Source organism: Bordetella genomosp. 9 (assembly GCF_002119725.1).
Taxonomy (GTDB): Bacteria; Pseudomonadota; Gammaproteobacteria; order Burkholderiales; family Burkholderiaceae_B; genus Bordetella_C.
In genome coordinates, this window is the sequence record NZ_CP021109.1 from 2,377,455 (window position 1) to 2,434,586 (window position 57,132).

Below are 57,132 nucleotides of genomic sequence, written 5' to 3' on the forward strand. Positions count from 1 at the left end.
GTGGTGCCCATCGCCGCCAGGGACACTACGCCGGCGCCGACCGCCCAGGGGAACGCATGAGCACGACCACCGACGCCGCGGCGCCGCCGCGCCTGACACGCCAGCAGATCGCCCAGCTCGTCGCCGACGACATCCCGGACGGCGCCGTCGCCAACCTGGGCATCGGCATCCCGACGCTGGTATCCGATTACCTGTCCAACGATCGCGAAATCGTCATGCACAGCGAGAACGGCATCCTCGGCATGGGCGGCCTGGCCGCGCCGGGCCAGGGCGATCCCGATCTCATCAACGCCAGCCGGCAACTCGTCACCCTGCTGCCCGGCGCTTCGATTTCCGAACATACGGTGTCCTTCGCGATGATGCGCGGCGGGCATCTGGACTACACGGTTCTGGGCGGGTTCCAGGTTGCGGAGAACGGCGACCTTGCCAATTGGATCACCAACGCCGACGACACCATTCCCGCCGTCGGCGGCGCCATGGATCTTGCCGTCGGCGCGCGCCACGTCTACGTGACCATGGAGCACGTGGCGCGGGACGGCAGTCCCAAGCTGCTGGCCCGGTGCACCTATCCGCTGACGGCGGCCGGCGTGGTGGATCGGGTCTATACCGATCTTGCCGTGCTGGACGTGGGCCCCGCGGGATTCCAGGTGCATGCCATCCTCGACGGGATGCCGTTGCAGGCCTTGCAGCAAGTGACCGGCGCCACGCTGCATACGCCGCGCGCGCCATTGCGCATCCGCATCGACGACACAGGCCGCGCCCGCTACAGCGAGCCCTGATCCGCCGGGCAGGCCGTACAGACGCGGCGCCCGGCAGCCGCGCTTGTCCACAACGATAAGCCGGAAGGAGACTCCCCATGCGCCGATTCCTCTCATGCGCCGTAGCCGCCCTGGGCTTCACGCTGGCGGCACTGGCGGGCTCGCCCGCGACCGCCGCGGGCGCCTATCCCGACAAGCCGGTGACGTTGCTGATCCCCTATCCGCCCGGGGGCAGCGCCGACATGCTGGCGCGCCCGCTGTCGGCCATTCTGCAGGCAAGGTGGGGCCAGCCGCTCGTACTGGAATACAAGGCCGGCGCAGGCGGAACCATCGCGACATCGCAATTGGCGCGCTCGAAGCCGGACGGTTACACGTTGATCATGGTCCTGGCCGCCCACGCCATCAATCCATCGCTCTACGCCAAGCTGCCCTACGACACCCGCAAGGATTTCGCGCCGGTCTCCCTGGTCGCGACGCTGCCCATGCTGGTGTCCGCGCCCTTGTCGACGCCGGCCAACAACATGTCGGAAGTGGTCGCGTACGCGAAGTCCCATCCGGGCGAACTGACCTTTGCTTCCGCGGGCCCCGGCAACACCAGCCATCTGGCGGGCGAAATGTTCAAGTCGGCCACCGGGATCAACATGCTGCATGTGCCCTACAAGGGCAGCGGCCCCGCCGTCGTCGCCCTGCTCGGCGGCGAAGTGTCGATGATGTTCGACAGCTTTTCCACCTCTTACCCTCAGGTGCAATCCGGCAAGCTGAAGGCCCTGGCTGTAACTGGGGAAAAGCGCTCGCCGCTGTTGCCCAACGTCCCCACCGTAGCGGAGTCCGCCGTTCCCGGCTTTGTCGTCAACGGCTGGTATGGGGTGCTCGCGCCGGCCGGCACGCCGGCGGCCATCGTCGACAAACTGAGCGCGGACATCGCCCAGGCGCTGAAGGATCCGGCCTTGAACCGCCAGTTGGCCGCCGCGGGTTACGAGCCCGTGGGGTCGACGCCAAAGGAATTCGCGCAATACATCGACCGGGAACTGGATCGCTGGGGCGCGGCCGTCAAGGCGGCCGGGGTGAAGATCGGCGATTAGACCGATTGCCGGCTTCCGACTCCATATCGCCTTGGAAAGACGTGCGGGTATACCCGCACGTGCCCGCCGAACGTGGGTTCCTGCTTCTGCGTTCCTGGATCTGGGTTCCAGCGTCTGGGGTCTGCATGTGAGTTCCTGCATATTCGCCGGGTATCATCCACCCGAATGTGCCTCTTCCCGACAGGACTCACGACATGAATGACGATACGGACAGGCGGGTTCAGGCGCAGACCCACGCCACCCATCATGCAGACCGCCAAGAAGCAGGCCGCCTGATTGCAAGCCTGGACCTGCGGCCGCATCCGGAAGGCGGCTACTACCGCGAAACCTACCGCTCGCAAGACATCGTGCATCGCCCCCGTTCGGCCGGCGAGCGGTCTGCCGGTACGGCCATCTACTACCTGCTCTGTGACGACGCCTGGTCGGCGTGGCACCGCATACAGTCCGATGAAATCTGGCATTTCTACGCCGGCGGGCCGCTGCTGGTGCACGTTCTGGATCCCGGGCGCGGTCTGGTGACGCACCGCCTGGGCAATGCCATTGCGGATCCGGACAGTGTCTTCCAATGCGTGGTGCCGGCCGGCGCCTGGTTTGCCGCCGAACGTGTGCACCGGGGCCGTTATTCCCTGGCCGGCTGCACGGTGGCGCCCGGGTTCGAGTTCAGCGAATTCGAATTGGCTGATGCGCATCGCCTGATCGCGGACTATCCTGCGCATAAAGAACTGATCGCCAGGCTGGCGCCCCGGCCCGGCTGACAGCGCGCCGCGTCCGCGCACGGTTGTTTGATCGATCGCCTTGCCCTGTCCTCAATCGCTTCGCCGTCTCTGGAGCCTTTCCATGAAAGCAATCACGATGTTCTGCGCTGCGTTGGCCCTTGTCTCCGCTGCCGTGGCCGCCGCGCCCGGCCAGCACGTCCGCGTCACGCCCCTGGGCGGAATCGACGGCGAGTTCTGCCCGCAGGACCGCGCCATGATCTTCGAGGATCCCAACGGCACGCGCATCCTCTACGACCCCGGCCGTACGGTGGCCGGCGCGGAAGACCCGCGCCTGGGCAAGATCGACATCATTCTGGTCAGCCACGTGCACGGCGACCATGTGGGCAACGCGCATAACAAGGCGCCGAACGCCGGCAGTTGCGAGAAGCCCGACATGTCGGTCTCCGACGTGCCCAACACGAACGCGGTGAACATCGCGCTGGCGAAGGGATCCAAGATTGTCACGGGCAGCGACATGCCGCCCTTTTTCGCCGCAAAGCTCAAGGCCAACGGCGGCGACCCCTCGAATTCGATTTTGGCGCGCTTCGGCGGGAGCGTGCTCGTGGGCGGCGTGCGCATCGCCACCGTGACCGCCATGCACAGCAACGGCCTGGACCCGGAACTCATCGGCGGAGAGCTGGGCAAGGAGATGAAGGCGGCAGGCATCTATGGCGACGTGGGCCTGGCCACGGGCTATGTGCTGCAGTTCAGCAATGGACTGGTGGCCTACCTGTCGGGCGATACGGGCGTGACCGCCGACCAGGAACGGGTCGTGCGTGACCTCTATCACGCCAAACTCGCCGTCATGAACATCGGCGACGGATTCACCACCGGGCCGCGCGAGGCCGCCTACGTGATCAACGATCTGGTCAAGCCCGCTTCCGTGATCCCTTCGCACGCGAACGAGGTCGGCACGGTCAATGGCAAGGTCCGGCCGGGCAGCAAGACCGAGGCTTTTCTGAAGGCGGTCAAGGTACCGGCGTATGTGCCGCTGTCCGGTAAAACGATGGAGTTCGATAAGGAAGGACAATGCGCAGCCGGATGTCCGCCGACGGAGCGCGCGCCCTGAAGGACCCGGGCTGCGACGTGAAGGACGCCGCGTGCGACGTCAAGGGCGCAGCCGCGATGTGAAGGACCTGGCGCGCGCCGTGAAGCCGGCCCGCGCCCGCGATCGATACTTGCCACGCCGATCGATCTAGCGCCTGCCGGCCGCCCGCTCCGCACGATCACAGGCCGCCAGCAGGCCGTCCAGCGCATTCGCAAAAGCACGCCGGTCGGCCTGGCTCAACGCCGAAGGCCCGCCGGTATCGACACCCGCGCTGCGCAACTCTTCCATCATGTCCCGCATCGAGAGACGTTCGCGGATGGTGTCGGCGCTGTAGCGTTCGCCGCGCGGGTTCAGCACCAGCGCGCCCTTCTCCAGCACCTGTGCAGCCAACGGAATATCGCCCGTGATGACCAGATCGCCCGCGCCGACGTGCTGCACGATATAGTCGTCCGCCACGTCGAAGCCGCGCGGCACCTGCACGGCGTGGAGCAGCGGCGATGGCGGCGTGCGCAGCATCTGGTTCGCCACCAGCGTCAGGTGACGCCCGGACCGCTGCGCCGCGCGGTACAGGATTTCCTTGATGACGGCCGGACAGGCGTCGGCGTCAACCCAGATATGCATCGCCATCAGACTTCAAGCGCTTCGGCCAGCAGCGCATTGATCACGTCATTGGTGCTGAGGCCGTCGGCATCGGCCTTGGCGCGCACGGCGTCGATCACCGGCTGGCGCAGCTTGACCGGAAACGGCGTCAGGCCGGCGGCCTGGTCGAGCTTGCGCTGCTCGCGCCGGTCGGGCGCCGCTGCGCCGGCATAGCGCCCGGGCGGCACGGCGGCGTTGAGTTTGCCCATCAGTTTCAGGGCTTTGTTCTTTTCCAGGTCGGTCTTTTTCATCGGGATCCCGCGATAGCGGCCGGCCCACGGGCATGGGGCAAGCGTCCATGCTTGTACCACGTTCCCTGTGCAAGCGCGGCCCGCCGCCGGCGCATCTATGAAGGCGCGCAAGCCCTTGGATAGACGATTTCCGCATAACCATATGCAGGATCCGCCATATTCAATGCGGACCTCGGCCGGTATGCTCGTTATAACGATTCCCGGAAACCCCTCTTTTGCGCCATAAGCGCGAGCAATAGCGACCATGCCGAAAATCTATGTCATCCACGAAAACGCGACCTGGGTGGAACCGCTGCGCGCGGCGTTCGACGAGCTGAACCTGCCGTTTGAAGAATGGTTCCTGGACCAGGGCACGCTCGACCTTTCCACCGCGCCCCCTGAAGGCGTGTTCTACAACCGCATGAGCGCGTCGTCGCACAGCCGGGGCCATCGCTATGCCCCCGAGTACACCGCCGGCGTGCTGGCGTGGCTGGAATCGCATGGCCGGCGCGTCATCAACAACGGCCGCGCCCTGCAGCTGGAAGTCAGCAAGATCGCCCAGTACGCGGCGCTGGCGGACTTCGGCATCCGCACGCCGCATACGGTGGCCGCGATCGGGCGCGACAACATCCTGGCGGCCGCCGGCAAAATGAAGGGCTCGTTCATCACCAAGCACAATCGCGCCGGCAAGGGATTGGGCGTGCATCTGTTCCACAGCGTCGACGCGCTGCGGGAGCACCTGGACAGCGACGCCTTCGAAGACTCGATCGACGGCATCACGCTGATCCAGGAATACATCCGCGCGCCGGAGCCCTACATCACGCGCGTGGAGTTCGTGGGCGGGCAGTTCCTGTACGCGGTGCGGGTCGACACGTCGCTGGGCTTCGAACTGTGCCCCGCCGACGTCTGCCAGATCGGCGACGCGTTCTGCCCGGTTGGCGAAACGGCGCCTGCCGCGCCCGCGCCGCGCTTCCAGATCATCCAGGGCTTCGACAACCCGATCATCGACAAATACCGCCGCTTCATCGCCGCCAACGGCATCGGCATTTCCGGCATCGAGTTCATCACAGACGAGCGCGGCGAAATCTATACCTACGACGTCAACACGAACACCAACTACAACAGCGACGCCGAGGCACAGGCAGGCTTGTACGGCATGCGCGCGATCGCCTCGTACCTGGGCGACGAGCTGCGCAAGCTGCAGGATGGCCGCTCCGACGCGCGGGCCGCGGCATAAGCCAGCACAAAAGCGCCAACACGGCCAGACCGGTTCGGCCTGGCTCACGCGCCAGCCGGCGCCGGTCCGGCCCAGTCACTCGCCCGGCCGCTGGCGGCCGGCTCGGGCCGGTCTGCGAGAACGTCCTGCCTGCTGCCCCGCCTCAGGCGCCCCGGCGCCGAAAAACGTGCGCGTGGCGTCCACCCACGCGCGTGCCGCGCGCGATAGATGCGCGCTGCGGCGCCAGCTCACCACCAGCTGCCAGCGGATTTCCGGTTCGACGATGGGAATGGAAATAAAGCGCCGCATATCCAGGCGCTCACCGTAATGGGCGGGCAGCAGCGCGATGCCCATGCCGCATTCCACGAGCGTCACGATCAGGTCCCACTGGCTGCTGCGGCATGCCAGGCGCGGCGTGAAGCCCACCGAGCGGCAGGCCTGCGCGATGGTTTCGTTCAGCTGGAAGGTTTCGCCGTACAGCAGGAAGGGCTCTTCCGACAATTCCGCCAGCGGCACTTGCTTGCGGCCCTGCCAGCGCGCCTGCCGCGGCGCGAGCAGGTGCAGCGGGTAGTCGCAGATGGGGAAGCCGTCCATGTCCTCCGCGACGGGCGCCAGGCAGATGCCCACGTCCAGTTCGCCCTCGCGCAGCGCCCGCTCGACGGCGCGCGCGCCCGATTCCAGCAGCTTCAGTTCGACCCCGGGCCACTGCTTATGGAAAGCCGCGATGGCCGGCGCCACCAGCGGCGCGCCCAGCGGCGGAATGCCTATCGTCAAGCTGCCGCGGGTCAGGTCGTCCAGCCCCTGCAAGTCGTCGTGCAGCAGCGCTTCGGTGGCAAGTATCTGTTGGGCGCGCGCATAGACGAGCCGGCCCGCCTCGGTAGGCGTGACGCCGCGCTTGCGGCGGCCTTCTTCGCGCGATAGCAGCGCCACGCCCAATTCTTCCTCCAGGACGTGGACCATCTTGCTGACGGTGGGCTGGGTTACGAAGAGCGTGTCGGCCGCGGCGGTGAAGCTGCCCGACCGCACCACTTCGGCGAAATACTTCAGCGCGCGCAGTTCCAAAGCCGTTCTCCTCAAGACGGCTTCAATTATGCCATCCTGGAATAACAGAAATAGAAATAATTCACTGGATACATTTCGCCCGTCTGCCTACACTCTGTCCAGTGCAGTCGCAATGGCAGTAACCGCAACATGAAGTCGCCCTCTTCCCTTTCCGCATGGCGCGCGCGCTTGCGCCGCCCCATGACGGTTCCCGTGCAAATCCTCGCCTTGGTTTTCTGCTTCGCCGCCGCCGTCCATCTGACGGCGTGGCTGCGCTTGCCATTGGCGCCCGGCGTGGTCGGCCTGCTGGCGGTGCTCGCCTTGCTGCTGTCGGGCGCGGTCCGGGTGGAATGGATCAAGGGCGGGGCCAACTGGATGCTCAACGAGCTGGTGCTGTTCTTCATTCCCAGCGTCGTCGCCGTGGTCAAGTATTCGGACCTGTTCCGCCGCGAGGGCGTTCAACTGGTGCTTGCCATCGGCTTCGGCACCCTGCTGGTGATGGCGGCGACCGCGCTGGCCGTGCATGCCGGCCGCAGGCTGGAGGACTGGCTGGCGCAGCTGGCCCGCCGCCAGACCCGCGAGAAGACGGTTTGATGAACGCCATGCAAACCGTGCTGCCCTTTCTATGCCTGGCCTGGACGCTCTTGCTGTATTTCCTGGTCAAACCGCTGTACCGGCGCTACCGCAAGCCGTGGGTGTCGCCCGCCATCCTGGTGCCCGCGCTGACCGTGGTCGTCATGGTGCTGGCCCGCATCCCCTATTCCGCTTATTTCCAGGAAACGCACTGGCTGACGTGGCTGATGGGGCCGGCCACCGTCGCCTTCGCGGTGCCCATCTACGAATATCGCAACGTGGCGCGGCGGCATGCCTTGTCGCTGGGGCTGGGCGTGGTCACCGGCATGGTGGTGGCCGTGGTCAGCAGCTGCCTGCTGGCCCGCATGTTCGGCTTCGCGCCGGAAGTGACGCACAGCCTGATGGCGCGCTCGATTTCCACGCCGTTTGCCGTGGCGCTGGCCGAGCGCACCGGCGGCTCGGCCGAACTGGTTTCGCTCTTCACCATCATCACCGGGCTGGTCGGCATGATTGCCGGCGACGCGCTGCTGGCCCTGCTGCGCCTGCGTTCGCGGCTTGCCCACGGCGCGTCGTTCGGCGCCGCCGCCCATGGCTTCGGCGCGGCCCGCGCGCGCGAGCGCGATAGCGAAGAAGGCGTGGTCGCCAGCCTGACCCTGGTGATTGCGGGCGTCGGGATGGTCGTGGCCGGACCTGCCCTGAGCGGCTGGGTCGGGCGGCTGCTGGGGGTCTGAGCTTCGTCCGAGTCTCGGTTGAGCCGGCGTCCCCGCCGCGGCGCCTTCAGCAAGCGGCGGTGCGGTAGTCGTCCTGGTGAAAGCGGACGGCCGGTTCGGCGCCCGGCTCATCCGTTCCCGCCGTCTCAGCTCCTGCCGACGTCGCCGCGTTCTTCGGGACGGCGGGCGTCTGGCGTGGCGCCGGGGCCGACTTGCCGGGCACGCCCAGCAGGGTCAATTCGGCGCCGACGAAACCGGTGAGCAATTCGTTCATGGCAATCTCCGGAATGGCGCGCACGGCGGCGGCAGGCCCGCCGGTGCGGTGAGGAACACCGGCCGTCCGCCGCAACGCCCGCGGTGCGCGGTCCTTTATATCGTATTACGAGATAATCTACGCCTGTCCCAGGCCGGTTGTCCAGCCGCGGACCCCATGCCCCCGGAAGCGGTACGCCCGCCAACGGATACCCGCGGGCGTCGCGCGGCCGGATCCGGTCAAGGCGTTATAGCGCCGCGCGCGTGTCCACGCATCGGCCGAACGTATGGCAAGGCGAGCACGCCAAACGGTTTCTGCCGGGCGGCGGGCTGATGCGTTTTCCCGCGTGCGGCGCGGTATGCCGCTTGCTGCCCAGCGGTTTCCCGCGCGCATTCCGGCGGGCAAAGCCGGTGGCCGCGATGGATCCTGTTGACCCGCCGCGGCGCCACCGCATCCGAACGAAGGATGAGTGCCGCCATGGCGTCAGCGGATCTGCGCAAGTGCGTCGTCATTGGGGCATCGTGGGGAGGCATCAAGGCCCTGCAACGCCTGGTCGCCACATTGCCGGCGGACCTGCCCGCGGCCGTGCTGATCGTCCAGCATATCGGCGCGCACCGCAGCCAGCTGGCGGAACTCCTGGACTTCTCCGGGCCGCTGCGCGCCGTCTGGCCCAGCGAGGGTGAGGAGATCGCCGCGCGCACCATTTATCTGGCGCCGCCGGACCGTCATATGGTGCTGGAAGGAACGTGCATTCGCCTGCTGGCAAGCCCCAAGGAAAATCACGCCCGTCCCGCCATCGACCCGCTGTTCCGGTCCGCTGCGATTACGTTTCGCGAACGCTGCATCGGCGTGATCCTGACCGGACTGCTGGACGACGGCAGCGCGGGTCTGGCGGCCGTCAAGCATTGCGGCGGCCTGGCGCTGGTGCAGGATCCGGCGGATGCCGAGCAAGGCGACATGCCGCGCAACGCCATCGCGAACGTCCAGGTCGACCGCGTGGCGCCGCTGCACGAGATGGGCCGGCTGATCGATGAACTGGTGCGCCGCGACGTCCCGGAACCGGCTGCCGAGCCGGGCAAGGAGGTGCGCATGGAACAGGAGCTGGCAAGCCAAACGGGGGGAGTGGACATGCTGGAGGCGCTGGGCAAGCCGTCTCCCCTGACCTGCCCCGATTGCGGCGGCACGCTGTTCGAATTGACGCAATCGCCGCCCGTGCGATATCGCTGCCATACCGGACATGCCTACACATTGGCGAGCCTGGCAGCCTTCCAGCGGCAGGCGACGGAAGATGCCGTTTGGACGGCCGTGCGGGCACTGGGGGAAAAACTGGTCATCCTGCAACGCATGCTTGGGCAAACGGCGCCGCCCTTGCCCCAGCCGGCGCGCGACGAGCTGCAAAGCGAGGCCGACCAGGTGGCGCTGGCAATCGCGCGATTGCGCGCACTGGCGGAGCATCGCAGCGGCCCGCAGACATAGCGGCGGCAACGCGCTGTCGACCAACCCGGCGGCGGATGCCATTGCGCGCCGGTATGGCGCGGGCGCCGTTTCCGCCAGGATTCGGGCGCATGTGGCAAGCGCGCGCACGCCGCGTAGGGCGCCGTCGCCGGCTCCCCGGTGCCAAACGCCTCATGTGGGCAAGCGGCTGTCCTGCTGCTCCGGTGCTTCCCCAGCCGGAGATCGCAACGCCATCAGCGCAAGAAAACCGACCGCGCCCAGCCCCGCCGACACCCACAGCGCGCCGGCCCCCCAGTGATCCAGGCACAGCCCGAACAGCCAGGGCGCGAAGGCCTGCGCGATGCGCGTGGGCACCATCAGCCCCCCCTGCTTCGCCCCGTAGCCGTGCGCGCCGAAGAGCACCAGCGGCAGCGTGCCCTTGGCAATGGTCATGATGCCGTTGCCCGCCCCGTGCATCAGGACGAACAACGACGCCCAAGGGGCGCCAAGCGCAAGCAGGATGGCCGCGCCCAACGGATGCGCCGTTGCCGCCAGCCGCGCGGACAGCAGCGGGTGGATGCGCCGCAAGACGCCCAGCTCCAGCAGACGCCCGCCCACTTGCGCGGGACCGACCAGCGTCCCCGCCGCGACCGCCGCGGCGAAACTGGCGCCGGCCGCCATCAGCAATCGCGGCAGATGCGCCGCCATGGCCGTGCTGATGAACCAGGTAATGGCAAAGACGATGGACAGCAGCACCGCGTTGCGCGTGGCGTCGGGCGGGACGTGTCCGTTTTCAGGGCTGTCCGGCGACGCCGCTTGCGCGGTCGCCCGCCGCGCCGCCGGCAACAGCGCATTCAATGGCAAGGCCAGCAACACATGCACCGCCGCCCACGTGAAACACGCGCCGCGCCAGCCGATCTGCGCATCCAGATAGCTGGACAGCGGCCACCCCACGGTACTGGCGAATCCCGCGATCAGCGTGATGCCCGAAATGGCGTTGCGCGCCGTCTTGCCATACAGCGAGACCAGGGCGGCGAAGGCGGCCTCGTACAAGCCTGCTCCCATGCCAAGGCCAAGCAGCGCCCAGGCCGCGAACAGACCCGCCACGCCCTGCGCCCAACCCAGCCCGGCCAGCCCCAGGGCGAACACGATATTGGTGGCGATGAGCGTGGGCTTGCCGCCCGCCCGGTCGATGGCCCGGCCCGCGTAAGGCCCGATAACCGCCGAGATCAGCAAACCGAACGAGAACGCCGCGAAAACCGTGGGCACGCCGATGCCCAGGTCCCGCGCCATGGGCGCGGCCAGCACGGCCGGCAGATAGTAAGAGGATGCCCATGCGATCGTCTGCGTGACGCCCAGCGCGAGCACGACGCCGCCGCGATTGTTCAGCCCCATGCGCTCTCCCCTTCCCCCGGTCCTGGATGCGTTGATGTGGTCCAACGCCCAGATGGTAGGGCTGCGCCGGCCCGTCCCGCAACGCCGGTTTGCATCGGACGCCTGATCAGGGCAATCCCAGACGCGCCTTCAACGCCGGCGCGGTCTCGGCGACGAGCCAGCCGGGGCCGCCGGGCTGCGTGAGACGCGCCGATGCAAGCGGGCCGATGACCACGGGTTCCAGCCCGGCATCGCGAATGAGCCGCGCGGCGACTTCCAGCGCCTGCTGGTCGTTCCCCGCAATGGGTATCGCCAGCGGCTGGCCCGCGCGGTGCGCCTCGCGTCCGACCGCGTTTGCGCTAAGCGAATTGAAGGCGCGCACGAGCCGCGCGCCGGGCAGCAGCGCCGCGGAGGTCACGCCTACCCCATCGCGCAGCGCCTGCTCGGCGATCTCGCCGTCGCGGCGCGGAATGGGATTGCAGGCGTCCAGCACGACTTTGCCGCGTATCTCTTCGGCCAGTTCGCGGCCCAGATCCGGCAAGGCGCCATACGGCACGGCGAAGAACAGCACCTCGCCATAGGCGGCGGCCTGTTGCGGCGTGCCCGTAGAGGCGAGATTGCCCAGGCGCGCCGCCAGGGGCTTCAGTTCGTCAGGATGGCGCGACGCAAACATCACCGGATAGCCGGCGCGCACCCACAGGGCGCCCACCGTGCCGCCGACGTTGCCGGCGCCGATCACGCCGATGCGCGGCTTGTCCTGCGCGGCTTGCGCGCCGGCGCTTATGGGCAGCATCGCGATCAGGCCGCCGCCGGCCATCGCGCCCAGCCACTTCCTTCGATGCGTGTTCATGGCTCTCTCCCATCGATGGGTTCGTGCCGCGGCATGAAGCGCGGCACGCCGGGCGATGACAACGGGCGCCACGCGGGCGCCCGTCTTTCCACCCCGGATCGAGCCTATCAGAAACCGCCGGTCCGCCGGGCGGAAGCCGCCCGTTGGACGAGACCGATCGGCCGATCAGCGCGCGGGCCGTTGTGCGCCCTGGGCGGCGCTCTGCGTCGCGGGCGCGGGCCGTTGCGCGGCCGGGGCCGGGTTGCTGGCGATGACGTTCGCCACCTGGACGGCCTGCTGGTCGTTGACGGTGGGAACGAAGAGCAGGCCCTGATTCATGGCGCCGCCGATGGTGGGCGCCGAGACGAGCTGGCCGTTGATGCTCAGCAGCAGGTACTTGCCGGTGAAGCGCTGCGACACGGCGGCCAGCTTCTGCGCGCCGACGGGATTGAACTGGAAGCGCACGTAAGGATGGCCGTCCTGCGTTCGCACGGCAGCGACGGACTCCAGGTCCACGCGCGTCATCACGGGCTGCGGCAGCATCCATACTTCGCGCCCGCCCAGCTTCAGCGATTGCAGGCCTTTGTCTTTCTCGTTCTGCGCCAGGCGGAACTCGACGACGGGGGCGTTGGCGCCCTGCGCCACCGGCATGACGGGCGGCTGCGCAGGCGCGGCGGCGGCTGGCATGGCCGGCGGCTGGCCGGCCTGGGACGAGCGCGAGGCCGGCATCTGCTGGCAAGCGGCCGCCAACAGGGATGCGGCCGCGACGAAGGAAACCGAAACTAACCTGGACATTCAACTCTCCAATGAAACCGGCCGGCGCTCATATCCGAAGGCAGCTGCCGGCCGTGCTCGACATGATCGCATCGATTGCCGCGCTACGACGGCTTTTTCACGTTGCGCATCGCCAGTTTGGCGGCTTCTTCGCAGGCGGGCGTGCGCCAAAGCAACGTTCGCGCCGTGCGGTGCCGGTCGAACAGAATCTTGTACTGGCACAACGTCTCGCCCTCGGCCGTGGGAATGTGGAACAGGTAGTCCCATTCCCGCACGTAGAAGCCTTCCTGGAAATGCGGCCGTCCGATCAGCTCGTACAGCTGGTCCTTGTTCATCCCCGCCTTCACCATGGAAAGGTGATAAAGGTCGGGATAGCTGCCCTTGGGCTGCATGGCCATCGACAGGTCCGGCCATACCGGGGATGCGGAACGGCCCTGGCTGTCGATCTTGCTGAGGTTGCCGCAACCCGCCAGCGTCAGGCCCAGCACGATGCCGGCGCACGCCAGCGGCAGTTGTTTGAATCGTTTCTGCATGGTCGGATCTCCCCTTACCATTGATAGCCCACGCCGACCGCGCCGCCGTAGTCGCCGCGCGAAGACGTTGCCCCCGACAGCTTGAATACCCACGAGCCGTTGTCCGACACGGTCGACAGCCCCAGCGCATAGCCGCTTTCGCCGTTCCAGGTGGCGCCGCCCAGGCTCAACATGCTCTTGCTGGGCAGATAGGCCTGCGGCAAGGCCGCCATGGCCATCGCCGCCGCGATGCCGGCATTGGCCCGGCTTTCCACGCCGTGGATCTTGTCGTTCAAACGGGCGAACTGGCCATCCAGTCCCTGCGTCACGCTATTGAGCTGGTTGACCGTGACCGCGTCGTTCGGCGCCACGCCGTCGGCAACGCCGCTGATGCGGCGGTCGCCGTCCGTGCCGCCGACGTTGACGATGGACCCGCCCGTATTGCCGCCGATGGTGATCGGTTCGCTCGATCCCTGCTGTTGGACCAAACCGATCTTGCCTTCCACCAGGTTGTTCACCGTGGTGTTGGTCTGGTACAGCTGGGAGCCGTTGACCGCATCGGTGGAGTTCTGGCTGACGTCGCCGGCCGCCACGTTATGGATCACCGTGCCGTTCGAGCCGCCCAGCGTGATGGAGCTGCGATCGGAGTTGTCGTACTGGATGGAATTGGACGCCTGCCCCGCCGTCTGCGTGATGGCGTCGACGATGTTGGTGTAGGTCTGGCCGCCCACCGTAATCGTGCCGCCGATCGTCCCGGTCTGCGGGTTGTAGGTGACCCCGCCGCCGATGATGTTGGCGATGCTGCCGCCCTGGTTGGAGACGATGGTGTTCTGCTGGTTCAGCGCATCGCCGACGTTGTTGAACGTCTGCCCGCCCACGTTGTAGGTCGGCCCGGTGTACGCACCCGTGTTCGGATCGTACGAGGCGCCGCCGCCCAGCGAATCGGCGGTGTTCTGGGCCACCTGCTTCAATTGACTGACGTTGACGGCGTCGGTGGGCGCCGAACCCGCGGCCACGTTGGTGATCTGCCGTTCGGCGCCTGCCGCGCCGACGGATACTTCACCGACGGACGTTTGCGGCGCGGACAGGCCATAAGCCGTATAGCCGCTGCGCGCGCCGACGTTGGTGATCGCATTGGCGCCCAGGGCGACGCTGCCGTAGTAGGTGGCTTGCGCGCCCGCACCGATGGCGATCGACTGCTCGCCGCCGGCGCTGGAGCTGGTGCCCAGCGCGATCGCGTCCGATCGCCAGGCGTGCGCGGCCTGCCCGATGGCCGTGCCGCCCGGCGCATTCATCTCCACGATGGCGCCGTTACCGATCCCGATACCGTTATCGCCATTGACGACGGTGGTCGGGCCCACGGCGATCGACTCTTGGCCGACAGCCGCCGAATCCACCGCCGTCGAGTTGGCATGGAAGTAGCGCGTACCGGTGGCCGACACCGACCCGATGGCGCCCTGCAACTGGCGGAGCGTAACGGCGTCGTGCGCCTCCGTGCCGTCTGCAACGTTGATGATCTGCCGGTAGGTCTGTCCGGTGGCGTCGCCCACCGAAACGGCGCCGAGCAGCGCCCAATCGCTGGTGTTGTACTCGATGGCGCCGGTGCCGACCGGGATCGTGCCGGTGGTCGGCGCCAGGGCGCGATCGGACACCGATCCCGAACCCAGGGCGACCGCGCCATCGATGCTGGAACGCGCGCCGTTGCCCATCGCCATGCTGTTGGTGTTGTTGGCCACGGCCTGGGGACCGACGGCCACGCTATCCGTGCCGATCGCCTGGCTGTCGGCCAGCGTGGAGTTGGCATGGAAGTACTTGATGCCGCCGCCGTTGCTGATGTTGTTCAACTGGTTGTTGATGTTGCTCAGATCGCCATCCACCGCCGTGAAGGCATCGCTGATCGTGGTGTAGCTGTTTCCGCCGATGTTGTACGTGGGCCCCGTGATCGTGCCGTCGGGGTTGACCACCGTAGTACCGCCCAGGATGTCGCCGATGCTGCTGGAGATGTTGTCGACCCGGCCGCTGACGGTATTGACGGCAGTGTTGGTCGCAAAGAGCTGCGACCCGTTGATGGCATCCGTGGAGTCCTGCTGGATGCGGCCCGCCGCCACGTTGGTGATGGTCCGTTCCGCGCCCACGCTGCCGACGCTGACCGTGCTGGCGGGCGCCGTGCCGGCGAAGGTATACGCCTGGCCGGCGATGGTTGCGCCAGGAGTCGCCACCGCCGCCGCGGTCGTCGAGCCGCTGCCCAGCGCAACCGACCCGGCGTTGCTGGCGACCGCGCCGTTGCCGATGGCGATGCTGTTGGCGGCATTGGACACCGCGGCGGGGCCCACCGCGATGCTGTCGGCGCCCACGGCCTGGCTGTCTGCCAGCGTGGAGTTGGCATGGAAGTACTTGATGCCGCCGCCGTTGCCGATGTTGTTCAGCGTATTGTTGATGTTCGTCAGGTCGCCATCGATGCCGGTGAAGGCGTCGTAGATGTTGTTGTAGGTATCGCCCTGGATGTTGTAGGTGGGCCCGGTGATCGTGCCGTCCGGATTCACCACGGTGGTGCCGCCCAGGATGTCGCCGACGCTGTTCGCGACGTTGGTCACGCGCGTGTCGACGGCGCCGATCGCCGTGTTGGCCGCAAAGAGCTGCGAGCCGTTGATGGCGTCGGTGGAGTCCTGCGCGATACGGCCGGCCGCCACGTTGGTGATGGTGCGCTCCGCGCCCACCGAACCGACGCTGACCGTCGAGGTGGGGTTATCGCCGGCGAAGGTGTAGGTCTGGCCGGCGATCACCGTGTTCGGCGTCGCCACGGCTGCCGCCGTCATGGAGCCGGAGCCCAACGCCACAGCGCGAGCATCGTTGGCCACGGCGCCATCGCCAAAGGCTACCGCGCCGGCCGCTCCTGCACGGCTCGCATTGCCGATCGCGACTGAACCCTGGCCGATGGCCACGTTGCTGTTGCCGATGGCCACAGCGCCATTGGCCTGATTGGCCGCGGTGGCGCTCGCCGTGCCGTCGGCATTGGCAATGTTGTTCGCGCCGCCCGTAAAGGCGCCGGTGCCGCTCGCGTAGCTCGGGTCGCCGATCGCGACCGCGCCGTCGCCGAAGGCGGTGTTGCCGGAGCCGATCGAGACCGCCTTGCCGCCGGCGGCCACCGCGTTCGCGCCCATTGCGACGGCTTGGGCGGCGCTCGCCTTTGCGCTGACGCCAATCGCGACACCGGAATCTGCGGTCACGGAAGCTGCGTGCCCTATGGCGACCGTGCTGACGCCGGTCACATTGCTGTTGTAGCCGATCGCCACGGAGGGCCCGGTGCCGGTAGCAGCACTGGAGTTGTATCCCAGGGCGACCGAAGCGTCCCCGAGCGCATTCGCGTTATAGCCCAAGGCGGTCGATTGAACTCCCGAGGCGTTGGCGATGTAGCCCATGGCCATCCCGCCCAGGCCCGAGGCGGCCGCCCCGTATCCAACCGCCGTCGATCGGTACGCCGACGCAGCGGCGGCCGAGCCGATGGCCGTTGCTCCGACATTGGTCGCAGCGGCGGATGTGCCGAGGGCCGCGGCATTCGTCTGGGTTGCCCGAGCGCCGATACCGGCTGCCACGGAGTTGGCGACAGTCGCGCCATCATTGTTGTAGTTGGCGCCTACCGTGCCGCCGTCGTTGACGCTGAAGTAATGCGACGCCGCGCCCGCGATTGCCGACGACAGCGCCTGATTGGTTGCGTAGAGCTGGCTGCCGTTGATCGCGTCGGTGGAGTCCTGCCGGATACGGCCGGCCGCCACGTTGGTGATGGTGCGCTCCGCGCCCGCAGAACCGACGCTCACCGTCGAAGCCGGGCTGCCGCCGGCGAAGGTATATGTCGTGCCGCCGATGACGACGTTCGGCGTGGCGACGGCGGCAGCTGTGGTGGAATTGGAGCCCAGCGCGACGCTGTTCGCTATCGAAGCGACGGCGCCCGTACCGATGGCCGTCGCGTTGAGCGCGGTGGCCTGCGCCTGACGACCCATGGCTGTTGCGTAGTCAGCAGTGGCTTGCGAGGTATCCCCCACCGTGATGGAAGACGCCCCGGACGAGGCGCTGTTCGTGCCTACTGCAATTGCCCGGTTTCCACTGGCATTCGCATTGACCATCACACCCATCGAATTGAGGCCTGAAGCAATGGACTGATAGCCGATGGCGATGCCGTTGCCGCCCGATGCGTTGGCACGATTACCCAATGCCGTTGATCCGGAAAGGGCCGCCTGCGCGTCGGCGCCGATGGCCGTGCCGCCGGTCTGCGCCGCAGACGCTCCGGAGCCGATGACCGTCGTCAGATTCCCGCTTGCCTGCGACTGATAACCAACCGCCGTCGCGTTGCCGCCCGAAGACGCGGCTTCACCACCGATTGCAATCGTGTTCGCGCCTGTCGCCGCGGCGAGGTGGCCAAAAGAAACCGCATTCTGCGCCGAGGACACGCTTTGCCGTCCGATCGCTAGAGCATCAATAGCGGAGGCCGTCACATCCGTGCCGATCGCGACCGCGCTTTGCCCAAGGGCGCCGGTTCCCACGCCTGTCCGGGATCCCAGATAAAGGGAATTTACTTGGCTCGCAGTCGCCTGAAAGCCGATGGCGATGGCGTTTTGCGCGCCGGCGGTCGTTGTGGTGCCTTGTGCGATCGAATCGACGCCGTTGGCTTTTGCCGTCATACCGATGGCCACGCCGCGAAGCCCGGCCGCGCCCGCGTCGGTACCATATGCGATGGAGTTATCCCCACCCGCGTTTGCCCTGACGCCCATTGCGTTGGTCTGCAGGCCCGACGCGCGTGCGTCCGTGCCCAAGGCGGTGGAGTTGTCGCCGCTGGTTTGCGTCCGGCAACCGATCGCGGTACCGCCCGTCGTGCTTGTCACAGTGGCGGCCTGGTTCACGCATCCGATGGCGATGCCATTGCTCACACCGCTGCCCAGGGTACCGCCGCCGGCGGTAAAGCCTGTGCTCTGCGCCACCGTGGCGGACGGGGTCGCGAACAGCGCCATTGCCAAGGCGGTGCACACCATGCCGCCCGGCGTGGCGACGGCGGACGCGAAGCTGGATCCCGATGCGCGCGCACCAATGCCCGCGCTGACTGTGCACAACGCGCCAAGGCCCAGGTTCTTGCGCTTCAAACCGAGCACCCGGTGCGCGCGGCGCAGCGCGGCGTAGATGCGGCGACGCAGGGAACGGTGGTAAGCACATGCCGGGGCCCGGGCCTTATCGGCGCGCGCGAGACCGCCGCTCGGCATGGTGGACCGCTTCGTGGTGTGAGCCATTCAACTTACTCCCAGATTGTTGATGTAGTACGGAGGGCGCGGCTGCGGCGGCGAAACCTCACGGGACAGAAGAAAGAAAAGCGACTCGCATACGCGTGCCGATCGCACGGCCCCGTCCGCGTGGCGAACGAAACCGGTGCGGGGCATGACGCTTTCGGGGGGCTCGGCGTCCCGACGGACGCCGTGCGACAGACAAGGAACGGAATTCGGGACGCGCGTCATGGGGCAGGCCAAGGCGAGGCCGGAAGCGGCCATGACAGGCGAAAAAACCGCCGGGATAACGGGTTCGCGGTCCATCCGCGGAATGCGGCGGCGCGCCGTGGACAGGCGGCGAAAAGGGGCTCGGCTCCGCGCAGGAGGATGGCCGGCATGTTGCATTCAACTACTTTCTGCAGCATGAGTTCGGAACCGATATGTCTATTGTCTACAAATGCTGAGCAGGAAGATGCCACGCCCGGTCTCGTGCGAAAACTGCTTTTTGTGTAACTTTTTTCCGCGATGCACCGGCCTAGTGCGCCGCAGTGGGACTTTTTGTATCTAAATAGCGCGGATACCCGCCTATCTGCGACGATTCTTCAGAATCATGTAATCCTGGCCGAAGTATTTTGTGTGTATATGTAAAGACACAATGACGCCAAATTGCCACACTTTGTCGTTGGATATCGGACGATGGATGAAAGAAAACGCAACGCAGCGCCGCAACCATTGGCCGATCCGAAGGCCCGACGACTTCGCCGTCACGGCCGAGACGCCGCCCGCCGCCAAGGCGTCTTGCGCCGTGGCGCGATCGAGACGGCGCGCCATGCCGCCTGCGGTATAGTCAGCGCCTTCACCACGCGTTCGGAAACCCAGCAAACATGCCCAGCGCCCGCGATCTGGTGTACGCGGAACTTCGCCGCCGTTTGATGTCCGGCGCTTTCCTGCCGGGACAGCGCCTGCGCGAGGAGCACATCGCCAGCGAACTCGCCGTCAGCCGCACGCCCGTGCGCAACGCCATCGAGCGGCTGGCCGCCGAAGGGCTGGTCAAGCGGGACGGGCGGCGCGGCACCGTGGTGCTGGGCTGGTCGGATCGCGACATCAACGATGCTTTCGAACTGCGCCTGCTGCTGGAGCCCTATGCGGCGCGCGCGGCCGCCGCGCGCGCCAGCGCCGCGCAGATCGATGCGCTGGAAGACCTGAACACGCGGATGCTGCGGGCCATTGAGTCCGACGACCCCGATCGCGTGGACAAGGTCCAGTACTACAACAACCGCTTTCACCATGCATTGATCGAAGCGGCGCAATCGGCGCGCGTGCGTGCGGTGGTCGACGATCTGCTGGACCTGCCGATCATCATCGGCTCGTTCTATTTCTATTCCCGCGAGGACATGCTGCGCAGCGTGGAACACCACCGGCAGATCATCGCGGCGCTGCGCGCCTGCGATCCGGCCTGCGCCGAGGCCGCGATGCGGCTGCATCTAGCCGCCACCCATCTGTTGTTCCGCGGCCAACGCAAAACGGCCGCCAGGGCGGCGGCCGGAACGGAAGAAACCTCCTGACGCGCAGGCGGCTATCCCTGGCTGGGCATCACGCAGCCTTGCGCCTTCAAGCGCGCGTCAACCCACGACGTATCGAGCTTGCCGGCGGCGATCTGCGCCATGGTCTGTTCTTCCGCCGCATGCTTGGCCGAAGCCGCCTGGTACAGCGCATCGGTCTGGTCGTACGGGACGCACAGCAAGCCGTCTTCGTCGCCCACGATCAGGTCGCCGGGCTCGATCGTCATACCGTCCAGCGCGATCGTGCAATTGATTTCGCCCGGGCCATCCTTGTACGGCCCGCGATGCGTGATGCCGGCGGCATAGACGGGAAACGGATTGCGGCGGATGGTGCCGGCGTCGCGGATGGCGCCGTTGATGACAATGCCCGCGATGCCGCGCGACGCGGCGTAGGTGGTCATGATTTCGCCGATGATGGCGTTGGTCAGGTCGCCGCCGGCGTCGACCACGATGACGTCGCCGGGAACCGCCAGGTCCAGCGCCTTGTGCACCATCAGGTTATCGCCAGGGCGGCAGCGCACCGTCAGCGCCGGACCGGCCAGCACCGTGCCGTCGTGCATGGGACGCAGGCGGGCGCCGCCGGCGGTCATGCGCGACATGCAGTCGCTGATGTTGGCCACGGGAATGCGGCGGAATTGTTCGACGACGGCCGCACTGACGGCGCGCTTGCGGGTGTGGATTTCGAAGCCGATCATGCCGGCGCTCCTACAGAAGTGAATCAAAGGGAATGCATTCCGGCGTTTTCCGGGGAAGCGCCGGCGCAGACGGGTAATCACCGGTCCGCCGCGAAGGCGATGGTAGCCGATCGCGGGCCGCGGGTTCGGCGGCAGGGTTCGGCGGCAGGGTGCGCCGGCGACCGGCCCGCGGCAAAACCAGGGCCGGCCCTACTGCTTGGGAATGCCGGCCTCCTGGACGACCTTGCCGAAGGTTTCGTAGTCCGCGCGATAGCGCTGCGCCAGATCCTGCGGCGTGCCCTTCATGACGCTGTAGCCGGCGTCTTCCAGCTTGTGGATCAGCTCCGGCTTTTCCAGGCTGCGGTTCAGCGCGGTGTTCAGCGTCGCGACCACGTCGTCCGGCGTCTTGCCCGGCGCCATCAAGCCCCACCAGATGGTCTGGGTAATGGAGTTGAAACCGCTTTCGGCGAACGTGGGCACGTCGGGCAAGGCCGGGGACCGTTCGTCGGCCACCACGGCCAGGGCGCGCACCTTGCCGCCGCGAATCTGCGGCAACAGCGATGCGACCGAGCCGGTGTAGAGGTCGATGCGGCCGCTCATCAGGTCCGGGAAGGCCTGGGCCCAGCCGCGATACGGCACGTGCATCAGCTCCATGCCGGCGGCCTTGCGCCACAGGTAGCCGATCAAATCGCCGCTGCCGCCGATACCCGGAATGCCCAGCGACACGCGGCCCGGCTTGGCCTTGGCGGCTTTCACGACATCGTCCAGCGTCTTGTACGGCGAATCGGGCAGCACCACGAAGACGCTGGGCGACGAGGCCACCAGGCCGACCGGCTTGAAGTCCTTGAAGGTGTCGTAAGGCAGCTTGTTGTACAGCCAGGGGTTCAGCACGATGTTGTCGGTCTGCGCCATGACCAGGGTGTGCCCGTCGGGCCGGGCGCGCGCCGTCGCATCCAGGGCCAGGTTGCCGCCGGCGCCCGGCTTGTTCTCCACCACGATGTTCCAGCCGGTGTCCTGGCTGATCGCCGCGCCGACCATGCGGGTCAGCGTATCGGTGCCGCCGCCGGGCGGGAATGGCGAGATAAAGGTGATGGGCCCGCCGCCCAGGTCGGCCGCGCCGGCCGTCGCGGCCAGCGCCGCCAATGCCGCGGTGGCGGCCAGTCGTTTCAATGCACGCATTGTCTTCCTCACTCTGCTTGTTATGGGGGCGCGGCGCGCGGTCTGCCGCGACGCCGGCCCTGCTCCGCTGTTTCCGTTTCCGGACGGCATTCCACCACATCCGGATCCGGCGTTCATTCGATCATGACGCGACCTTCGCGCGATCCGCTTCGGCGGCACCGTCCTGCGCGGCCAGCGTCGCCAGCCAGGCCAGTCGCGCGGGCACGGTATCCGGCAGGTCCAGCGGCGCGCCGCCATGGCGCGCGGCCTCGATGCCGCGTGCCGTGCGCGCGAACAGGCGCTCTACTCCGTCCAGCACCAGGGGCTGCAGCCCGGCCTGCGCCAATTGTTCGCGGGCCTCGCGCACTTCGGCCAAGCGCCGTGGCGCATGCAGCACGTGCGAACGGACGAAGGAATCCATGAAACGCGTCAGCGGCATGCGGTCGATGTCGGCGAGCACTTCGTACAGGGCATCGCGCAAGCCCAGGCTTTCGGCGGCGACCAGGCATTCCACCGTCAGGCTTTCCATGCCCTTGGTCATGATGCTGCGCAACAGCTTCAAGCGCACCGCATCGCCGGCCTGGCCCGCAATGGCCTGCGCCGGCGCGCCGCAACCGCCCGTGAAGGCCGCCGCGGCCTGTGCGCCGGTGCCGGCGCAAAGCAGCGGCGTGCGCTCGGCCAGCAAGGCGATGGCCCCCATGATGGCCACGTCGGCGAAGGGCACGCCTTTTTCGGCCGCCACCGCCGCGGCGGCGCGCATGTCGGCCGCGCTGGCCGTGGTGAAGTCCGCGTACAGCGCGTCGGCGCGCAGATAAGGCAGCGCCCGTTCGGCGATCGCTTTCGCGGCATGGCCGTATACGGCCGACACAACGATGTCGGCCTCGGCGAGCCAGGGCCCCGGCGCCGCGTACAAGGCCGCGCCATGGTTTTGCGCCCGGGCCTGCATGTCCGCGTCCTGCCGCAGCTCGCAGATCGCATGAATCGTATGGCCCGCCTTGCGCCACGCGGCGGCGTAGCAATGCCCCACCTCGCCGCATCCCAGCAGTGCAATTTTCATTTTTGAAAGTACATAAAAAAAACAATGTGCTTTATATCGCGCCCTGTTTTGCGTTATCACTTCGGGCAAACCCCTATATGAAATACATAACTAATACATTTTCATGATGGCCGGTTGGCCCACCGCCACATCACCAAAACAACTCCAGGAGACGCCGCGCGATGCGCACCTCAGCCCCTTGCGACAACACCCCTTACAACATCTGCCGGCTCGATCTGTGGGTCGATCCGGTTTTTGACGAGCTGGTCGCGGCTTCCGGCGTGGCCTCGCTGACGGTGCTGCCCAGCCGCGGCGACGATGCCCGCACCCTGGCCGGCCTGCGCAGCGCGCACGCCTACCATGTCTCGGCCGCCAAGGACGAACTGCCCCGCCCTTGGTTCGTATCGCGCGAATTGATCCGCGAATGTCCCGGACTGGTTTGCGTGTCTTCGTCGGGCGCGGGCTTCGACACCATCGACGTCGAGGCCTGCACGGAAGCCGGCATCGCGGTCGTGAACCAGGCCGGAATGAACGCGTATTCCGTGGCGGAGATGACCTTCGCGCTGCTGCTGGCGCTGGAGCGGCGCGTGGTTCTTTCGCACAACCGTCTGCGCACCGAAAACGGCTTCACGCGCGAATCGCTGATGGGCCATGAGATCCGCGGCAAGCGGATCGGCCTGATCGGCATCGGCCAGATCGGCCGGCGCGTTGCGGAAATCGCCAAGGGTTTCGGCATGCACGTCATGGCGTTCGATCCGCTGCTGGATGCGGACACGATCCGCGCGCGCGGCGCCGAACCGGCCGATTTCGAGACGCTGTTGAAGCACGCCGACATCGTCTCGCTGCACTGCCCGCTGGATGCCCGCACGCGCGGCATGTTCGGCGCGGCGCAATACGCGGCCATGAAACCGGGCGCCCTGTTCCTGACCACCGCGCGCGGCGGCATCCATGACGAAGACGCGCTGCACGCCGCGCTGGTGTCCGGCCATCTGGGCGGCGCCGGCCTGGACGTGTGGCTGCGCGAGCCGCCCGGCAACGATGCGCCCCTGCTGCAACTGTCCAACGTGGTGGCCACCTTCCATACCGGGGGCGTCACGCACGAGGCGCGCCGCAGCGTGGCGCGCGGTTCGGCCGAGCAGCTTCTGATGATGTTCAGAGGCGAACGTCCGCCGCGGCTCGTGAACCCGGAGGTCTGGGAACGGGCAGCGGCGCGCATTGCGAAGCTGGCCTAGTTTCGCCGGCCGTGCCGCGGCCGGCACGGCACCCCACAGCCTGCTCGAAGATAGGTCCACACCAGAACCCCACAGGAGGAGACTCACCATGAAGCAGTCCCATACACGCCGCGGTTTCTGCCGCGCCGCCGCCGGCGCGGCCTTGATGGCCGCCACGCTCGGGCTTGCCGCGCACGCGCAGGCGGCCGGCTATCCGGAACGTCCGATCAACATGATCGTGTCCTATGGACCGGGCGGCGGCACCGATCTGGTGGCGCGCATGATGGCGCCCTTTCTGCAGAAGTACCTGGGCAACGACGCGCACATCATCGTGCTGAATCGCCCCGGCGCCGGGGGCGCCATCGGCTTTGGCGAAATCGCGCGTGCGCAGCCGGATGGCTACACCATCGGCTTCATCAACACGCCCAATCTGCTGACCATCCCGATCGAGCGCAAGACGCCTTTTACCTGGAAGCAGTTCGACCTGCTGGGCAATCTGATCGACGACCCCGGCTCCTTCGCCGTGCTGAATTCCAGTCCCATCAAATCCCTTGCCGACCTGGCCGACTACGCCAAAGCGCATCCGGGCGCGGTGACGGTGGGCACCACGGGCGCCGGCTCGGACGACCATCTGGCGATGCTGCGCTTTGAGCGCGCCACGGGCGTGAAGCTCAGCCATATCCCGTACAAGGGCGCCGGCGAAGTGCGGCAGGCCGTCTCCAGCGGCGAAATCATGGTGGGCGCCATCAACGTGGGCGAGGTGCTGCAGTACCAGAAAGGCGGCACGCCGGTCCGCTTCCTGGGCCAGATGGCGGACACGCGGTCCCCGGCCCTGCCCGATGTGCCGACCTTCAAAGAGCAAGGCTACGACGTGGTGCTGGCGTCCCTGCGCGGGCTGGCGGCGCCCAAGGGCCTGCCGCCGGACGTGCGGGAAAAGCTGGTCGCCGCCGTCGCCAGGACGGTCCAGGATCCCGAATTCCAGGCCAAGGCGCGCGATCTGTTCGCGCCGCTGCGGTACTTGCCGCCGCAGGAATACGCCAAGGAACTGGAAGCCGGAGAGGCGTCCTTCCAGGCGCTGTGGAAGGTGGCGCCCTGGGCGGAGAAGTAAGCCGGGTTGCGGATGCTCGCCCCGGCGCGGCTTATTGCGGCGCGCTGGGATCGATGCGCATGATCAGCTCGACGCGCCGGTTTGCCGCCCTGCCCGCCGGCGTGTCGTTGCTTTCCAGCGGCTTGGTGTCGGCATAGCCGACGGCGCGCAGGCGTTGCGGGTCCACGCCGTCGTTGACCAGCTCCCGCAGCACCGATGTGGCGCGGCTGGCCGACAGGTCCCAGTTCGATGCGAATTGCCGCGTCAGAATCGGCACGTTGTCGCTGTGGCCTTCCACCGACACCGGATACTTGCTGCGGTTGATCACCGTCGCGAGCTTCTTGATCAGCGGCACGCCTTCCTTGCTGAGGGTGGCCTGGCCCGAGGTGAACAGCAGCTCGTTGCTGATGCGGAAGCTGACGGACTGGCGATTGATCTGCACGTCGACCGATTTGCCGAGCTCCGTCAGGCCCAGCTGTTCGGCGGTGGGCATCTTGACCGGCTTGGCGGGCTTTTCCAGGGGCTCGGCCGGTGCGGTGACGGCCGGCTCCGCCGGTTCCGAGTCGGGCAGATCGGCCCACGCCGCGGGGATGGCCGGCAGGTCCTTGGCCCACGCGGGATCGGGCGCGGGCGGCAGCTTCGCCAAGGTGACGCCGGCGGCCACTTCCGGCGGGTGCGCCGACAGGCCGGGGCCGAGCCGGGTCAGGGCCAGCATGACGACGAACAAGGCCAGCAGCAGCGTGATCAGGTCCAGATAAGTCATCAGCCAGTTGTCCGGCTCCCGGTCCAGGGTTTCCGGCACATGCCAGCGCTCGTAGCGATTGCGATGGATGGCCTGACGCCGGTCGCGGCGACGGCGTTCTTCTTCCGCCTTGCGCTGCGCCGCGATGTCGATCCACGACGTGCGGGTCGGGTTGGCGCTCATGAACGCTGGGACGTGACGCGGCCGCGCAGCGCGGCTTCACGCAGCAATTGTTCGGTGGACAAGGTGGGCGCCGTGCGCGTCGACGTCCTGGCTGCAGCCGACGCGGTGGACGACGCCGTGGACGAGGCGGCGGCGGATCCGGCGCCGGCCCTGGCGGACCTGGATCCCGCAGGCGCCGCCGCCTTGCCGCGCGCCTTCTTCGGCGGCTGCACGCGGATTTCGTCTTCGACGTTTTCCATGAAGGAATTCAGCGTTTCCCGCACCATCGCGGGGCCGCGGCGCTCGCACATCATCGAGATGCCCTGCAGCACCATGTTCATCAGCACCAGGCGCTGCTCGGTGCGCCGCTCCAGCTTGATGGCGATGGGCTTGCAGATCAGGTTGGCGACCAGGATGCCGTAGAACGTGGCGATCAGCGCGATGCCCATCTGCTTGCCGATCACGTCCATGCCCTGCGAACCCAGGACGGTCATCAGGTTGACCAGCCCGATCAGGGTGGCCAGCATGCCGAAGGCCGGCGCGAAGCTGGCCATGGTGCGGAACATCTGCGCCTCGGCCTGCTCGCGCGCCCGCATGCGGGCGATGCGCCATTGCAGCAATTCGACGATCTGTTCTTCCGGCGTGTTGTCGATGATCAGCTGCACGCCGGTGCGCAGGAAGGGGTTGGAGACGTCCTGCAGGGCGCGTTCCACGGCATGCACGTCCGCGCCCGCCCAGCTATGCGCCAGGGAGACCAGCTCGTCGATGTCGCGCTGGGTGTCCACCTTTTCGTCGCGAAAGACGATGCGCAGCAACGGAACGATGCGGCGGATTTCCGCGAGCGGATAGCCGATGAACAGCGCGGCGGCCGTGCCGCCCAGCACGATCCCCAGGCCGGGCAGGTTGACGAAGGCGATCGCCTGCGGGGCCGAGGTGAAAATGGCGGCGGCCAGGGTCACGACGGCGACGGCGATACCGATCAGGGTCGATTTATTCATGAATGCGGGCCAGTGAAAAGGCGGCCGGTTCGGAAGCGGTGAGCTCGCCCGATACCCGGGACCGGCTCATTCTAGTGACGTCGGCCGCCGCCCAACGCCGCTAAAAGCGGCACAAAAACCCCCGAAACCGGCTCGTTGGGGCGCGGCGCAAGACCGGTGACGTAGAATCGATCGCGATCGAACCGTTCTCCAGGACTAGAAGAAATGGCCAGGACGCCCGCCGCGCGCCGCCCTTCCCCCGACGCCGTACCGCCGGAAAAACCGGCCAGACAAAGCAACCCCAGCCAGGTCATGTCGTTTTCCAAGATGCTGAGCATCCTGGAATGCTATTCGCGCCGCGACCGGGCCCTGAGCGTGATGCAGATCGCCGAACGCACCGGCCTGCCCCGGCCCACCGTCCACCGGCTGGTGGCGTCGCTGCGCAGCATCGGTTTCATCGAGCAGGACCGCGACCGCGAACGCTACCGCCTGGGCCTGAAGATTTTCGAGCTGGGCAACGTCGTGCTGGCGAATATGGACCTGCAGCGCGAGGCCGAAGAAAACATCGCCGCCCTGGTGCGCGGCACCGGGCTGGGCGTGCATCTGGGCGTGTTCGACGGCTTCGAAATCGTGATGGTCAAGCGGGCCGAGCCGGGCGGCAAGCAATTGAACCGCATCGTGACGCTGGAAAGCGCCTCGGTGCATTGCAGCGCCACGGGCAAGGCGACCCTGGCCTATCAGCCGGAACGCATCATCGAGCGCGTGATCGACCAGGGCCTGCCCGCCTACACGCGCAACACCATCACGTCGCCCGCCATCCTGCGGCAGCAACTGGCCCAGGTGCGCGAACGCGGCTACTCCATCGACCACGGCGAAAGCGAGGAGTGGCGCCATTGCGTCGCGGCGCCCATCCGCAATGCCGCCGGCCGAGTCTTCGCCGCCATCAGCCTGACCGGGCCGCGCGAACGCCTGCACGCGGATGCCGAAGCGGATTTCGCCGCGCTGGTGCGCCGCAACGCCGACGATATCTCCCGCAAGCTGGGCTACGTCGCGGACGCCGTCGACGCCTGTTGAACCCGCCCCCTGAATGCCTTCCTGCGCGCGGCAGGCGGCTGCGCTCGTCTTTTTTCGGGACGGCGCTTGACAACATTGCGCGCAATGTCCAATATGCGAACAACATGTTCGCAATACGGAGGAGAGACATGCGCGACATCGACCGCTTCAAAGGCGTTATTCCCCCCACCACCACGCCCTTCACGCAGGAAGGCGCGCTGGACCTGGGCACGTTCCGCAAACAGATCCGCTTCATGGTGAATGCCGGCGTGCACGGCGTGTGCGTGGGCGGCAGCACCGGCGAAGGCCATACGCTGGACAGCGACGAACTGCGGGCCACGTGGGAAGCCGCCGCCGAAGAACTGAACGGCCGCCTGCCGCTGGTGGCGGGGGTCATCATCAACAGCACGCGCCAGGCGGTGGAACGCTGCTCCATCGCACGCCAAGCCGGCGCGGTCGCGTTGCAAGTGACGCCGCCCTACTACGTGTTCAAGCCGTCCGAAGACGCGCTGGTCGATCACTTCCGCACCATCGCGCAGGAAAGCGGTCTGCCGGTGATCATCTACAACGTGGTGCCGTGGTGCTATCTGAGCCCGGCGCTGCTGGGCCGCATCATGCGCGAAGTCCCGCAGGTGATCGGGGTCAAGCAAAGCAATGGCGACCTGAAACTGCTGGCCGATCTGCTGGCCGGCCTTCCCGACGGCAAGCTGGTGCTGACCGCCGTGGACGCCCTGCTGTATCCCAGCTTCGCGCTGGGCGCGCACGGCACGATCGCGGCGAACCCGGCGGCCGTGCCGGCCATGGTGGTGGCCCTGTGGAACGCCGTGCAGCGGGGCGACCATGCCACCGGCCTTGCGCTGCACGGCAAGTTGCTGCGTCTGTGGAACGCCATCTTCTGCGACGACCTGCCGGCCTGCGTGAAGTACGTGCAATCGCTGCAGGGCGTGCCGCTGTCGCATCCGCGCGCGCCGATGCGCCTGCCCGACGAGGCGCGCCGCCGCCGCATCGACGAAGCGTTCGCGGCGCTGGAGCTTGCCGCCGCGGCCTGATAGGCCGGCCGGCGGGCCGGCTGATGGCCTGACTGAGGGCCTGGCCGATGGCCTGGCTTTACCCCGCGCGAGTGCCTGGCTCGCGCGGGGGTCATGACTACAACAACCGGGAGACAACCCATGGCTCACGATCTCGGCACGGTGGGCGACCGCCGGCAAACCACGCGCAGCGTCCTGGCGGGCACCATCGGCACTGTCGTCGAATACTACGACTTCACGCTGTACGCCACGGCCACCGCCCTCGTCTTCAACAAGATCTTCTTTCCCAGCGTCGATCCCCTGGTGGGCACGATCGCGGCTTTCTCCACCTTCTTCGTCGGCTACATCGCCCGGCCGCTGGGCGGCATTGTCTTCGGCCATTTCGGCGACAAGTTCGGCCGCAAGGGCATGTTGATCCTGACCATGCTGTTGATGGGAATCGGCACCTTCGCGATCGGTCTGGTGCCGGCCTACGACAGCATCGGCGTGTGGGCGCCCGTCCTGCTGGTAGTGCTCCGGCTGCTGCAAGGCATCGGCATCGGCGGCGAGTACGGCGGCGGCGTGCTGATGGCGATCGAACACGCGGCGCCGAAGCGGCGCGGCCTGGTCGGCAGCATGGTCCATATCGGCGTACCGGCAGGCTTTCTGCTGCCGATCGCCTTCCTGGGCGTGCTGTCGACCAGTCTTTCCGAGGCCGATTTCCTGGCCTGGGGCTGGCGCGTGCCTTTCCTGGCCAGCCTGCTGCTGGTCGGCGTCGGGCTGTTCATCCGCTTCAGCGTTCATGAAAGCCCGGCTTTCGAGCAGACGCGCCGCGATGAGGGCGTCGCCACCCTCCCCCTTGTCGAAGTGCTGCGCCAGCATTGGCACAAGGTGCTGCTGGGCATCGGGGCCAAGGTCGCGGAAAGCGGGCTGTTCAATATCTATGCCGTCTTTGCGATTACCTACGCGGTCACGCAGCGCGGCATGCCCAAGGCCGCGGCGCTGGACGCGGTGCTGATCGGCTGCGTGCTGGAATGCTTCACGCTGCCCTTCTTCGGCTGGCTGTCGGATCGCATCGGCCGCGTGCCGGTCTACGTGGGCGGCGCGCTGTTCCAGGCCGTGCTGGCGTTCTTCTTCTACGGCATGGCCGATAGCGGCATGACGGGGCTGACCGTGGCGATCGTGCTTGGGCTGGCGCTGGGCCATGGCGCGATGTTCGGCGCCCAGGCGGCGTTCTTCTCGGAGCTTTTCCCGGCGCGCATCCGCTATAGCGGCCTGTCGCTGGTGCAGCAGATCGGGCCGATCCTGGGCGGCGGCCTTTCGCCCCTGGTGGCAGCCAGCCTGCTGGCTGGCCATCCGGGAGACACCATGCCCATCTCGCTGTACATGGCCGCCATCGCGGTGCTGTCCACGCTGTGCGCCATCGGCCTGGGCCGCCTGCGCGGCCTCACCGCCGGCGATGCGCGTGCCGGCCAGCCGCGCAGCCGATCGGGCTCCCCCACTTCCGCTCCCACCATCAAGCGCGTATGAAGAAACTGCTGAACTCTCCGGACCGCTATGTCGACGACATGCTCGACGGCCTTGCGGCCGCCCATCCATCCCTGAAGCGCACCGGACCCGAAGGCCGGGTGATCGTTCGATCCGAGCCGCCGGGCAAGGCCAAGGTCGGCATCGCGTCGGGCGGCGGATCGGGTCATCTTCCCTTGTTTACCGGCTATGTGGGCGCGGGGCTGCTCGATAGCTGCGCCATCGGCGACGTCTTTGCCGGGCCCAACCTGGACAGCTGCGTGGCGGCGATCCAGGCGGCCGACATGGGCCGCGGCGTGCTGCGTCTGTACGGCAACTACGGCGGCGACCGGATGAACTTCGATCTGGCCGGCGACATGCTGGGCTGGGACGCGTCGCGTTTGACTACGGTCCTGGGCAATGACGATGTGGCGAGCGCGCCTGCCGCCGAACGCGCCAAACGCCGCGGCGTGGCGGGGCTGATCTACGCCTACAAGACGGCGGGCGCCAGCGCCGATGCGGGCGCGGATCTGCAAGAGGTCACGCGGGTGGCGCGCAAGACGGTGGATGCGACGCGCACCATCGGCTGCGCGCTGTCGCCCTGCCAGGTCCCGGGCGCGCAAGCGCCCACGTTCGAGCTTGGCGACGGCGAAATGGAAATGGGCATGGGCATCCACGGCGAGCCGGGCATCTGGCGCGACCGCCTGAAGCCCGCGGATGCGGTGGCCGACGAACTCGTGGCGCGCGTGCTGGCCGAAACCCCGGACACCGCCACCGGACGCGTCGCGGTCCTGCTCAATACGCTGGGCGCGACGCCGCTCGAGGAACTTTACATCCTGTACCGGCGCATCGCTTCAGGCATCGCGTCCCAGGGCCTGGACTTGCGGCACCGGCTGGTCGGCCATTATGCGACGTCCATGGAGATGGCCGGCGTGTCGCTCAGCGTCCTGCATCTGGACGACGAACTCGAAGCGCTGCTGAACGCGCCGGCCGACTGCCCGTTCTGGCGCGTGGGCCGATGAGCGCACCGCCTTGCATCGGCGCCGCAGCATCCGCACATCGAAAGGAGAAACCCATGCCGGAAACCGAAGCCCGTGCCACGGAACACGCCGCCATGCATGACGCCGATGGCGTCCAGGCCGCGGCCAGGACGTTGAACGCCGAGAGCGTGCGCCGGGCCGCGCGCGTGGCGCAGGATGTTTTCAGCGGCCCGCTGGAGCAGACGCTGAACGAAGCCGACGGCCGGCTCGGCGACGGCGATACCGGCGTGACGTTGCGCCGGGTCTTCGCCCGCGTGCATGCCGCCGCGCAGGAAACCGGCGGCGACCTGGGCGAACTGCTCGGCGCCTGCGGCCGCGCCGCCGCCGGCGCCACCGGATCCAGCCTTGGCACCTTGTGCGCCGTCGCCATGCTGCAGGCCGGCAAGGCCTGCTCGGGGCGCACGGACCTGCCCTGGCGCGATCTGGGCGGGCTGCTCCAAAGCCTGGTGCCGCCGCTGCTGGAGCGCGGCCAGACGCAACTGGGCGACAAGACGGTCCTCGACATGTTGCATGCCGTGGCGCAAGCCATTGCGAACCTGGACGAGCCGGCTGCACAGGCCCGCGCCGCGCACGCCGCGGCGCGCCAAACCCTGGACGCTTTTCGCGGCCGCCCCTGCCGCATCGGCCGGGCGCGCATGTTCGGCGAACGCAGCGTCGGCATGGACGATCCCGGCATGCTCGCGTTGGCCGGCCTGATCGCGGCGCTGGACGCCTGACTTCGCACGGCGCGGGGCGCCGTTATATGCTGTCGGCCGCATTGCCCACGCCGTCCGCGTCGTTCCATGGCGCCGCCGCGCGGGCTTCCCGACCGCGAGCCCCAAGATGCCCCTGCGCCTGCCTCCGCTTTCGCCGCTGCGTTTTTTCGAGGCCGCCGGCCGCCTGAAGAGTTTCCGTCTGGCGGCCGCCGAGTTGAACGTCACGCCCAGCGCGGTCAGCCATGGCATCGCCGGGCTGGAGGACTTCCTGGGCGTGCGTTTGTTCGACCGGCAGCCGGGCGGGCTGACGCTCACGGCCGCGGGCGCGGACTATCTGAACTATGTCTCCGAAGCCTTTTCCTTGCTGGCGATCGGCATGCAGCGGCTGCCCAGGCACCATGGAAGACAGACCTTGTCCCTTACCTGCGCGGCGGGCTTTGCCGCCCGCTGGCTGCTGCCGCGGCTGCCGGCATTCCGCGCGCAGTGGCCGGACATCGATGTGACCATCGATACCTCGCCGCGTCAGTTCGGCATCCCGGTGGACGGCTTCGATTTCGCGGTCCGCATGAGCCGCACCCCCGCCGCCGGACCGGGATGGACGCGGCTGTTCGGCGAGCGCCTGCTGCCGGTTTGCAGTCCGGCTTATCTCGAGCGGCTGCTTGGCCCGGACGGGCAGCCGGATCTGCGCAAGGCGACGCTGCTTCACGTGCCGCTGGCGAGCGAGGAATGGCACGCCTGGCTGGATGCCACGGGGCGGCATGGCGTCGACCTGTCCGGCGGCCTGCGGTTCGACCGGCTACAGATGGCCTTCGAAGCGGCGGCCGCCGGCATCGGCGTGGCGCTGGGCCGCCGCCCGCTGATCGACGACGAACTTGCCAGCGGCAAGCTGGTTGCCGCGGGGCCGGCGGTCAGGGCGGAAACCGCCTATTGGCTGGTCGCCCGCGAAGGCGCGGAAGACCGGCCTGTGCTCGGCGCTTTCCGGCAATGGCTGCTGACGCAGGCGCGGCGCGAAGCGGATGAATTTCCCTCACCCTGAGGCGAATTTATTTCGGTTGCCATCAGGCGCGGCGCGCGCCGATGATAGGCGCAAGGAGACCGCACCTCATGCAAGCCGATCATCGCGATACGTTCTCATCCCCACGCCTTATCCTGTTCGCCATCCTGGCCGGCGCGCTGATCCTCAGCGCCGCCATGGGCACGCGGCAGACCTTCGGGCTTTTCATCGGGCCGTTTTCGTACGACCGCGGTCTGCCCATCACCCTGGTCGCGCTGGCGATCGCCATCCACAATCTGGTGTGGGGCTTCGCCCAGCCTTTTGCCGGCGCGCTGGCGGACCGCTATGGCGCCTCGGTGGTGGTCGCGGCCGGCAGCGTCGTGCTTGCCGCAGGCCTGGCCATATCGGCGATGGCGCCATCGGGGCCGTGGCTGATTGCGGGCATGGGGCTGCTTGTCGGCATCGGCATCAGTTGCACGGCCTTTGGCGTGGTCTTGCCCGCCGTGGGACGCATCGTCGCGCCCGAACGCCGCAGCGTGGCCCTGGGCTGGGTCAGCGCCGGCGGCTCGCTGGGCCAGGTGCTGCTGGTACCGGTGGCGCAGGCGGTGCGCGAGTGGGCCGGGCTGTCGATGGCCTTGTATGTGCTGGCGGGTCTGATCCTGCTTGCCGCGCCGCTGGGCGTCATGCTCGACCGCCGCCCCGGCGGCACGGCTGAAGCGGCCGGCCGCGGCGGCGCGCCGGCCGCGATGCCGGCACCCACGCTGCGGCAGGCGCTGGCGCAAGCCGCCGGCCATCGCGGCTACCGCCTGCTGACGCTGGGATTCTTTACCTGCGGCTTTCAGCTCGCCTTTATCGCCACCCACCTGCCCCAGTACCTGTATCTATGCCATATGCCGGCGGGGCTGGGCGCCACCGCGCTGGCCCTGATCGGCCTGTTCAATATGGCGGGCAGTTGGGCCTGCGGCTGGCTGGGCGGCCGCTATCGCCAGCAGCACGTGCTGGCGTGGCTGTACCTGATACGCGGGGCGGCCATCCTGGCGTTCTTCCTGCTGCCGAAAAGCACGGTCTCGGTCGTCCTGTTCGCCGCGGTGATGGGCCTGACCTGGCTCGGTACGGTGCCGCTGACCAGCGGGCTGGTCGCCAAGGTGTTCGGCACGCGGCACCTGGGCACGCTTTTCGGCATCTGTTTTCTGAGCCATCAGATCGGTTCTTTCCTGGGCGCCTGGCTGGGCGGGCTGGTGTTCGACCTGACGGGTTCCTATGCGCTGCTGTGGCAGGTCACGGCGGCGGCGGGCGTGGTGGCCGCCCTGCTTCATTTCCCCATCGACGACCGGCGCGCCGAAACGCCGGAAGCCCCGGCGGCCGCGCGCGCCTGAAACCGCCTTACTGCTGCAGGCGCAGCAGTGCGTCGCGCAGGGGCGTCGTGGAGATATGGATCATGCCGTCCAGCGGTCGGTCCATTTCCAGAATCAGGAATATCGCGCCGGACGCCGACACGGCGCAAAGCAGGAGCGCCACAACGACCGCGCCATTGCGCGGCGACAGCACGCCGAAGGCCAGAAAGATAATCATCAGCCACACCACCAGGACGAAGAGCAGCGGCACCGAAACGGACCCGTCGCGCTGCAGCACCAGCAGCCATCGCGTCGCGGATATCTGGGCTTGCAGCTGCACGGCCTGCGTGCGCAATTGCCGGTGCACGTCGTCGTCGGCGGGCAGCGCGATCATGCGGTCCTGGTAGTCCTGCAGCCGATGCAGGCGCCACGGCACGGTGGCGCGGTCCACCATCAAGGGTGTCTCTTCGGACAACAGGGCGACGGTGGCGGCGTAGTCGCGCAGCATGTCGCGCCGCAGCTCCGCGGCCGCGGGCCCGTAGTCCCGCAGCACCGCATCGAGCTGCAGGATGCGCGCGGCATTGCGGGTGAGTTCTGCGTTGACCGCGTCCATCGCACTCTTGGAAGACGAGACCAGCAAGCCGAGCACCAATGCCGCCAGGGTGGCGATGAGCCCGGTGGTCAGTTTGATGGCGTCGAGCGATTCGCTCTGGACGTGATGGGGCGGCAGCAGGCGGCGCAAGCGCAAACCGAGCAGTGCGCTGCCCGTGACAAGCAGGAAGACCACCAAGGCGATGTGCATGTGCGTCACGGGCCGCCTCGCGTGCGGTTGCGCGGCGCATCATGCGCCGCGCCCGCCTGTCGGGGTAGTTTGGGATCGCGCCCCCAATCGGCCAAGGGCGCGCGGGACGTTACTGCGCCTTCTGCTTCTGGTTCAACAGTTGCGCCATTTCAAGGTGGTGGCGCAGGCTCGGCAGCAAGGCGTTCGCGAACGCGCGGATATCGGCGTCATCCGCGCCCTGCGCGGCCTTCTCGTACATCTTGATCGTGGCTTCGTGCGCCGCCACGCCGATGCGGTCGACATAGGTCTTGTCGAACGCATTGCCCGACAGCAGGCCCAGGGTCTTCAGCTCGGTGGCCTGCACGATGGACGGGCCCGTGGGCGGGTTGTAACCCTTGCGCTTGGCCAGGGCCGCCAGGCGCTGGTTGGCGGCGGTATGGTCCTTGATCATCTGCCGCGCGAACGTCTGCACGTCGGCGCTGGCATTCTTGTCGAGCGCCATCTGGCTGCCCTGGATCTCGGCGTAATTGCCTTGCGTGGCGTCCTCCAGGAAAGTCTGGTCCGTGCTCGACAGCATGGACGAACGTCCCTCATCGCGGCTGGCACAGCCGGCCAATCCTACAAAGGCGACGACGGAAAGCGATATAAGGGCTCGGTACAGTTTCATGGCGACTCCCGGGGTGTGAATTGACGGAGCGCCGAGCCACGCACAAGCCATGCCCGGGCCGCGGCGGCGCCGCCGCTACCTGGCCCTGGCACGGACCGGCACCGGATCCGCGGCACGACCGCGCAACAGGGCTTCGGGGTTGGCTTGCAGGTAATCGGCCAGGGCGCGCAGCGATCGCGCGGCCCGTTCCAGTTCCGCCATCGTCCCCCGCATATTCCCCGTCAGGCTGGAATCCGACGCCAGCAGCGCGCCGATGTGCGTGAATGACGCCGCCGCCTGGCGCAATGCCGCCTGCGCCTCTGGCGCCACCTGCTTGTCCAGACGGTTCATCAGCCGGCTGGCGCTGGTCAGCGTGCTGCTCAGGTCCGCGCCCAGCTTGTCGAAAGGAATGCGGTCGATTTTGGCCGCCACATTCGCGAGCTGCTGCTGCACCTGCTCCAGGTTGTTGGGCACGGTGGGCAGCGCGATCGGCGGACCCATATCGAGCTGCGCGGGCGGCGCGCGCGGGAAGATGTCGATCGCGACATAGAGCTGTCCGGTCAGCAGATTGCCCGTGCGCAACTGCGCGCGCAGGCCCCGGTCCACCAATTGGGCCAGCAGCTTGCCGCTGGGATGCTCGGGATCGGGACCTTCATATTTGCGAATCACGTCTGCGACGGGTCCCAGGCGATCGGGAAAGATCGTGGCCGCCACTACGGTGAAAAAGCGCTTTTCCTGCGCATCGAAATCGATGTCGATGGCATCCACCTGCCCCATGACGATGCCGTTGAAGTCCACGGGCGCGCCCAGGCTCAGGCCGCGCACCGACTGGTCGTACCGCATGCGCACATGCAGCGCGGGCCCGTCCGGCCGCGCCCGCGCCGCCTGCTCGCCGGGAAAAAGGCGAAATACCGTGTCGGCCCCGGCGGCGACGGTTTGCTGCTCGCCCATTTCCTCGAATGCGATGCCGCCGACCGCCACGGCGAGCAGCGCCTGCGTGCGCAGCCGCAGGCCTTGCGCATCGACAGACAAATCGATGCCGCTCGCGTTCCAGAAACGGGTGGCCCGGGTGACATACCGGTCGTAAGGCGCATCGACGAACAACTGCACATTGATGTCCCGCCCATCCGGATCCAGCCGATAACCGATGACCTCGCCCACCGGAATGCGCCGGAAGTACACCGGCGATCCGATATCGAGAGAGCCCAGGCTCTCGGCCTTTACCGTGAAGCGTTTGCCGGGCCGGTCCTGCGTGACCTGGGGCGGGCTTTCCAGGCCGGTGAAGTGGGTCTTGGAATGGCCATGCACGACCACGCGCGGGGCGTCGACGCCGATGTAGGCGCCTGACAACAGCGTGCCCAGCCCTGACACGCCGCTCAGGCCCAGGCGCGGGCGCACCACCCAGAAATTCGTTCCTTCCTGGGCCAGCGATGCGGCGTCCTTCGCCAAGCTCGCCGTTGCGACGACGTGGGTGCGGTCTTCGCTGATGCGGATGTTCTGGATCAGGCCGACGGCGACGGCCTTGTACCGTATCTGCGTTTTGCCGGCCTCCAGCCCGTCGGCGGTCAGGAATGTGATGGTGATGGTCGGCCCGGCCTCGAGCCGGGCTTTGATCACCAGTGACAAGCCGGCCAGGGCGGCGACGATGGGCACCAGCCAGATCCACGAAATGCCGCGTTTGCGGCGCCGGATTTCGGGCGCGCCGAAACCGTGCCCATCGGCGGCGTGGTCCTCGCCCGGGCCCATGCCATCGCGGGCGCCGTCCTGGCCCGGGCGGGTGCCGCCGTCCACGCCGTCGTCATGGCGTCCGCCGTCGTTATCGTGAGCCATGTCCTCCCCTCTGGACAAAGGCCATGCGCGGGTGTGGGCGCGTCTTCAGCGCTGGGCGACGAATTCCTTGATCTGCTGCGCCGCCCCGTCGGTCCAGGTGTCGATCAAGGGCCGCAGGGAATCGGGTTGCACGCCGCCCTGGCCCTGGGACGCATGCGACACTTCCTCTCCCGTGCCGCCCCGTACGGCCTCGTAAAGCACCTCTCCCGTCATGCTGTCCGTCACCTTCGTTTCGATGGCGATCGACGCATCCTGCGGACGGCCGCCTTCGACCACCGCCTTGGCCCCCGTGATGACGAATGCAATGGGAATGTATTGATAGGGGCGCAGCGCCTGGTCTTCGGTGCCGACCGCGGTGATGGCCACCTGCACGCGGGCCACGCCGGGCCCCGCTCGGTCGGTCAGCATGACCTCGCGTCCCAGCTTCTGCCGCATGCTGTTGTCGGCGTAATGGCGGATCTGCGTCAAGGTATCGGCGGATACCTCCGCGGTGGGCTGCGGCTCGGGATAGAACGCCACCGGCTCGAGCAGCACCGCACGGTAATTGGCCGGCGTAAAGCGCGGGCTGGCATACACCCAGCGCGGCCCGCCATCGGGGGCGTCTTCCTTCTGCAGCTTCGCATAGCCGTCGCCGAGGAAACCGGATTCCTTCGGCGGCTTGCTGGGCGCGCAGGCGCCCAGCAGTACCGTTGCCGCGCCCATGACGATCCATCGAACAAGCAGATTGCCCATCATCCTTCTCCTTTCTTGAACGTAGTCAAACGTTGGAACGATTGGCGTAGAACGTCCGCGTGAGGAGCCGGGCGTTTCGATGTACAGGGGCGCGGTGCGAACAAACAACCTGCAATGCCGAGACTGTACCCCCTCTCTTGCCCGCCCGCCATATGGTCTTTTGGGCGGCGCGGCATCGTGGATGACGTCCGCCCCCGCCTTTCGCATACAGCCGCGGGTGGGCCATACCTTGCGCTTACAGGCGGGACGCGGGTGTGGCGTCGGGGCGTGTGAAGCCGATAGCGCGGTGAAACGCCTCGCCCCGACAGCGCGTTAAGACGCGCGGCACCGACGGCGCGGTGAGACGCGTGGCACCGACAGCGCGTTAGGTCGCGTGATACCGACAGCGCGTTAGGAAGCGCGTAGAACAACGCTCTTTCTTTCTTCGTGATTAGTGTTGTTCTCAACCCTACTGACTATTGATTTCCCGCTGTCATTATGCTGAACGTTTGATTGCTGATAGTTGTATCTGATATAAGACTGCTCATCCGGTCCAGCGAAGTATCGGCCCGAGGATTCGTCGCAGAGCCCTTTTTTCGCTGCCGGTTTCCTGGGAGAAGCTTCAATGACACAAGAGCGAGAGCCGCGCAGGCGGTTCCTGCAGCAGGTACTGGCGATCGTGCCCGCCTCAACATTGGCCACCGGCGCCGCCATTACCCAAACGGCTCATGCCGAAACGGCCGCGACGGCCGAAACCGCAAGTCCCTCCAAACCCTATACCCCCACCTACTTCACCGACGCGGAATGGAAATTCATCCATGCGGCGGTCGACCACCTGATCCCCTCCGATGAATATGGCGCCGGCGCGCTCGAAGCCGGCGTGCCGGAATACATCGACCGGCAGATGGAAACGCCCTGGGGCCATGGTCAGCTGTGGTACATGCAAGGCCCCTTCCATCCCGACGTCGCGCCCGAGCTGGGCTATCAGATCAACCAGACGCCGCGCGACGTCTACCGCCACGGCATCGCCGCCTGCGATGCGTGGTGCACCAAGCAGCACGGCAAGGTCTACGCCGATCTGGACAAGAAGGTGCAGGAGCAGATCCTGAAGGACCTGGACGGCGGCAAGATCGAATTCGACACCGTGCCCGCCAAGACTTTCTTCAATTTCCTGCTCTCCAACACCCGCGAAGGTTATTTCGCCGATCCCATCTATGGCGGCAACAAGAACATGGTGGGATGGAAGATGGTCGGCTTCCCCGGCGCGCGCGCCGACTTCGCCGACTGGGCGGACCAGCCCAACGTCAAGTACCCGTATGGGCCGGTATCGATTTCCGGGGAAAGAGGCTGAGCATGGCGATCAAGCGAGAAAAAGTGGATGTGGTGCTGGTGGGCTTCGGCTGGACCGGCGCCATCATGGGTCAGGAACTGACCGAGGCGGGGCTGAACGTCCTGGCGCTGGAACGCGGCGCCATGCGCGATACGCCGACCGACGCGCAGTACCCGAAGGTCATCGACGAACTGGCTTACTCGGTGCGCGGCAAGCTGTACCAGGAACTGGCCAAGGAAACCGTCACCATCCGCCATGGCGTGAACGACGTGGCCGTGCCGTATCGCCAGAACGGCTCTTTCCTGCTGGGCAACGGCGTGGGCGGCGCGGGCTTTCACTGGAACGGCATGCACTATCGCGTGCTGCCGGAAGAACTGCAGCTGCGGACCCGCTACGAGGAACGCTACGGCAAGAATTTCATCCCCGAGGACATGACCATCCAGGACTTCGGGGTCACCTACGACGAACTGGAGCCCTTCTTCACCCAGTTCGAGTATGTCTGCGGCACGTCGGGCAAGGCCGGCAACCTGCAGGGCAAGATCGTGGAAGGCGGCAATCCCCACGAAGGCGCGCGCAGCAAGGAATATCCGCTGCCCCCGCTCACCAACACCTACGGCGCGCAACTGTTCGAAAAAGCGGCCCGGGAAGTGGGCTTCAACCCCTACCCCGCTCCGGCCGACAACGCGTCGCAGCCCTACACCAATCCCTACGGCGTGCGCCTGGGCCCCTGTAATTTCTGCGGTTTCTGCGAGAACTACGGGTGCTATATGTACTCGAAGGCGTCGCCGCAGACCACCATCCTGCCCGTGCTGCTGAAGAAGCCGAACTTCGAACTGCGCACGCATTCGCAGGTGCTCAGGGTGAACCTGGATTCCACCGGCAAGAAGGCCACCGGCGTGACCTATGTCGACGCCCAGGGCCGCGAAGTGGAACAGCCGGCGGACCTCGTCATCCTGACCGCCTACCAGATGCACAACGTGCGCCTGTTGCTGCTCTCCGGCATCGGCAAGCCCTACGATCCGGCCACCGGGGAAGGCGTGGTCGGCAAGAACTACGCGTACCAGATGAACGGCGCGGTCAACGTGCTGCTGCCCAAGGGCACGCAGCTGAATCCCTTCGTGGGCACCGGCGCCGGCGGCGTTTCGATGGACGACCTGAATGGCGACCAGTTCGATCACGGCCCGCTGGGTTTCATCGGCGGCGCATCGATCCGCCACATCCGCTATGGCGGCCGGCCCATCAACCAGACGCCGGTGCTGCCCGGCGTTCCCCGCTGGGGCAGCGCCTGGAAGGCCGGCGTGCAGGACGCCTACCAGCGCTACATGAGCATCGGCATGTCGGGCTCGGTCATGTCCTATCGCGACGCCTATCTGTCGCTGGACCCGACTTACAAAGACGCCTACGGCCAGCCGCTGCTGCGCATGACCTTCGACTGGCACGACAACGAGTTCGACATGATTGCCTACATGGGCAAGCGCATGGAGGAAGTCGCCAAGGCGATGAATCCGGACAAATACTTCGTCGCCGTGCGCAAGAAAGGCACGCACTACGACACCCGGGTGTATCAAAGCACGCACAACACCGGCGGCGCGATCATGGGCTCGAACCCCAAGGAAAGCGTGGTGAACAAGTACCTGCAAAGCTGGGACGTGCCCAACGTCTTCGTGATGGGCGCCTGCGTGTTCCCGCAGAACATGGGCTACAACCCGACCGGCCTGGTGGGCGGACTGGCCTACTGGGCCGCGCACCACATCCGCGAGCAGTACCTGAAGAACCCCGGACCGCTGGTGCAGGCATAAGGAGGCACGCACAAATGATGAAGCAACATCTCATCGCCGCGGCCTTCATGCTGGCCACGGGCTCGGCATGGGCCCAGGCGCCCGCCGCCGGCGCCGATACCCAGTTGATCCGGCAAGGCGAGTACCTGGCGCGCGCGGGCGACTGCGTGGCCTGCCACACCACCAAGGACGGCAAGCCCTTCGCGGGCGGCCTGCCGTTCGATACGCCCATCGGCACCATCTATTCGACCAACATCACGCCGGACAAGGACACCGGCATCGGCAACTACACCTACGAGGACTTCGACCGCGCCGTGCGCCACGGCGTCGCCAAGGATGGCAGCAGCCTGTATCCGGCCATGCCGTACACGGCCTATGCGAAGGTCAGGCCCGAGGATGTGAAGGCGCTGTATGCGTACTTCATGCACGGCGTGCAGCCGGTCAGCCAGGCCAACAGGGACAACGACATTCCCTGGCCGCTGTCCATGCGCTGGCCGCTGCGCATCTGGCGCGCGATGTTCGCGCCCGAACCCGTCGGCGACGATGCCGCCGCCGCGCCGGCGGGTGCGGGCGCCGATGCGCAGGTGCTGCGCGGCAAGTACCTTGTCGAAGGCCTGGGCCACTGCAGCTCCTGCCATACGCCGCGCGGCTTCGCGCTGCAGGAAAAAGCGCTGACCGATGCCGACGGCACCGCCTTCCTGTCGGGCGGCGTGGTCGAAGGCTGGCTGGCGAAGAACCTGCGCGGCGACGTCAACAGCGGCCTGGGCTCCTGGAGCAAGGAAGACATCGTCGCCTTCCTGAAGGGCGGCCGCAACGGGCATTCCGCGGCCTTCGGCGGCATGGCGCAGGTGGTGCAGGACAGCACGCAGCACATGAGCGATGCCGACCTGAACGCGATCGCGGCGTACCTGAAGACGCTTTCGCCCGCCGGCCATGACGACGGCGCGAAACTCGCCTACGACGACGCGACGGCCCAGGCCCTGCGCCGCGGCAGCGACAAGAGCGACGGCGCCATGACCTTCCTGAACAACTGCGCGGCCTGCCACCGCAGTTCGGGCAAGGGCTACACCGAAACCTTCCCGCAGCTCGCGCAGAGCTCGACGGTGCTGAGCGCGGATCCCACGTCGCTCATCCACATCGTGCTCAAGGGCGCGGAAATGCCGTGGACGAAGGCGGCTCCCACGCACTACGCGATGCCGGGCTTCGACTACCGCCTGACGGACAAGGAGGTGGCCGATGTCGTCACGTTCGTGCGCAACAGCTGGGGCAACAAGGCCCCCGCCGTGACCGCGGAACAAGTGGCGAAGATCCGCAAGGACGTTGGCGCGGAAGCGGCGCCGGTGCGTTGAGCGGCGGTGCCGGGCAGCGGCGCCCGCCGCGGCGCGAAATGGCGGCACCGTTATGCAATGCCGTTATGCGGCGCCGTTATGCGACGCCATTAAGCCGCGCCGGGCGACCGCCCCCGGGCAACGCCTGACCCGCGATAAAGGACCGGCCTCGCGCCGGTCCTTTTTTGCGTGCCGCGGCTGGATCACATGGCGGCACTCGCCGCATTGGCCGCATGGCCCATGACGTATGAGCCATGGCGCCTCGACCCCATGGCGCGCCAGCCATGGCGCATCGGCCCACGGCGCGTCGGCCATGACGCATCGCGCTCATCACTCCACCTTCAGATTGTTCTCCTTCACCAGCTTGGCGAACTTTTTCGTCTCGCTGTCGATGCGTGCGGCAAACTCCGCCGGCGTGGCCGTCATCGGTTCGGCCCCTGCCGCATCCAGCTTCTGCCGGAAATCCGCCGACGCCGTGATCTTGCCGATGTCAGCGCTCAGCTTGTCGACGATGGGCTGGGGCGTGCCGGCTGCGGCGAACACGCCGAACCACGTCCCGATGTCGAAGCCGGGCAGACCCGACTCCGCCAGCGTCGGCACGTCGGGCAAGGCCTTGCTGCGCTGCGCCGTGGTCACCGCCAGCGCGCGCAGCTTGCCCGCCTTGATCTGCGGCAGCACGGTCGTCATGGTGTCGAAGGACATGGCGACCTGGCCGCCCAGCAGGTCCGTGGTCAGCGGCCCGCTGCCTTTGTAGGGCACGTGCAGCAGGCGCGCGCCCGTCAAGGTCTGGAATTGCGTGCCGATCAGATGCTGCGCCGTGCCGAAGCCGTTGGATCCGTAGGCCAATCCGTTGGCGTTCTTCTTCGCCAGGGCGACCAGCTCGGCGACGTTGTGCGCCGGCGTGTACGCGGGATTGATGGTCAGCACGTTCGGCACCATCGCGATGGGCGCGATGGGCGCCAGGTCTTTCTGGAAGTTGTAGTTCAGCGAGGGATAGACGCTGCTGGCGATGGTGTGGTGCACCGCGCCCATCAGCAGCACATAGCCGTCCGGCCTGGACTTCGCGACGTAATCGGCTCCGATGGTCGCGCCCGCGCCCGGGCGGTTTTCCACGATGACCGGTTGCCCCAGACTGCGCGCCAGCTGCTCGCCCAAGGCGCGCGCCAGGACATCCGTCGTGCCGCCCGTGGGGAACGGCACCACCAGCGTCAGCGCATGGTCGGGCCAGTTGTCCGCCGCGGCGGCGGGAAGGCCTGCGAGGGCCGCGCAGCCGCCCCACAAGGCGGCAAAGGCCGCGGCAAAGGCGCGCCGGCTCAACAAAGCAGCGATGCTCATGGTGTGTCTCCTCCTGTCGTTTTCATGTATTGCCGGATGGACCCGGCTTGTATGCGGCCTGTGCGGCCTATCCGTGGCGTCTGCGATCTGTTTGCGGCGTCCGCGATCTATTCGCGGCTCGACCCGGATTGAATCCCGTTATGCGCCGGCGGACAGATGCTCGCAGACGGCCCGGGTCACGTCCTGCGTGCCCGCCGTTCCGCCCAGGTCCCGGGTATGCAGTGCCGGATCGGCGGTGACGGCTTCGATGGCCGCCATGACGCGCCGCGCGGCTTCGTTTTCGCCCAGGTGCTCCAGCATCATCACGACCGACCAGAAAGTGCCGACGGGATTCGCCCAGCCCTTGCCCATGATGTCGAAGGCAGAGCCATGGATCGGCTCGAACATCGACGGGTAGCGGCGTTCCGGATCGATGTTGCCGGTGGGCGCAATGCCCAGGCTGCCGGCCAGCGCCGCCGCCAGGTCGCTCAGGATGTCGGCATGCAGATTGGTGGCGACGATGGTGTCCAGCGAAGCCGGCCGGTTCACCATGCGCGCCGTCGCGGCGTCGACCAGCTCCTTGTCCCAATCGACGTCCGGGAACTCGCGCGCCACCTCTGCGGCGACTTCGTCCCACATGACCATGGCGTGCCGCTGCGCGTTCGATTTGGTGATGACGGTGAGCAGTTTGCGCGGACGCGACTGCGCCAGCCGGAACGCGAAACGCAGGATGCGTTCGACGCCCACCCGCGTCATGATCGATACGTCCGTGGCGGCTTCGATCGGATGGCCCTGGTGCACGCGTCCGCCCACGCCGGAATACTCGCCTTCGGAATTCTCGCGCACGATCACCCAGTCCAGGTCCTTGGGGCCGCAGCGCTTCAGCGGGGCGTCGATGCCGGGCAGGATGCGCGTCGGCCGCACGTTGGCGTACTGGTCCAGCCCCTGGCAGATTTTCAGCCGCAGCCCCCACAAGGTGATGTGATCGGGAATATCCGCGTCGCCCGCCGAGCCGAACAGGATCGCGTCCTTGTCGCGCAGGGCGTCCAGACCGTCCTCCGGCATCATCGCGCCGTGCTTGCGGTAATGATCGCCGCCCCAGTCGAAATCCTGGAATTCGAACCGCAGGCCGCCCACCGCCCGGGCCACCGCTTCCATGACGGTGCGCCCTGCGGGGACGACTTCCTTGCCGATGCCATCGCCCGGAATGGTGGCGATCCTGTACGTCCTCATCTTCATATGCTCCAGTGATGGGTTCCGCTGGATTGTCCGGCGTGGACGACGCCGGCAAGTGCGTCTAAAGTTGAACCGCCATTAACTTCAGGTTAATGATCACGAGGAGATCACCATGACGCCATCCGCGGGCCTGCAGGCGGCCGACCTGGGTTTTTTCGTTGCCGTCGCGGGCGCCGGGAGCCTGAGCGCCGCCGCCCGGGACCTGGGCATCTCGACGGCTGCCGTGAGCAAACGGCTCGCGGCGATGGAGACCCGCCTGGGCCTGCCCCTGCTGGTGCGAACGACGCGCCGCATCCATGCCACCCCGGAAGGCGAAATCCTGCTTCAGCGCGCCCGCGCGATACTGGGCGACATCGACGATCTCCAGCAGCAGTTGGGACGCACCCGCGACAAGCCCGGCGGCCTGCTGCGGGTCAATGCGACGCTGGGTTTCGGGCGCATGCATGTGGCGCCCGTCATTTCGGAATACAGCAAACACTACCCCGAGGTGGAGGTACAGCTGCAACTGTCCGCCGATCCGCCGCCGCTGGATGAAGACGCCTTCGACGTCTGCGTGCGCTTCGGCGCCCCGCCGGACGCCCGCTTCGTGGCGACGTTCCTGGCCCCGAACCGGCGGCTGCTGTGCGCCTCGCCGAAATATCTGCGCGAGCGCGGCACGCCCCAATCGCCCAAGGACCTGGACCGCCACAATTGCATCGGCATCCGCCAGGGCAGCGACGCCTATGGCGTGTGGCGGTTGACACCCGCCGCGTGCGGGCGCGGCGGCAAGCCCGCGGCCAAGGCGCGGCAGCGCGCCGAAGCCATCCGCGTGCGCGGCAATCTGACCACGAACGACGGCGAGATCGCCGTCAATTGGGCCCTGGACGGCCACGGCATCGTGATGCGCGCGGAATGGGACATACGCCGCTACCTGGCCAGCGGCCGGCTGGTGCCGGTGCTACCGGACTATGCCACGCCCGAAGCCGATATCTACGCCGTCTACCACCAGCGCCACCGCGCGGTGTCGCGGGTGCGCAGCTTCGTGGCGTTTCTGTCGGAGCGTTTCAGGGAGCTGGGTTGAAAACCGTCATGCCCCCGGCTCGAACCCGATGGCCGCCATGGCGCGGCCGATCGGCTGCGGCTTGTAGTCATCCCAAGGCGCGTTCGCCACATCCAGCCGGGTGTGGACATTGGCGATCGTCCATTGCGCGCCGCTCTTGAGCTTGGGCAGCTCATCCCACCCGACCGGCACGGAAATACCCAGACCCGGGCGGGTGCGTGCGGACCAGGCCGCCGCCGTGGTGGCGCCAAAGCCATTGCGCAGGTAGTCGACGAAGACCTTGCCAACGCGGTTCTTGGGGCCGCTCTTGGCTACGAAGACCTGCGGCAGCGTGCGGGCCAGGTGCTTCACGATCGCGCCGGAGAAGGCCTTGACGGTGTCCCAGCCGTACTGCTTGCGCACCGGCACGACCACGTGCAGTCCCTTGCCGCCGCTGGTTTTCAGCCACGCCTTCAGGCCCATTTCCTGGAGCAGCACGTGAACCAGCTCGGCCGCCTGCAGCATGGCGGGCCATTGCACGCCCTCGCCGGGATCCAGGTCGAACAGCATGCGGTCGGGCTTGTCGATGGCCGTCTTGACGGCGTTCCAGGTATGAAACTCCACCACATTCATCTGCGCCGCCGACATGATGGCGTCGGCCGACGGCACTTCCAGCAAGGCGGGATGGTCGGGATACAGGCGTTCGGGCAGGGGCTTGACGCCGGGCATCGCGGCCTCCAGGTGTTTCTGGAAGAACAGTTCACCCTGGATGCCGCTGGGCGCGCGCACGAAGGAAACCGGCCGGCCCTTCAGGTGCGGCAGCAGCAACGGAGCGACCAGACCGTAGTAGCGGGCCAGGTCCAGCTTGGTCAGGCCGGTGGAGGGATCGATGACGCGATCCGGGTTGGATAGCTTGCCCAGTCTGGTGCGGCCCGCCGCCGGTGCGGCGCGGCCGCGCGACGGCGGTTCGCTCGCCGCGGCGTCCTGTTCGGCCTTGGCCGCCGACACGCCCACTTCCCGCGTCACTGCGCGCGCCGGCTTGTCCTGCCGCAGACCCCGAAAGACGGCATGGCGCACGTGGCCGGAATTGGTCCACTCCCCGAACGACACTTCGGCCACCAGCGTGGGCTTGACCCAATGGGCGCGGCGCGGAATATCGCTGCCGGCTTCCAGCGGGCTCTTGCCGGCGGCAATCTGGTCCAGCCGCTTCTTCAGATCAAGCAGGCCGCGTTCGTCGAAACCGCTGCCCACGTTGCCCGCGTAACGCAGCGCGCCGTTGTCGTCGTGCACGGCCAGCAGCAGGCTGCCGAATCCCTTGCGCCCGCCCTTGGGATCGGTATAGCCGGCTATCACGAACTCCTGCCGCCTGGCGCATTTGATCTTGACCCAGGTTTCGGCGCGCCGGGACACATAAGGGGCATCGCGCCGCTTGGCGATGATGCCTTCCAGGCCCATCTTGCAGGCGGATGAAACCAGGTCGGCCGGCGCCACGTCGAAGGACTCGCTGAAGCGCACGTGCTCGTCCTTTGCGCCTTTCATCAGCTGCGCCAGCAATTCGCGCCGCACGGTCAGCGGCTCGCGGCGCAGGTCCCGGCCGGCGATGAAAGGCAGGTCGAACACGTAATAGACGATGTCGCCCGTACGCGCATTGTCGAAGGCGTTCTGCAGCGCCTGGAAACTCGGCGCGCCATTGTCGGCCAGCACGACGATTTCGCCATCGATCCAGGCCGATTGCGCACCCAGCTTGCCGATGGCCTTGACCAGATGCGGCATCCGCGCGCTCCAGTCGTGGCCGTTGCGGGTGAACAGCTTCACCGACTTGCCTTCGACGCGCGCCAGCAGCCGGTAGCCGTCGAACTTCATCTCGTAAGTCCAGTCGCCGGTATGATGCGGCACGCCTTCGACGAGTGTGGCGAGTTGCGGCTTCAGGATCTCGGGCAGCTCCGCGGGCTTCCCAGGCAGCGGCGCTTCGTCGGCTGCCCTCGTCTTCGCGCCCCGCGCCGGCTTGCCGGCATCCGCCGATGCGGCCGCGGCCGGGCCGGACGCGGCCTTTGTCCGCCCGTTCCCCCGCCCATTCCCCTGCCCGTCCGCCGCGCGCTTGCGGCGGCCCCGCAGCGGCACGACGCTGTCGGGCATTTCGTCCACCACGTCGAACTCGCTTTCGGACCGCGCATATTCGTCGCGATCCTTGATCAGGAGCCAGGGCGGCTGTTTCTCCTCGGCGCCGCGGATGCGCACCAGCGCCCACCGGCCCTGCATCTTCACGCCGTTCAGATCGAATTTCAGGTGGCCGGCGCGATAGCCCTTGCGCGGGTCGCCCACCGGCGTCCACGTGCCCTCGTCCCAGATGATCACCTTGCCCGCGCCGTACTGGCCCTTGGGAATCTCGCCCTCGAACTGGTTGTAGGCGATGGGGTGGTCTTCCACCTGGACGGCCATGCGCTTGACCGAAGGATCGTAGCTGGGCCCCTTGGGCACGGCCCAGCTTTTCATGGCTCCGTCCAACTCCAGGCGGAAGTCGTAGTGCAGGCGCGTGGCCCAATGCTTCTGGATCACGAAGGCGCGCGCCGACGCGCTGGGCTCGCCGCCCGCTTCCGGTTCGGAGGTGATCGCGAAGTTGCGCTTCTCCCGGTATTTCTTCAGGGTGTCCGCCATGGCTACGCCGCTTTACGATGCCGGCCGCCCGATTTGGATGCGGACTTCGCCGCCGCTTTGGCCGTGCTCTTCCTTGCCGCCGCCTTCTTCGCGGGGGCTTTCTTCGCCGCCGTCTTGCGCGCGGCGGTTTTCCGGCGCGGCTTGTCTTCGTCGTCCTGCGCATCGCCGGCGTCTTCGGCGCCGCGCCTCGCCCCGCCCTTCAGGCTGCGTTTGAGCAGGTCGGTCAGGTCGATCACATTGCCGCCATAGGATGGCGCTTCTTCCTGCGGCTCGATGACCGCTTCGGTCTTGCCCGCCTTCACCTTGCGTTCGACCAGCTCCATGATGGCTTCGCGGAATTCATCCTTGAATTCCTCCGGATCCCAGTGGCCGGACATGTCTTCGATGAGCATTTTGGCCATCTTCGACTCGCTGGCGCTGGGACGCATGTTTTTGGCGTTGGCGCTGGGCAGGTCCAGGTCCTCCAGCGACTTGACCTCGTCGCCCCAGCGCATCAGGTTCAGCACCAGCGCATCGCCGGACGGGATGAGCGCGGCCAGATGCTGCTTGGTCTGGATCACCACCTTGGCGATGCCGATCTTGCCCATTTGCGTCATGGTGTCGCGCAGCAGCGCGTAGACCTTGTGCCCCTTGTTGATCGGCTCGATGTAGTACGGCCGCTCCAGATAGACGAACGGCACTTCCGCCGCATCGACGAAGCGCTCGATCTCGATGGTCTGCGTCGTGCGCGGGTAGGCTTCGTTGATTTCGTCCGGCGAGATGATGACGTACTGGCCGTCTTCGTACTCCACGCCCTTGACGATATCGTCGCGGTCGATTTCCTTGCCGGTGCGTTTGTTGATCCGCTTGTAGCCGACGGGGTCCATCGTGCGGCGGTCCAGCCAGTCGAAGTCGATGCTCGAATCCTTGGTCGCCGTGTGCAGGCCGACGGGGATATGCACCAGCCCGAACGAAATGGCCCCTTTCCAGATTGTGCGTGTCGCCACGGTGAGACCTCCCATCGCCGTTGTCCTGAAACGGAAGGTTGCTTTGCAATTTCCGTTCCCAGGCAGAGCCGGCATTCCCCCGGAACATGCAACGCGGACGCGCCAGGCCGGGAGCTGCGGGCGGGTCGCGTGCGAGCGTGCTTACGCAGGACGCTTGCCGGCCGGGGTCCGGAAGGTAATGGACCAGCGCGTTTCGGCCAGCGGCATGACGCTGTGCTGCCAGGCCCAGCGCGCCGGGCCGCGCATCAGGTAGATGGACCGCGGCTCAACCTCCGCGCGAAGGATGTCCTTACGGCGGGGGCTGACCGGCGGATACGGCCGGAAGCGCAGCACCGCGCCGCTGCCCAGCGAGACGCCGGCCACGTCCTGGAAGTCCGGCACGTCGCGATGCCAGCCCAGCGGCGCGCCGGGCGGATACTCGGCAACCAGCACGTGCGCGATGTCCTCCGGGTCCACCCCCATCCACTGCGCCACCCTGGCCCGCAGGCCGTGCAGCGGTTCGATCAGCGGCTCGGCCGGCCGCAGGCGGTTGGCGTCGTAATCGAAGCTGCCGCCGTAGCTGACGATGCGCCGGCGCGCGGTATAGCCCTTGTATTGGGCCGCCTGCAGCGGCAGCGACCGCACCAGGGCGATCAACGACGCTTCCTGGTCCGCGTCCAGGAAATCCGCCTGGTAGCGCCACCCCGGCGGCATGGGGGCCGGCGGGCTGTCGAACAGGGTGAGTTGCGCCATGGCGGGCAGCGTCCGTGGAATCAGCCGCGCAGCTCCAGCCCGTTCCCTTCGGGATCGCGCAGGTACACCGAGGCCGCCTTGCCCGAAGCGCCATAGCGCTCCGCCGTCTCGCCGACCGCCACGCCATGCGCCTGCAGCTCGCGGCGGATCGCGTCGGCATCGAAATCGGCCACGCGCAGGCAGATGTGATCCATGTTGGGCGCCTCGCGCAGCGGGGCGTCGCCGCCTTTCAACCCCAGCGGCCCGGCGGCATCGACCAAGTCGATCAGCGACGCGCCGGCCTGCAGGTGCACCAGGCCGATCTCGTCCTGGCGATGGACGAGCCGGCATCCCAGCACCCGCTCGTAGAAGTCGATCATGCGCGGCAAATCCCGGACGCGCAGCACGACGTGGTCGATTCCGATCGTTTTCATGGCGTCAATACCATACCGCCGCTTTCGTCCAATGAAAACCGCCGGGCGCGGCGGCCCGCTACCGCAGGGAAGCGAACACGCGGGCCAGGTCTTCCGCCGTGTACGGCTTGAGCAGATGGACGGCATCGGCGACGCTGGCGCCTGCCATGGCGCCCGGGTCCTGCCCCGAGGCGAACACCACGTGCAGGCCGGGGCGGCGTTCGCGGGCCTTCTGCGCAAGCTCGATGCCGGAAATCTCGGGCAGGCCGATATCGGTCATCAGGACATCGACCGGGCCCTCCTCCAGCGCCGCCAGCGCGGTGGAGGCGTGGCCGGCCGTCACCACCTGATGGCCGAGCGTTTCCAGCATCTCGGCCGTGGCCGCGCGGATCAGCCCGTCGTCCTCTACGAGCAAGACGCGCATCGATGTGACGGACGCCGGCATGTCCGGCTGGTCCTGCGACAGCGAAAGCTGCCCTTGCCGCGACTGCCGCGCGCTGTTGCGCTGCTGCTGGTTGCGCAGTACGTGGCGGATCTTGCGCGCCAGCGCCTCGCGCGTATAGGGCTTGCTGAGCAGATCGATGCCTTCGTCCAGGCGGCCGCCGTGCACGATGGCGTTCTCGGTATAGCCGGAGGTGAACAGCACCGCCACGTTGGGCAGCCGCTCGCGGGTCTTGCGGGCCAGTTCGGGGCTGCGCAGCGGCCCGGGCATGACCACGTCCGTAAAGAGCAGGTCGATCGGCACGCCGCTTTCCACGATGGCCAGCGCGCTCTGCGCGTCCTTGGCCTTGAGGACGCGGTAGCCGAGCTCGGCGAGCATCTCCACCACGGTGGCGCGCACTTCCTCGTCGTCCTCGGCCACCAGGATGGTTTCGGTGCCGCCCGCGATGGGACCGGTGTCCATCTCCGTGGTCAGGTCTTCCTCCTGCCGCACGCGGGGCAGATAGAAGCGCACCGACGTGCCGTGCCCCGGCTCGCTGTAGATCTTGATATGGCCGTTGGACTGCTTGATGAAGCCGTAGACCATGCTCAATCCCAGCCCCGTGCCCTGCCCTTCCGGCTTGGTCGTGAAGAACGGCTCGAATACGTGTTCCAGGACGTCGGGCGTCATGCCCGTGCCGGTATCGGTGACCGCGACCATTACGTACTGGCCCGGCGCGACGTCGGCATGCCGGGCGACGTAGTCGTCGTCCAGCAAGGCGTTGCCGGCCTCGATGGTGAGCTTTCCGTGGCCGCCCATGGCATCGCGTGCGTTGATCGCAAGATTCAGCAAGGCGTTTTCCACCTGGAAGGGATCCACGAGCGTGTTCCAGAGTCCGCCGGACACGATGGTTTCGACTTCCACGCCGTCGCCGAGCGCCCGCCGCAGCATGTCGTCCAGCCCCCGGATGAAGCGGCCCAGGTTGACAACCTTGGGCGCCAGCGGCTGCCGCCGTCCGAAAGCGAGCAGTTGCGAGGCCAGCTTGCTGCCCCGCGCCACGCCGGCCAGCGCGCTGCGCACGCGCTTTTCGGCACGTTCCTGGCCGGCCACGTCGCGCGCCAGCAGCTGCAGGTTGCCGCCGATGACCTGCAGCAGATTGTTGAAGTCGTGCGCGATGCCGCCGGTCAGCTTGCCCACCGCTTCCATCTTCTGCGCCATGCGCAAGGTTTCTTCCGCCTGGCGCAGGGCGTCGGCCGCTTCCTTGTCCGCCGTCACGTCGCGCCCGACGCCGTGGACGTCCTTGTGCTCGGGATCGGCCGAGAGCGTCCAGGCGATCCAGCGCCAGCCGCCGTCGGCCGTGCGCATGCGCCCTTCATAGCTGGCGGATCCGCCATGGTCGCGCAACGTGCGCATGGCCTGCGCGCCCGTCTCCACATCCTCCGGATGCAGCAGTTCCCCGTAATGGCTCGCGAGCAGGAATTCCTCGGTATGGCCCAGAAGACGGGTCCAGGATGGGCTGACCCGGATCAGCCTGCCTTCGAAATCGCCCACGGCCAGCAGGTCCGCGCTCAGTTCCCACAGGCGCTCGCGTTCGGCGACGGCCTCGGCCACGCGCATTTCCAGGGTTTCGTTCAATTGGCGCAGCGCCTGCTCGGCCTCGGCGCGCTGGCCGATTTCCGACTGCGCCGCCTGGTACAGACGGGCGTTGTCGATGGCGATGGCCGCCTGCGCCGCGACCCCGGAGATCAGGCGTTCGGCCTGCTCGCTGAACACGCCCGGCTCGGGATGTCCCAAAAACAGGCCGCCCAGCACTTCGCCGCCGCGCGAAACCACCGGCACGGCCAGATAGCTGCGCACGGGCAGATGACCCTTAGGCATGCCATGATGCGGCGCGTTGTGCCCATACCGCGCGTCCTTGGTGATGTCGTCGGAACGCACCACGCCCTCGCCGCTGAACGTGGGGCCGAACACCGCGGTGTTGCGGGGCATCGGGAACCCTTTGAAGGCCTCCCGCGGCACGCCGGACAGCGTGTACAGCATGTAGCTTTCGCCGCGGTCGTCCAGTACGTTGTAGAAGAAGGCGCCGAAGGCGGCGCCGGTCAGCTCGGTGGCCGCATCGGTCACCACCTGCACGGCGCGGTTCAGATCCAGCTCGGCGGCGATGGTCGTGCCCACGCGGTTGAGGACTTCCAACACGTGCGCATCGTCGCGCAGCTGCCGCGCCGTGTCCTGGCGCAAACGGTACATCTTGATGTTGCTCGCCACGCGCGCCAGCAGTTCGCGTGCGGAGAAGGGTTTGGTCAGGTAGTCGTCGGCGCCGGCATCCAGCCCTTCGACGCGGGCTTCCTCGCCGGCGCGCGCGGACATCAGCAGAACCGGTATCTCGCGCAGTTCCGGCGTGCCCCGCACGGCCGCCAGCAGCCCATAGCCATCCAGGCGGGGCATCATCACGTCGGACAGCACCAGGCTGGGCGGCGCGCGGCGCGCGGCCTCGAGCGCCGCCTCGCCATCGACCGCGGTCTCCACGCGATAGCCGGCGGTGGCCAGGATCCGGCCGACGTAATCGCGCAGGTCGGCGTTGTCGTCGACGACCAGCACGCGCTCGGCGGCGCCCGCGGCTTCGCCCGCCGCGGCGCCCAGCACCGACGACAGGCTCGGCGCGTCGGCTTTTGCGCCTTCTCCATCCGGCAGCCAGCGCAGCGCATCGGCCACATAGGCCTGCGCATTGATGCTGCTGCCTGCGGTCCCGCCGGCGTTCGCATCCGCGTCTTCAAGCCGCTGAGAGGAGCCAAGAGGAAGGGTCACCGTGAACGTCGTCCCTACGCCCTGCTCGCTTTCCACCTGAATGGCGCCCCCTTGCAGGCGGACCAGCTCCTGCACCAGGGCCAGGCCGATGCCGCTGCCTTCGATGGTGCGGCCCACCGCCCCGGTCACGCGGTGGAAGCGGTCGAAGACGCGCGGCAATTCGTGCGCCGGGATGCCGATGCCCGTGTCGCTCACTTGCATGCGCACGGATTTGCCATCCGGCGCGGCCCGCAATGCGACGCGTATTTCTCCGTCCAGCGTGAACTTGAACGCGTTGGACAGCAGGTTCAGGACGATCTTCTCCCACATGTCGCGGTCAACCTGCACCGGCGCCGGCAAGGCGGGACAGTCGACCACCAGGCGCAGCCCGGCCTTATCGGTGGCCGACCGGAACAGCGATGCCAGTTCCGCCGTCAAGGCCGCCAGGTCGGTGGGCTGGTAGCGGGCCTGGACGCGGCCGGCCTCGATGCGGGAGAAATCGAACAGGCTGTTGACCAATTTGAGCAGGCGCAGCCCGTTGCGGTAGGTCAGGTCCAGCAACGGACGCTCGCCGTCCCCGTCGGCCGCGCGGTGCAGCAATTCTTCCAGGGGCCCGAGCATCAGCGTCAAGGGCGTGCGGAATTCATGGCTGATGTTCGAAAAGAAAAGCGTCTTGGCCCGGTCGATTTCGGCCAGCGCCCGCGCCCGGCGGCGTTCTTCCTCGTAGGCATGCGCATGCCCGATGGCGGCGCCGATCTGGCCCGCCACCAGATCCAGAAAGCCCCGATAGCTTTCATCGAGGAGGCGGTAAGGATTCAGGCCGACGATCAGCACCCCTGCCCGGCCGGTGTCCGCCGATGGCGTGATCGGCAAGAGCGCCGCTCGCGTCGGCGCGTGCCGCCAGGGTCCGCGCGGCAGCGTCGCGCCGAAATGCGTCGGCAGGTCTTCCAGCACGAAAAGCTGCTGGCGCCGCAGCGCCTCTCCGATGGGCCAGGCGGCGTTGCGGCCGGCTTCCAGCTCCGCGGGCACCGCCGGATGATCGGCATCGATGCCGGCGCAGCCGAGCAGTACGGCCGTATCGCTTTGCGCGGGCGCGATATACAGCATCGCGAAAGGCAGATCCTGCGGATTCAGGGTCAGCGCCTGGACGCTGAGGCGGCAGGCTTCGTCCCAGCTGCCTGACTGCGTCGATACGGCCGCCAGTTCGCGCAGCAGGCGCACCTGGCGTTCGCCGATGACGCGCGCGGTGTCGTCGCTGTTGGCGCAGATGATGCCGCCCGCGCCGCCGCCGTCGTCCGGGATCGGGCTGTACGAGAAGGTGTAATAGGTTTCCTCCGGATAGCCGTTGCGCTCCATGAGCAGGAGCCTTTCCTCGACATAAGTGCCTTCCGTGCCGCGCATGGCGGTTTCCAGCAGCGGGCCGATGTCCTCCCAGATCTCCTGCCACACTTCCACGGTGGGACGCCCCAGCGCGGACGGGTGCTTGCCGCCGATGATGCTTTTATAGGGATCGTTGTAGAAAAAGATCAGCGACTCGCCCCAGCCGATCCAGATGGGCTGGCGCGACGTGAGCATGATCCGGATGGCAGTCTTCAGGCTTTGCGGCCATTGCGCCGGCGGTCCCAGGGGGGTGGACGCCCAGTCGTAGGCCCGTATGCGGGCGCCCATGTCGCCGCCGCCGGCAAGAAAGGACGGCGTCGCGGCCGTCCGCGAAAGACCCGACTGGGAAGCGTGCTCCATCTACGTTGCTCCGGGTGGGCCCACCCCCGAAGCGCTGGCGCGCTTCCCCCCTCGAGGGGACGACGCTGGCGGACCGGCGGAGCCGGATCCGCTGCGTTCCCGGTAGGCTGCACTTCTTGCGTGCGGTGTGCGGCTGGATACCGGAGCGCTACGGGCTGCCCTTCCAGGGGCGGGCAATGGCGAAGGACTATATCATCCGGCGCGGCGGGCGCAGGCGCCGCGTTGCAACTTCGCCAATGGGCCGCCCGGCCTGTCCGCGGGCTGGCACGCCGCGTCAGGACCCGGCGCCGGCCCTTGCCCCCCGGCGCAGCGCGGCTCAATCGCGGTCCTTCTGCGGCTGGCCGTCTATCCAGCGCTCGACCCAGCCGACCAGGCGCGTCAGGGCATCGATGCGGTGAGACGGCTTGCCGCTTTCCAGGAAGTGATGGCTGCCGCCCGGGTACAGCACCATCTCGGCCATCGTGTCGGTGGTCGCCATGATGCCGGTGAACAATTCCTCGGCCTGGCAGCGCGGGCAGCGGTCGTCGGAATCGCCCTGCAGGATCAGGGTCGGCGTGCGGATGTTTTCCACGTAGTCCATTGGCGAAAGCTCGCGCATCAGATCGCGCTTGACGGCCAGTTCGCCGTACATCGAGTAGGCATCCGCGTAGTAGCCGCTGTCGGAGCAGGCAAAATGGTTTTCCAGACTCGTGACCGGCGCGGATACGACCGCCGCACGGAAAGCGTGCTGCTTGC

The 57,132-nt window shown here is 67.4% G+C and carries 50 protein-coding genes (2 of these 50 running past the window's edge); 23 read left to right on the plus strand and 27 right to left on the minus strand.

The window, feature by feature from the left end; translation table 11 throughout:
• The 5 genes from CAL13_RS11015 to CAL13_RS11035 all read left to right on the plus strand — a co-directional run.
• Positions 1-60 carry the 3' end of a 3-oxoacid CoA-transferase subunit A gene (locus CAL13_RS11015; protein WP_086057434.1) on the plus strand. 645 nt of this gene lie to the left of the window's left edge, so only the last 60 of its 705 coding nucleotides appear in the window; the start codon falls outside the window, past its left edge; the stop codon is at positions 58-60.
• Positions 57-779 (plus strand): 3-oxoacid CoA-transferase subunit B, encoded by a 723-nt coding sequence (locus CAL13_RS11020; RefSeq protein WP_086072404.1) that lies wholly within the window; start codon positions 57-59, stop codon positions 777-779. The genes CAL13_RS11015 and CAL13_RS11020 overlap by 4 nt, the downstream gene beginning before the upstream one ends.
• Positions 780-856: 77 nt before the next feature.
• Complete coding sequence (locus tag CAL13_RS11025; RefSeq protein WP_086072405.1) at positions 857-1,840, plus strand: Bug family tripartite tricarboxylate transporter substrate binding protein; 984 nt, start codon at positions 857-859, stop codon at positions 1,838-1,840.
• Between the two features lie 194 nt (positions 1,841-2,034).
• Complete coding sequence (locus CAL13_RS11030) at positions 2,035-2,595, plus strand: cupin domain-containing protein (protein ID WP_086072406.1); 561 nt, start codon at positions 2,035-2,037, stop codon at positions 2,593-2,595.
• Between the two features lie 82 nt (positions 2,596-2,677).
• Positions 2,678-3,664 carry an MBL fold metallo-hydrolase gene (locus CAL13_RS11035; RefSeq protein WP_232467639.1) on the plus strand — a complete coding sequence of 329 codons (987 nt, stop codon included), beginning with the start codon at positions 2,678-2,680 and terminating at the stop codon, positions 3,662-3,664.
• 126 nt (positions 3,665-3,790) lie between these two features.
• Here CAL13_RS11035 and CAL13_RS11040 read toward each other — a convergent pair whose 3' ends face one another.
• Complete coding sequence (locus CAL13_RS11040; protein WP_086059387.1) at positions 3,791-4,264, minus strand: YaiI/YqxD family protein; 474 nt, start codon at positions 4,262-4,264, stop codon at positions 3,791-3,793.
• Between the two features lie 5 nt (positions 4,265-4,269).
• Positions 4,270-4,533, minus strand: a complete 264-nt coding sequence (locus CAL13_RS11045) for a hypothetical protein (RefSeq protein WP_086072407.1) — start codon at positions 4,531-4,533, stop codon at positions 4,270-4,272.
• A gap of 244 nt (positions 4,534-4,777) precedes the next feature.
• Between CAL13_RS11045 and CAL13_RS11050 the strand changes: the two genes are divergently transcribed.
• Positions 4,778-5,749 carry an ATP-grasp domain-containing protein gene (locus CAL13_RS11050; protein WP_086072408.1) on the plus strand — a complete coding sequence of 324 codons (972 nt, stop codon included), beginning with the start codon at positions 4,778-4,780 and terminating at the stop codon, positions 5,747-5,749.
• Positions 5,750-5,824: 75 nt separating this feature from the next.
• Here CAL13_RS11050 and CAL13_RS11055 read toward each other — a convergent pair whose 3' ends face one another.
• Positions 5,825-6,790, minus strand: a complete 966-nt coding sequence (locus tag CAL13_RS11055) for a LysR family transcriptional regulator (protein ID WP_157664853.1) — start codon at positions 6,788-6,790, stop codon at positions 5,825-5,827.
• Positions 6,791-6,919: 129 nt separating this feature from the next.
• On the opposite strand from CAL13_RS11055, the gene CAL13_RS11060 reads away from it, so the two are divergent.
• Both CAL13_RS11060 and CAL13_RS11065 read left to right on the plus strand, forming a co-directional pair.
• Positions 6,920-7,363, plus strand: a complete 444-nt coding sequence (locus CAL13_RS11060; protein ID WP_086072410.1) for a CidA/LrgA family protein — start codon at positions 6,920-6,922, stop codon at positions 7,361-7,363.
• Entirely contained in the window at positions 7,363-8,073 is a 711-nt protein-coding gene (locus CAL13_RS11065) for an LrgB family protein (RefSeq protein ID WP_198297833.1), read from the plus strand. Before CAL13_RS11060 ends, CAL13_RS11065 begins: the two co-directional genes overlap by 1 nt.
• 46 nt (positions 8,074-8,119) lie before the next feature.
• Here CAL13_RS11065 and CAL13_RS11070 read toward each other — a convergent pair whose 3' ends face one another.
• Entirely contained in the window at positions 8,120-8,326 is a 207-nt protein-coding gene (locus CAL13_RS11070) for a hypothetical protein (protein WP_086072411.1), read from the minus strand.
• Positions 8,327-8,782: 456 nt separating this feature from the next.
• Between CAL13_RS11070 and CAL13_RS11075 the strand changes: the two genes are divergently transcribed.
• Positions 8,783-9,781: a chemotaxis protein CheB gene (locus CAL13_RS11075; RefSeq protein WP_157664854.1), complete on the plus strand. Its 999-nt coding sequence runs from the start codon at positions 8,783-8,785 to the stop codon at positions 9,779-9,781.
• Between the two features lie 150 nt (positions 9,782-9,931).
• Here CAL13_RS11075 and CAL13_RS11080 read toward each other — a convergent pair whose 3' ends face one another.
• The 6 genes from CAL13_RS11080 to CAL13_RS11110 form a co-directional block, all read right to left on the minus strand.
• On the minus strand, positions 9,932-11,134 hold the full coding sequence (locus CAL13_RS11080; protein ID WP_086072413.1) for an MFS transporter: 1,203 nt from the start codon (positions 11,132-11,134) through the stop codon (positions 9,932-9,934).
• A gap of 106 nt (positions 11,135-11,240) precedes the next feature.
• Entirely contained in the window at positions 11,241-11,963 is a 723-nt protein-coding gene (locus tag CAL13_RS11085) for an NADPH-dependent F420 reductase (RefSeq protein WP_086072414.1), read from the minus strand.
• Positions 11,964-12,128: 165 nt separating this feature from the next.
• The gene (locus tag CAL13_RS11090) at positions 12,129-12,737 is read right to left on the minus strand and encodes a SecDF P1 head subdomain-containing protein (RefSeq protein WP_086072415.1); all 609 of its coding nucleotides are present in this window, start codon (positions 12,735-12,737) and stop codon (positions 12,129-12,131) included.
• An 83-nt stretch (positions 12,738-12,820) separates the two neighbouring features.
• On the minus strand, positions 12,821-13,249 hold the full coding sequence (locus CAL13_RS11095; protein ID WP_086057448.1) for an outer membrane protein assembly factor BamE: 429 nt from the start codon (positions 13,247-13,249) through the stop codon (positions 12,821-12,823).
• Positions 13,250-13,263: 14 nt separating this feature from the next.
• The gene (locus CAL13_RS11100) at positions 13,264-18,504 is read right to left on the minus strand and encodes a YadA-like family protein (protein ID WP_086072416.1); all 5,241 of its coding nucleotides are present in this window, start codon (positions 18,502-18,504) and stop codon (positions 13,264-13,266) included.
• Positions 18,505-19,062: 558 nt separating this feature from the next.
• A complete protein-coding gene (locus tag CAL13_RS11110) occupies positions 19,063-19,308 on the minus strand; it encodes a hypothetical protein (protein ID WP_086072418.1) in 246 nt (81 codons plus the stop codon).
• Positions 19,309-19,361: 53 nt separating this feature from the next.
• Between CAL13_RS11110 and CAL13_RS11115 the strand changes: the two genes are divergently transcribed.
• A complete protein-coding gene (locus tag CAL13_RS11115; RefSeq protein WP_086072419.1) occupies positions 19,362-20,042 on the plus strand; it encodes a GntR family transcriptional regulator in 681 nt (226 codons plus the stop codon).
• An 11-nt stretch (positions 20,043-20,053) separates the two neighbouring features.
• Here the strand turns inward: CAL13_RS11115 and CAL13_RS11120 are convergent, their stop codons facing one another.
• From CAL13_RS11120 to CAL13_RS11130, 3 genes are all read right to left on the minus strand, one after another.
• Positions 20,054-20,734 carry an RraA family protein gene (locus CAL13_RS11120; RefSeq protein ID WP_086057454.1) on the minus strand — a complete coding sequence of 227 codons (681 nt, stop codon included), beginning with the start codon at positions 20,732-20,734 and terminating at the stop codon, positions 20,054-20,056.
• Between the two features lie 189 nt (positions 20,735-20,923).
• Positions 20,924-21,892 carry a Bug family tripartite tricarboxylate transporter substrate binding protein gene (locus CAL13_RS11125; protein ID WP_086072420.1) on the minus strand — a complete coding sequence of 323 codons (969 nt, stop codon included), beginning with the start codon at positions 21,890-21,892 and terminating at the stop codon, positions 20,924-20,926.
• Between the two features lie 121 nt (positions 21,893-22,013).
• Positions 22,014-22,928, minus strand: a complete 915-nt coding sequence (locus CAL13_RS11130) for an NAD(P)-dependent oxidoreductase (RefSeq protein ID WP_086072421.1) — start codon at positions 22,926-22,928, stop codon at positions 22,014-22,016.
• Between the two features lie 161 nt (positions 22,929-23,089).
• On the opposite strand from CAL13_RS11130, the gene CAL13_RS11135 reads away from it, so the two are divergent.
• The gene (locus CAL13_RS11135; RefSeq protein ID WP_086072422.1) at positions 23,090-24,139 is read left to right on the plus strand and encodes an NAD(P)-dependent oxidoreductase; all 1,050 of its coding nucleotides are present in this window, start codon (positions 23,090-23,092) and stop codon (positions 24,137-24,139) included.
• 88 nt (positions 24,140-24,227) lie between these two features.
• Positions 24,228-25,226, plus strand: coding sequence for a tripartite tricarboxylate transporter substrate binding protein (locus CAL13_RS11140; protein WP_086057458.1), 999 nt, complete (start codon positions 24,228-24,230; stop codon positions 25,224-25,226).
• Positions 25,227-25,257: 31 nt separating this feature from the next.
• Here the strand turns inward: CAL13_RS11140 and CAL13_RS11145 are convergent, their stop codons facing one another.
• Together CAL13_RS11145 and CAL13_RS11150 are read right to left on the minus strand one after the other, a co-directional pair.
• Positions 25,258-26,130 (minus strand): OmpA family protein, encoded by an 873-nt coding sequence (locus CAL13_RS11145; protein WP_086072423.1) that lies wholly within the window; start codon positions 26,128-26,130, stop codon positions 25,258-25,260.
• A complete protein-coding gene (locus CAL13_RS11150) occupies positions 26,127-27,107 on the minus strand; it encodes a motility protein A (protein WP_086072424.1) in 981 nt (326 codons plus the stop codon). The genes CAL13_RS11145 and CAL13_RS11150 overlap by 4 nt, the downstream gene beginning before the upstream one ends.
• Positions 27,108-27,311: 204 nt before the next feature.
• Here CAL13_RS11150 and CAL13_RS11155 point away from each other — a divergent pair, with 204 nt between their 5' ends.
• The 7 genes from CAL13_RS11155 (at position 27,312) to CAL13_RS11185 (ending at position 34,757) form a co-directional block, all read left to right on the plus strand.
• Positions 27,312-28,160, plus strand: coding sequence for an IclR family transcriptional regulator (locus CAL13_RS11155; RefSeq protein WP_198297834.1), 849 nt, complete (start codon positions 27,312-27,314; stop codon positions 28,158-28,160).
• A 128-nt stretch (positions 28,161-28,288) separates the two neighbouring features.
• Positions 28,289-29,188 carry a dihydrodipicolinate synthase family protein gene (locus tag CAL13_RS11160; protein WP_086072426.1) on the plus strand — a complete coding sequence of 300 codons (900 nt, stop codon included), beginning with the start codon at positions 28,289-28,291 and terminating at the stop codon, positions 29,186-29,188.
• A gap of 120 nt (positions 29,189-29,308) precedes the next feature.
• Positions 29,309-30,676 carry an MFS transporter gene (locus tag CAL13_RS11165; RefSeq protein ID WP_086072427.1) on the plus strand — a complete coding sequence of 456 codons (1,368 nt, stop codon included), beginning with the start codon at positions 29,309-29,311 and terminating at the stop codon, positions 30,674-30,676.
• The gene (locus tag CAL13_RS11170; protein ID WP_086072428.1) at positions 30,673-31,674 is read left to right on the plus strand and encodes a dihydroxyacetone kinase subunit DhaK; all 1,002 of its coding nucleotides are present in this window, start codon (positions 30,673-30,675) and stop codon (positions 31,672-31,674) included. Before CAL13_RS11165 ends, CAL13_RS11170 begins: the two co-directional genes overlap by 4 nt.
• A gap of 53 nt (positions 31,675-31,727) precedes the next feature.
• The gene (locus CAL13_RS11175) at positions 31,728-32,408 is read left to right on the plus strand and encodes a DAK2 domain-containing protein (RefSeq protein WP_198297835.1); all 681 of its coding nucleotides are present in this window, start codon (positions 31,728-31,730) and stop codon (positions 32,406-32,408) included.
• 106 nt (positions 32,409-32,514) lie between these two features.
• Positions 32,515-33,423 (plus strand): LysR substrate-binding domain-containing protein, encoded by a 909-nt coding sequence (locus CAL13_RS11180; RefSeq protein WP_086072429.1) that lies wholly within the window; start codon positions 32,515-32,517, stop codon positions 33,421-33,423.
• 68 nt (positions 33,424-33,491) lie between these two features.
• The gene (locus CAL13_RS11185; RefSeq protein WP_086072430.1) at positions 33,492-34,757 is read left to right on the plus strand and encodes an MFS transporter; all 1,266 of its coding nucleotides are present in this window, start codon (positions 33,492-33,494) and stop codon (positions 34,755-34,757) included.
• A 7-nt stretch (positions 34,758-34,764) separates the two neighbouring features.
• Here CAL13_RS11185 and CAL13_RS11190 read toward each other — a convergent pair whose 3' ends face one another.
• From CAL13_RS11190 to CAL13_RS11205, 4 genes are all read right to left on the minus strand, one after another.
• Entirely contained in the window at positions 34,765-35,517 is a 753-nt protein-coding gene (locus CAL13_RS11190) for a bestrophin-like domain (RefSeq protein ID WP_232462358.1), read from the minus strand.
• 109 nt (positions 35,518-35,626) lie between these two features.
• A complete protein-coding gene (locus CAL13_RS11195) occupies positions 35,627-36,163 on the minus strand; it encodes a DUF4142 domain-containing protein (RefSeq protein WP_157664457.1) in 537 nt (178 codons plus the stop codon).
• Positions 36,164-36,238: 75 nt separating this feature from the next.
• A complete protein-coding gene (locus CAL13_RS11200; protein WP_086073606.1) occupies positions 36,239-37,888 on the minus strand; it encodes a PqiB family protein in 1,650 nt (549 codons plus the stop codon).
• 129 nt (positions 37,889-38,017) lie between these two features.
• Positions 38,018-38,707: a DUF3313 domain-containing protein gene (locus CAL13_RS11205; RefSeq protein ID WP_232462359.1), complete on the minus strand. Its 690-nt coding sequence runs from the start codon at positions 38,705-38,707 to the stop codon at positions 38,018-38,020.
• Between the two features lie 601 nt (positions 38,708-39,308).
• Here CAL13_RS11205 and CAL13_RS11210 point away from each other — a divergent pair.
• Genes CAL13_RS11210 through CAL13_RS11220 form a run of 3 tightly spaced genes read left to right on the plus strand, consistent with a single transcriptional unit; the run spans position 39,309 to position 43,140 of the window.
• Positions 39,309-40,034 (plus strand): gluconate 2-dehydrogenase subunit 3 family protein, encoded by a 726-nt coding sequence (locus CAL13_RS11210; RefSeq protein ID WP_086057465.1) that lies wholly within the window; start codon positions 39,309-39,311, stop codon positions 40,032-40,034.
• Positions 40,035-40,036: 2 nt separating this feature from the next.
• Positions 40,037-41,812, plus strand: a complete 1,776-nt coding sequence (locus CAL13_RS11215) for a GMC family oxidoreductase (RefSeq protein ID WP_086057466.1) — start codon at positions 40,037-40,039, stop codon at positions 41,810-41,812.
• A gap of 14 nt (positions 41,813-41,826) precedes the next feature.
• Entirely contained in the window at positions 41,827-43,140 is a 1,314-nt protein-coding gene (locus CAL13_RS11220; RefSeq protein WP_086072431.1) for a c-type cytochrome, read from the plus strand.
• Between the two features lie 309 nt (positions 43,141-43,449).
• On the opposite strand, the gene CAL13_RS11225 is transcribed toward CAL13_RS11220, so the two are convergent.
• Together CAL13_RS11225 and CAL13_RS11230 are read right to left on the minus strand one after the other, a co-directional pair.
• Entirely contained in the window at positions 43,450-44,454 is a 1,005-nt protein-coding gene (locus CAL13_RS11225) for a tripartite tricarboxylate transporter substrate binding protein (RefSeq protein ID WP_086057468.1), read from the minus strand.
• 138 nt (positions 44,455-44,592) lie between these two features.
• Entirely contained in the window at positions 44,593-45,666 is a 1,074-nt protein-coding gene (locus CAL13_RS11230; protein WP_086059391.1) for a tartrate dehydrogenase, read from the minus strand.
• A 115-nt stretch (positions 45,667-45,781) separates the two neighbouring features.
• Here CAL13_RS11230 and CAL13_RS11235 point away from each other — a divergent pair, with 115 nt between their 5' ends.
• Positions 45,782-46,729: a LysR substrate-binding domain-containing protein gene (locus tag CAL13_RS11235; protein WP_086072432.1), complete on the plus strand. Its 948-nt coding sequence runs from the start codon at positions 45,782-45,784 to the stop codon at positions 46,727-46,729.
• 6 nt (positions 46,730-46,735) lie between these two features.
• On the opposite strand, the gene ligD is transcribed toward CAL13_RS11235, so the two are convergent.
• From ligD to CAL13_RS11265, 6 genes are all read right to left on the minus strand, one after another.
• A complete protein-coding gene (gene ligD / locus CAL13_RS11240) occupies positions 46,736-49,342 on the minus strand; it encodes a DNA ligase D (RefSeq protein WP_086072433.1) in 2,607 nt (868 codons plus the stop codon).
• 2 nt (positions 49,343-49,344) lie between these two features.
• Complete coding sequence (gene ku, locus CAL13_RS11245) at positions 49,345-50,328, minus strand: non-homologous end joining protein Ku (RefSeq protein ID WP_086073607.1); 984 nt, start codon at positions 50,326-50,328, stop codon at positions 49,345-49,347.
• Positions 50,329-50,469: 141 nt separating this feature from the next.
• Positions 50,470-51,060: an alpha-ketoglutarate-dependent dioxygenase AlkB gene (locus tag CAL13_RS11250; protein ID WP_198297836.1), complete on the minus strand. Its 591-nt coding sequence runs from the start codon at positions 51,058-51,060 to the stop codon at positions 50,470-50,472.
• A 20-nt stretch (positions 51,061-51,080) separates the two neighbouring features.
• The gene (locus tag CAL13_RS11255; protein ID WP_086057471.1) at positions 51,081-51,473 is read right to left on the minus strand and encodes a VOC family protein; all 393 of its coding nucleotides are present in this window, start codon (positions 51,471-51,473) and stop codon (positions 51,081-51,083) included.
• A 58-nt stretch (positions 51,474-51,531) separates the two neighbouring features.
• Positions 51,532-56,397 (minus strand): response regulator, encoded by a 4,866-nt coding sequence (locus CAL13_RS11260; RefSeq protein WP_232467640.1) that lies wholly within the window; start codon positions 56,395-56,397, stop codon positions 51,532-51,534.
• A gap of 316 nt (positions 56,398-56,713) precedes the next feature.
• Positions 56,714-57,132: the end of a S9 family peptidase gene (locus CAL13_RS11265; RefSeq protein WP_086072434.1), read on the minus strand. It continues 1,546 nt past the right edge of the window; the window shows 419 of its 1,965 coding nt (coding positions 1,547-1,965); its start codon lies off the right edge, out of view — the gene reads right to left on this strand; the stop codon is at positions 56,714-56,716.

Bases quoted from the DNA above. Each gene is read 5' to 3' on its own strand.
- CAL13_RS11020 (WP_086072404.1), top strand. From the start codon at position 57: ATGAGCACGACCACCGACGCCGCGGCGCCGCCGCGCCTGACACGCCAG.
- CAL13_RS11025 (WP_086072405.1), top strand. From the start codon at position 857: ATGCGCCGATTCCTCTCATGCGCCGTAGCCGCCCTGGGCTTCACGCTG.
- CAL13_RS11030 (WP_086072406.1), top strand. From the start codon at position 2,035: ATGAATGACGATACGGACAGGCGGGTTCAGGCGCAGACCCACGCCACC.
- CAL13_RS11035 (WP_232467639.1), top strand. From the start codon at position 2,678: ATGAAAGCAATCACGATGTTCTGCGCTGCGTTGGCCCTTGTCTCCGCT.
- CAL13_RS11040 (WP_086059387.1), bottom strand. From the start codon at position 4,264: ATGCATATCTGGGTTGACGCCGACGCCTGTCCGGCCGTCATCAAGGAA.
- CAL13_RS11045 (WP_086072407.1), bottom strand. From the start codon at position 4,533: ATGAAAAAGACCGACCTGGAAAAGAACAAAGCCCTGAAACTGATGGGC.
- CAL13_RS11050 (WP_086072408.1), top strand. From the start codon at position 4,778: ATGCCGAAAATCTATGTCATCCACGAAAACGCGACCTGGGTGGAACCG.
- CAL13_RS11060 (WP_086072410.1), top strand. From the start codon at position 6,920: ATGAAGTCGCCCTCTTCCCTTTCCGCATGGCGCGCGCGCTTGCGCCGC.
- CAL13_RS11065 (WP_198297833.1), top strand. From the start codon at position 7,363: ATGAACGCCATGCAAACCGTGCTGCCCTTTCTATGCCTGGCCTGGACG.
- CAL13_RS11070 (WP_086072411.1), bottom strand. From the start codon at position 8,326: ATGAACGAATTGCTCACCGGTTTCGTCGGCGCCGAATTGACCCTGCTG.
- CAL13_RS11075 (WP_157664854.1), top strand. From the start codon at position 8,783: ATGGCGTCAGCGGATCTGCGCAAGTGCGTCGTCATTGGGGCATCGTGG.
- CAL13_RS11080 (WP_086072413.1), bottom strand. From the start codon at position 11,134: ATGGGGCTGAACAATCGCGGCGGCGTCGTGCTCGCGCTGGGCGTCACG.
- CAL13_RS11085 (WP_086072414.1), bottom strand. From the start codon at position 11,963: ATGAACACGCATCGAAGGAAGTGGCTGGGCGCGATGGCCGGCGGCGGC.
- CAL13_RS11090 (WP_086072415.1), bottom strand. From the start codon at position 12,737: ATGTCCAGGTTAGTTTCGGTTTCCTTCGTCGCGGCCGCATCCCTGTTG.
- CAL13_RS11095 (WP_086057448.1), bottom strand. From the start codon at position 13,249: ATGCAGAAACGATTCAAACAACTGCCGCTGGCGTGCGCCGGCATCGTG.
- CAL13_RS11100 (WP_086072416.1), bottom strand. From the start codon at position 18,504: ATGGCTCACACCACGAAGCGGTCCACCATGCCGAGCGGCGGTCTCGCG.
- CAL13_RS11110 (WP_086072418.1), bottom strand. From the start codon at position 19,308: ATGGCGCGCCGTCTCGATCGCGCCACGGCGCAAGACGCCTTGGCGGCG.
- CAL13_RS11115 (WP_086072419.1), top strand. From the start codon at position 19,362: ATGCCCAGCGCCCGCGATCTGGTGTACGCGGAACTTCGCCGCCGTTTG.
- CAL13_RS11120 (WP_086057454.1), bottom strand. From the start codon at position 20,734: ATGATCGGCTTCGAAATCCACACCCGCAAGCGCGCCGTCAGTGCGGCC.
- CAL13_RS11125 (WP_086072420.1), bottom strand. From the start codon at position 21,892: ATGCGTGCATTGAAACGACTGGCCGCCACCGCGGCATTGGCGGCGCTG.
- CAL13_RS11130 (WP_086072421.1), bottom strand. From the start codon at position 22,928: ATGAAAATTGCACTGCTGGGATGCGGCGAGGTGGGGCATTGCTACGCC.
- CAL13_RS11135 (WP_086072422.1), top strand. From the start codon at position 23,090: ATGCGCACCTCAGCCCCTTGCGACAACACCCCTTACAACATCTGCCGG.
- CAL13_RS11140 (WP_086057458.1), top strand. From the start codon at position 24,228: ATGAAGCAGTCCCATACACGCCGCGGTTTCTGCCGCGCCGCCGCCGGC.
- CAL13_RS11145 (WP_086072423.1), bottom strand. From the start codon at position 26,130: ATGAGCGCCAACCCGACCCGCACGTCGTGGATCGACATCGCGGCGCAG.
- CAL13_RS11150 (WP_086072424.1), bottom strand. From the start codon at position 27,107: ATGAATAAATCGACCCTGATCGGTATCGCCGTCGCCGTCGTGACCCTG.
- CAL13_RS11155 (WP_198297834.1), top strand. From the start codon at position 27,312: ATGGCCAGGACGCCCGCCGCGCGCCGCCCTTCCCCCGACGCCGTACCG.
- CAL13_RS11160 (WP_086072426.1), top strand. From the start codon at position 28,289: ATGCGCGACATCGACCGCTTCAAAGGCGTTATTCCCCCCACCACCACG.
- CAL13_RS11165 (WP_086072427.1), top strand. From the start codon at position 29,309: ATGGCTCACGATCTCGGCACGGTGGGCGACCGCCGGCAAACCACGCGC.
- CAL13_RS11170 (WP_086072428.1), top strand. From the start codon at position 30,673: ATGAAGAAACTGCTGAACTCTCCGGACCGCTATGTCGACGACATGCTC.
- CAL13_RS11175 (WP_198297835.1), top strand. From the start codon at position 31,728: ATGCCGGAAACCGAAGCCCGTGCCACGGAACACGCCGCCATGCATGAC.
- CAL13_RS11180 (WP_086072429.1), top strand. From the start codon at position 32,515: ATGCCCCTGCGCCTGCCTCCGCTTTCGCCGCTGCGTTTTTTCGAGGCC.
- CAL13_RS11185 (WP_086072430.1), top strand. From the start codon at position 33,492: ATGCAAGCCGATCATCGCGATACGTTCTCATCCCCACGCCTTATCCTG.
- CAL13_RS11190 (WP_232462358.1), bottom strand. From the start codon at position 35,517: ATGCACATCGCCTTGGTGGTCTTCCTGCTTGTCACGGGCAGCGCACTG.
- CAL13_RS11195 (WP_157664457.1), bottom strand. From the start codon at position 36,163: ATGAAACTGTACCGAGCCCTTATATCGCTTTCCGTCGTCGCCTTTGTA.
- CAL13_RS11200 (WP_086073606.1), bottom strand. From the start codon at position 37,888: ATGGGCCCGGGCGAGGACCACGCCGCCGATGGGCACGGTTTCGGCGCG.
- CAL13_RS11205 (WP_232462359.1), bottom strand. From the start codon at position 38,707: ATGATGGGCAATCTGCTTGTTCGATGGATCGTCATGGGCGCGGCAACG.
- CAL13_RS11210 (WP_086057465.1), top strand. From the start codon at position 39,309: ATGACACAAGAGCGAGAGCCGCGCAGGCGGTTCCTGCAGCAGGTACTG.
- CAL13_RS11215 (WP_086057466.1), top strand. From the start codon at position 40,037: ATGGCGATCAAGCGAGAAAAAGTGGATGTGGTGCTGGTGGGCTTCGGC.
- CAL13_RS11220 (WP_086072431.1), top strand. From the start codon at position 41,827: ATGATGAAGCAACATCTCATCGCCGCGGCCTTCATGCTGGCCACGGGC.
- CAL13_RS11225 (WP_086057468.1), bottom strand. From the start codon at position 44,454: ATGAGCATCGCTGCTTTGTTGAGCCGGCGCGCCTTTGCCGCGGCCTTT.
- CAL13_RS11230 (WP_086059391.1), bottom strand. From the start codon at position 45,666: ATGAGGACGTACAGGATCGCCACCATTCCGGGCGATGGCATCGGCAAG.
- CAL13_RS11235 (WP_086072432.1), top strand. From the start codon at position 45,782: ATGACGCCATCCGCGGGCCTGCAGGCGGCCGACCTGGGTTTTTTCGTT.
- ligD (WP_086072433.1), bottom strand. From the start codon at position 49,342: ATGGCGGACACCCTGAAGAAATACCGGGAGAAGCGCAACTTCGCGATC.
- CAL13_RS11250 (WP_198297836.1), bottom strand. From the start codon at position 51,060: ATGGCGCAACTCACCCTGTTCGACAGCCCGCCGGCCCCCATGCCGCCG.
- CAL13_RS11255 (WP_086057471.1), bottom strand. From the start codon at position 51,473: ATGAAAACGATCGGAATCGACCACGTCGTGCTGCGCGTCCGGGATTTG.
- CAL13_RS11260 (WP_232467640.1), bottom strand. From the start codon at position 56,397: ATGGAGCACGCTTCCCAGTCGGGTCTTTCGCGGACGGCCGCGACGCCG.